The organism is Deinococcus frigens DSM 12807, assembly GCF_000701425.1.
GTDB classification, from domain to species: Bacteria; Deinococcota; Deinococci; order Deinococcales; family Deinococcaceae; genus Deinococcus; species Deinococcus frigens.
Genome location: NZ_JNIW01000023.1, coordinates 1 through 54,953 on the forward strand (window position 1 = coordinate 1; position 54,953 = coordinate 54,953).

57 protein-coding genes, 1 tRNA gene and 1 pseudogene (1 of these 59 running past the window's edge) are annotated in these 54,953 nt (G+C 67.5%); 24 read left to right on the forward strand and 35 right to left on the reverse strand.

Annotated elements, in window-relative coordinates; all coding sequences use genetic code 11:
- The 11 genes and pseudogenes from Q322_RS23285 to Q322_RS0109760 form a co-directional block, all read right to left on the reverse strand.
- Positions 1-287, reverse strand: a pseudogene (locus Q322_RS23285) (IS630 family transposase); the annotation flags it as partial.
- 23 nt (positions 288-310) lie between these two features.
- A complete protein-coding gene (locus Q322_RS23290; RefSeq protein WP_156952985.1) occupies positions 311-670 on the reverse strand; it encodes a hypothetical protein in 360 nt (119 codons plus the stop codon).
- A 753-nt stretch (positions 671-1,423) separates the two neighbouring features.
- A complete protein-coding gene (locus Q322_RS0109720) occupies positions 1,424-1,702 on the reverse strand; it encodes an AbrB/MazE/SpoVT family DNA-binding domain-containing protein (protein WP_029477717.1) in 279 nt (92 codons plus the stop codon).
- Complete coding sequence (locus tag Q322_RS0109725; protein WP_029477718.1) at positions 1,699-5,079, reverse strand: type ISP restriction/modification enzyme; 3,381 nt, start codon at positions 5,077-5,079, stop codon at positions 1,699-1,701. The genes Q322_RS0109720 and Q322_RS0109725 overlap by 4 nt, the downstream gene beginning before the upstream one ends.
- Positions 5,080-5,189: 110 nt before the next feature.
- On the reverse strand, positions 5,190-6,485 hold the full coding sequence (locus Q322_RS0109730; protein WP_029477719.1) for a dihydroorotase: 1,296 nt from the start codon (positions 6,483-6,485) through the stop codon (positions 5,190-5,192).
- Positions 6,486-6,496: 11 nt separating this feature from the next.
- Positions 6,497-6,967, reverse strand: coding sequence for a DUF3995 domain-containing protein (locus Q322_RS0109735; protein WP_029477720.1), 471 nt, complete (start codon positions 6,965-6,967; stop codon positions 6,497-6,499).
- A 24-nt stretch (positions 6,968-6,991) separates the two neighbouring features.
- On the reverse strand, positions 6,992-7,369 hold the full coding sequence (locus Q322_RS0109740) for a hypothetical protein (RefSeq protein WP_029477721.1): 378 nt from the start codon (positions 7,367-7,369) through the stop codon (positions 6,992-6,994).
- 1 nt (position 7,370) lies between these two features.
- Positions 7,371-8,306, reverse strand: a complete 936-nt coding sequence (locus Q322_RS0109745; RefSeq protein ID WP_029477722.1) for an aspartate carbamoyltransferase catalytic subunit — start codon at positions 8,304-8,306, stop codon at positions 7,371-7,373.
- A complete protein-coding gene (gene pyrR, locus Q322_RS0109750) occupies positions 8,303-8,866 on the reverse strand; it encodes a bifunctional pyr operon transcriptional regulator/uracil phosphoribosyltransferase PyrR (RefSeq protein ID WP_029477723.1) in 564 nt (187 codons plus the stop codon). Before pyrR ends, Q322_RS0109745 begins: the two co-directional genes overlap by 4 nt.
- A 329-nt stretch (positions 8,867-9,195) precedes the next feature.
- The gene (locus tag Q322_RS0109755) at positions 9,196-10,080 is read right to left on the reverse strand and encodes a hypothetical protein (RefSeq protein WP_029477724.1); all 885 of its coding nucleotides are present in this window, start codon (positions 10,078-10,080) and stop codon (positions 9,196-9,198) included.
- 187 nt (positions 10,081-10,267) lie between these two features.
- On the reverse strand, positions 10,268-10,963 hold the full coding sequence (locus tag Q322_RS0109760) for a phosphatidylserine decarboxylase (RefSeq protein ID WP_029477725.1): 696 nt from the start codon (positions 10,961-10,963) through the stop codon (positions 10,268-10,270).
- A 275-nt stretch (positions 10,964-11,238) separates the two neighbouring features.
- Here Q322_RS0109760 and Q322_RS0109765 point away from each other — a divergent pair, with 275 nt between their 5' ends.
- From Q322_RS0109765 to Q322_RS0109780, 4 genes are all read left to right on the forward strand, one after another.
- Positions 11,239-12,450, forward strand: coding sequence for an extracellular solute-binding protein (locus Q322_RS0109765; protein WP_245593206.1), 1,212 nt, complete (start codon positions 11,239-11,241; stop codon positions 12,448-12,450).
- Between the two features lie 71 nt (positions 12,451-12,521).
- Positions 12,522-12,965, forward strand: a complete 444-nt coding sequence (locus Q322_RS0109770) for a hypothetical protein (protein WP_029477727.1) — start codon at positions 12,522-12,524, stop codon at positions 12,963-12,965.
- Positions 12,966-12,995: 30 nt separating this feature from the next.
- Complete coding sequence (locus Q322_RS0109775; protein ID WP_029477728.1) at positions 12,996-13,322, forward strand: hypothetical protein; 327 nt, start codon at positions 12,996-12,998, stop codon at positions 13,320-13,322.
- A gap of 64 nt (positions 13,323-13,386) precedes the next feature.
- Entirely contained in the window at positions 13,387-14,481 is a 1,095-nt protein-coding gene (locus Q322_RS0109780) for an App1 family protein phosphatidate phosphatase (protein ID WP_029477729.1), read from the forward strand.
- A 114-nt stretch (positions 14,482-14,595) separates the two neighbouring features.
- On the opposite strand, the gene Q322_RS0109785 is transcribed toward Q322_RS0109780, so the two are convergent.
- On the reverse strand, positions 14,596-14,958 hold the full coding sequence (locus Q322_RS0109785; protein ID WP_211248887.1) for a hypothetical protein: 363 nt from the start codon (positions 14,956-14,958) through the stop codon (positions 14,596-14,598).
- A gap of 139 nt (positions 14,959-15,097) precedes the next feature.
- Here Q322_RS0109785 and Q322_RS0109790 point away from each other — a divergent pair, with 139 nt between their 5' ends.
- Positions 15,098-16,249, forward strand: a complete 1,152-nt coding sequence (locus Q322_RS0109790) for an acyl-CoA dehydrogenase family protein (protein ID WP_029477732.1) — start codon at positions 15,098-15,100, stop codon at positions 16,247-16,249.
- 139 nt (positions 16,250-16,388) lie between these two features.
- On the opposite strand, the gene Q322_RS0109795 is transcribed toward Q322_RS0109790, so the two are convergent.
- From Q322_RS0109795 to Q322_RS0109810, 4 genes are all read right to left on the reverse strand, one after another.
- Positions 16,389-17,312 (reverse strand): DNA polymerase III, encoded by a 924-nt coding sequence (locus tag Q322_RS0109795; protein WP_029477733.1) that lies wholly within the window; start codon positions 17,310-17,312, stop codon positions 16,389-16,391.
- Between the two features lie 145 nt (positions 17,313-17,457).
- On the reverse strand, positions 17,458-18,219 hold the full coding sequence (locus Q322_RS0109800; protein ID WP_029477734.1) for a metallophosphoesterase family protein: 762 nt from the start codon (positions 18,217-18,219) through the stop codon (positions 17,458-17,460).
- Positions 18,220-18,404: 185 nt separating this feature from the next.
- Entirely contained in the window at positions 18,405-19,478 is a 1,074-nt protein-coding gene (locus Q322_RS0109805; protein ID WP_029477735.1) for an SIS domain-containing protein, read from the reverse strand.
- 243 nt (positions 19,479-19,721) lie between these two features.
- Positions 19,722-19,798: transfer RNA gene (locus tag Q322_RS0109810), tRNA-Arg, on the reverse strand.
- A gap of 45 nt (positions 19,799-19,843) precedes the next feature.
- Here Q322_RS0109810 and Q322_RS0109815 point away from each other — a divergent pair.
- From Q322_RS0109815 to Q322_RS0109825, 3 genes are all read left to right on the forward strand, one after another.
- Positions 19,844-21,820 (forward strand): peptidylprolyl isomerase, encoded by a 1,977-nt coding sequence (locus Q322_RS0109815; RefSeq protein WP_051668408.1) that lies wholly within the window; start codon positions 19,844-19,846, stop codon positions 21,818-21,820.
- Between the two features lie 145 nt (positions 21,821-21,965).
- A complete protein-coding gene (trpS, locus tag Q322_RS0109820; protein WP_029477737.1) occupies positions 21,966-22,964 on the forward strand; it encodes a tryptophan--tRNA ligase in 999 nt (332 codons plus the stop codon).
- Positions 22,965-22,974: 10 nt separating this feature from the next.
- Positions 22,975-23,715, forward strand: a complete 741-nt coding sequence (locus Q322_RS0109825; RefSeq protein WP_029477738.1) for a segregation and condensation protein A — start codon at positions 22,975-22,977, stop codon at positions 23,713-23,715.
- A gap of 125 nt (positions 23,716-23,840) precedes the next feature.
- Here the strand turns inward: Q322_RS0109825 and Q322_RS0109830 are convergent, their stop codons facing one another.
- Complete coding sequence (locus Q322_RS0109830) at positions 23,841-24,521, reverse strand: metal-dependent hydrolase (protein WP_029477739.1); 681 nt, start codon at positions 24,519-24,521, stop codon at positions 23,841-23,843.
- Positions 24,522-24,648: 127 nt separating this feature from the next.
- On the opposite strand from Q322_RS0109830, the gene cdaA reads away from it, so the two are divergent.
- The 5 genes from cdaA to rsfS all read left to right on the forward strand — a co-directional run bounded on the left by cdaA (position 24,649) and on the right by rsfS (position 29,072).
- Complete coding sequence (cdaA, locus tag Q322_RS0109835; protein WP_084147914.1) at positions 24,649-25,563, forward strand: diadenylate cyclase CdaA; 915 nt, start codon at positions 24,649-24,651, stop codon at positions 25,561-25,563.
- Positions 25,560-26,552 (forward strand): CdaR family protein, encoded by a 993-nt coding sequence (locus Q322_RS0109840; RefSeq protein ID WP_051668409.1) that lies wholly within the window; start codon positions 25,560-25,562, stop codon positions 26,550-26,552. Before cdaA ends, Q322_RS0109840 begins: the two co-directional genes overlap by 4 nt.
- Positions 26,553-26,831: 279 nt before the next feature.
- On the forward strand, positions 26,832-27,389 hold the full coding sequence (yqeK, locus tag Q322_RS0109845; RefSeq protein WP_084147918.1) for a bis(5'-nucleosyl)-tetraphosphatase (symmetrical) YqeK: 558 nt from the start codon (positions 26,832-26,834) through the stop codon (positions 27,387-27,389).
- Positions 27,386-28,696, forward strand: coding sequence for an LCP family protein (locus Q322_RS20850; RefSeq protein WP_084147915.1), 1,311 nt, complete (start codon positions 27,386-27,388; stop codon positions 28,694-28,696). The genes yqeK and Q322_RS20850 overlap by 4 nt, the downstream gene beginning before the upstream one ends.
- The gene (gene rsfS, locus Q322_RS0109855; protein ID WP_051668411.1) at positions 28,680-29,072 is read left to right on the forward strand and encodes a ribosome silencing factor; all 393 of its coding nucleotides are present in this window, start codon (positions 28,680-28,682) and stop codon (positions 29,070-29,072) included. The genes Q322_RS20850 and rsfS overlap by 17 nt, the downstream gene beginning before the upstream one ends.
- A 191-nt stretch (positions 29,073-29,263) precedes the next feature.
- Here rsfS and Q322_RS0109860 read toward each other — a convergent pair whose 3' ends face one another.
- Positions 29,264-29,767: a DUF3809 domain-containing protein gene (locus tag Q322_RS0109860; RefSeq protein ID WP_029477746.1), complete on the reverse strand. Its 504-nt coding sequence runs from the start codon at positions 29,765-29,767 to the stop codon at positions 29,264-29,266.
- A 25-nt stretch (positions 29,768-29,792) separates the two neighbouring features.
- Positions 29,793-30,074: a DUF3248 domain-containing protein gene (locus Q322_RS0109865; protein WP_029477747.1), complete on the reverse strand. Its 282-nt coding sequence runs from the start codon at positions 30,072-30,074 to the stop codon at positions 29,793-29,795.
- Between the two features lie 47 nt (positions 30,075-30,121).
- On the opposite strand from Q322_RS0109865, the gene Q322_RS0109870 reads away from it, so the two are divergent.
- The 3 genes from Q322_RS0109870 to coaD are packed head-to-tail and all read left to right on the forward strand — an operon-like array spanning position 30,122 to position 31,528.
- On the forward strand, positions 30,122-30,403 hold the full coding sequence (locus Q322_RS0109870; protein WP_029477748.1) for a hypothetical protein: 282 nt from the start codon (positions 30,122-30,124) through the stop codon (positions 30,401-30,403).
- A gap of 58 nt (positions 30,404-30,461) precedes the next feature.
- Positions 30,462-31,010, forward strand: coding sequence for an RsmD family RNA methyltransferase (locus Q322_RS0109875; RefSeq protein WP_029477749.1), 549 nt, complete (start codon positions 30,462-30,464; stop codon positions 31,008-31,010).
- Positions 31,007-31,528 (forward strand): pantetheine-phosphate adenylyltransferase, encoded by a 522-nt coding sequence (coaD, locus tag Q322_RS0109880; protein WP_029477750.1) that lies wholly within the window; start codon positions 31,007-31,009, stop codon positions 31,526-31,528. Before Q322_RS0109875 ends, coaD begins: the two co-directional genes overlap by 4 nt.
- A gap of 65 nt (positions 31,529-31,593) precedes the next feature.
- Here coaD and Q322_RS0109885 read toward each other — a convergent pair whose 3' ends face one another.
- The 3 genes from Q322_RS0109885 to alr are packed head-to-tail and all read right to left on the reverse strand — an operon-like array spanning position 31,594 to position 34,360.
- Positions 31,594-32,424 (reverse strand): VC0807 family protein, encoded by an 831-nt coding sequence (locus Q322_RS0109885; protein ID WP_029477751.1) that lies wholly within the window; start codon positions 32,422-32,424, stop codon positions 31,594-31,596.
- A 15-nt stretch (positions 32,425-32,439) separates the two neighbouring features.
- The gene (prmC, locus tag Q322_RS0109890) at positions 32,440-33,285 is read right to left on the reverse strand and encodes a peptide chain release factor N(5)-glutamine methyltransferase (RefSeq protein WP_029477752.1); all 846 of its coding nucleotides are present in this window, start codon (positions 33,283-33,285) and stop codon (positions 32,440-32,442) included.
- A gap of 13 nt (positions 33,286-33,298) precedes the next feature.
- Positions 33,299-34,360, reverse strand: a complete 1,062-nt coding sequence (alr, locus tag Q322_RS0109895) for an alanine racemase (RefSeq protein ID WP_029477753.1) — start codon at positions 34,358-34,360, stop codon at positions 33,299-33,301.
- Between the two features lie 48 nt (positions 34,361-34,408).
- Here alr and Q322_RS0109900 point away from each other — a divergent pair, with 48 nt between their 5' ends.
- On the forward strand, positions 34,409-36,394 hold the full coding sequence (locus tag Q322_RS0109900) for a hypothetical protein (protein WP_029477754.1): 1,986 nt from the start codon (positions 34,409-34,411) through the stop codon (positions 36,392-36,394).
- 9 nt (positions 36,395-36,403) lie between these two features.
- Here the strand turns inward: Q322_RS0109900 and Q322_RS0109905 are convergent, their stop codons facing one another.
- On the reverse strand, positions 36,404-37,729 hold the full coding sequence (locus Q322_RS0109905) for an aminoglycoside phosphotransferase family protein (RefSeq protein WP_162176606.1): 1,326 nt from the start codon (positions 37,727-37,729) through the stop codon (positions 36,404-36,406).
- Between the two features lie 97 nt (positions 37,730-37,826).
- Between Q322_RS0109905 and Q322_RS0109910 the strand changes: the two genes are divergently transcribed.
- Complete coding sequence (locus Q322_RS0109910) at positions 37,827-38,072, forward strand: hypothetical protein (RefSeq protein WP_029477756.1); 246 nt, start codon at positions 37,827-37,829, stop codon at positions 38,070-38,072.
- Positions 38,065-38,721, forward strand: a complete 657-nt coding sequence (locus tag Q322_RS0109915) for a phosphoribosylanthranilate isomerase (protein WP_029477757.1) — start codon at positions 38,065-38,067, stop codon at positions 38,719-38,721. Before Q322_RS0109910 ends, Q322_RS0109915 begins: the two co-directional genes overlap by 8 nt.
- Before the next feature lie 139 nt (positions 38,722-38,860).
- On the opposite strand, the gene Q322_RS0109920 is transcribed toward Q322_RS0109915, so the two are convergent.
- Genes Q322_RS0109920 through Q322_RS0109935 form a run of 4 tightly spaced genes read right to left on the reverse strand, consistent with a single transcriptional unit; the run spans position 38,861 to position 42,011 of the window.
- Entirely contained in the window at positions 38,861-39,748 is an 888-nt protein-coding gene (locus Q322_RS0109920) for an alkaline phosphatase family protein (RefSeq protein WP_029477758.1), read from the reverse strand.
- A 40-nt stretch (positions 39,749-39,788) separates the two neighbouring features.
- On the reverse strand, positions 39,789-40,676 hold the full coding sequence (locus Q322_RS20855; RefSeq protein WP_051668412.1) for a DNA-3-methyladenine glycosylase family protein: 888 nt from the start codon (positions 40,674-40,676) through the stop codon (positions 39,789-39,791).
- Positions 40,673-41,032, reverse strand: a complete 360-nt coding sequence (locus Q322_RS0109930; RefSeq protein WP_029477760.1) for a VOC family protein — start codon at positions 41,030-41,032, stop codon at positions 40,673-40,675. The genes Q322_RS20855 and Q322_RS0109930 overlap by 4 nt, the downstream gene beginning before the upstream one ends.
- A gap of 46 nt (positions 41,033-41,078) precedes the next feature.
- Entirely contained in the window at positions 41,079-42,011 is a 933-nt protein-coding gene (locus Q322_RS0109935; protein ID WP_029477761.1) for a helix-turn-helix transcriptional regulator, read from the reverse strand.
- Positions 42,012-42,109: 98 nt separating this feature from the next.
- Between Q322_RS0109935 and Q322_RS0109940 the strand changes: the two genes are divergently transcribed.
- On the forward strand, positions 42,110-42,670 hold the full coding sequence (locus tag Q322_RS0109940; RefSeq protein ID WP_029477762.1) for a hypothetical protein: 561 nt from the start codon (positions 42,110-42,112) through the stop codon (positions 42,668-42,670).
- A gap of 39 nt (positions 42,671-42,709) precedes the next feature.
- On the opposite strand, the gene nikC is transcribed toward Q322_RS0109940, so the two are convergent.
- The 3 genes from nikC to Q322_RS0109955 form a co-directional block, all read right to left on the reverse strand.
- A complete protein-coding gene (nikC, locus tag Q322_RS0109945) occupies positions 42,710-43,570 on the reverse strand; it encodes a nickel transporter permease (protein ID WP_029477763.1) in 861 nt (286 codons plus the stop codon).
- Positions 43,567-44,574 carry an ABC transporter permease gene (locus tag Q322_RS0109950; protein ID WP_029477764.1) on the reverse strand — a complete coding sequence of 336 codons (1,008 nt, stop codon included), beginning with the start codon at positions 44,572-44,574 and terminating at the stop codon, positions 43,567-43,569. The genes nikC and Q322_RS0109950 overlap by 4 nt, the downstream gene beginning before the upstream one ends.
- Before the next feature lie 292 nt (positions 44,575-44,866).
- The gene (locus Q322_RS0109955; protein ID WP_245593207.1) at positions 44,867-46,465 is read right to left on the reverse strand and encodes an ABC transporter substrate-binding protein; all 1,599 of its coding nucleotides are present in this window, start codon (positions 46,463-46,465) and stop codon (positions 44,867-44,869) included.
- 247 nt (positions 46,466-46,712) lie between these two features.
- Between Q322_RS0109955 and Q322_RS0109960 the strand changes: the two genes are divergently transcribed.
- Entirely contained in the window at positions 46,713-47,942 is a 1,230-nt protein-coding gene (locus Q322_RS0109960) for a metallophosphoesterase (RefSeq protein WP_245593208.1), read from the forward strand.
- Between the two features lie 142 nt (positions 47,943-48,084).
- Here the strand turns inward: Q322_RS0109960 and Q322_RS0109965 are convergent, their stop codons facing one another.
- Genes Q322_RS0109965 through Q322_RS0109975 form a run of 3 tightly spaced genes read right to left on the reverse strand, consistent with a single transcriptional unit; the run spans position 48,085 to position 50,441 of the window.
- A complete protein-coding gene (locus Q322_RS0109965) occupies positions 48,085-48,558 on the reverse strand; it encodes a methyltransferase family protein (RefSeq protein ID WP_029477767.1) in 474 nt (157 codons plus the stop codon).
- A gap of 9 nt (positions 48,559-48,567) precedes the next feature.
- On the reverse strand, positions 48,568-49,281 hold the full coding sequence (locus tag Q322_RS0109970) for an ABC transporter ATP-binding protein (protein WP_051668414.1): 714 nt from the start codon (positions 49,279-49,281) through the stop codon (positions 48,568-48,570).
- Complete coding sequence (locus Q322_RS0109975; RefSeq protein ID WP_029477769.1) at positions 49,281-50,441, reverse strand: ABC transporter permease; 1,161 nt, start codon at positions 50,439-50,441, stop codon at positions 49,281-49,283. The genes Q322_RS0109970 and Q322_RS0109975 overlap by 1 nt, the downstream gene beginning before the upstream one ends.
- A 288-nt stretch (positions 50,442-50,729) precedes the next feature.
- Between Q322_RS0109975 and Q322_RS0109980 the strand changes: the two genes are divergently transcribed.
- Positions 50,730-52,154: a D-alanyl-D-alanine carboxypeptidase/D-alanyl-D-alanine-endopeptidase gene (locus tag Q322_RS0109980; RefSeq protein WP_029477770.1), complete on the forward strand. Its 1,425-nt coding sequence runs from the start codon at positions 50,730-50,732 to the stop codon at positions 52,152-52,154.
- A gap of 23 nt (positions 52,155-52,177) precedes the next feature.
- Positions 52,178-52,531 (forward strand): DUF2089 domain-containing protein, encoded by a 354-nt coding sequence (locus Q322_RS0109985; protein ID WP_029477771.1) that lies wholly within the window; start codon positions 52,178-52,180, stop codon positions 52,529-52,531.
- Between the two features lie 9 nt (positions 52,532-52,540).
- Here Q322_RS0109985 and Q322_RS0109990 read toward each other — a convergent pair whose 3' ends face one another.
- Positions 52,541-53,041: a GNAT family N-acetyltransferase gene (locus Q322_RS0109990; RefSeq protein ID WP_029477772.1), complete on the reverse strand. Its 501-nt coding sequence runs from the start codon at positions 53,039-53,041 to the stop codon at positions 52,541-52,543.
- Positions 53,042-53,105: 64 nt separating this feature from the next.
- Positions 53,106-54,089: an aldo/keto reductase gene (locus Q322_RS0109995; protein WP_029477773.1), complete on the reverse strand. Its 984-nt coding sequence runs from the start codon at positions 54,087-54,089 to the stop codon at positions 53,106-53,108.
- Between the two features lie 179 nt (positions 54,090-54,268).
- Between Q322_RS0109995 and dnaE the strand changes: the two genes are divergently transcribed.
- Positions 54,269-54,953, forward strand: partial view of a DNA polymerase III subunit alpha gene (gene dnaE, locus Q322_RS24515; RefSeq protein ID WP_084147917.1) — the start only. Its footprint extends 3,617 nt past the window's final position; the window shows 685 of its 4,302 coding nt (coding positions 1-685); its start codon is at positions 54,269-54,271; its stop codon lies off the right edge, out of view.

The following is a 54,953-nucleotide window of genomic DNA, read 5'->3' on the forward strand; positions in this document are numbered from 1 at the left end:
GTATCATCGGGAAAGCCATGCTGCGGCGCACCCTCCCGCAGGAGGGTGCGAAGCTGCTCGAGTTGGCTGGAGGTCAGACGTGATGGACGTCCTGGAGCGACGGTGGCCTGCAGCGTGCCGATCTTTTTGAGCCGGGCGCTCCAAGTGGTGACGGTGAGGACAGACACGCCAAAATGTTCGGCAATCTCGCGGTGCGTCTGGGTGCCGCGTTGAAGCCATTCGGCAGCGGCCAGTCGGCGTTCCTCAAGCTGGGCGCGGGAATACCGTGAAGGTTGCCATTCGGCCATGCCATTAGAGTATCAGGCTGTATTTACGCCGTGATCAATAAGTCAAACATCTCCCCCATAACTATCCGCGATTGGTAAGCAATGTGTGGCTGTTTATTTCTCTCAAATAGAAAATGAGGTATTAAAGCAGTAGCTATGAAAACCATGCTAATCAACATAATAGCTAATACGATTGAGAAATTATCTGATGTAAAATATCCTAAAATACCACCTAATCCTCCAAATCCAACCCCTATCCACATAAAAGTGTTATAAGCTTTTCGATACGGGGTATTTCTATCAAAAATATTCTCAGGCTCTTTTAGCGATTTTATTAGTTCATCTTCAGAAACTTCATTAACTACACGTAAATTTCTATATCTCTTGAGATAATCCAGTGGCATCTTTTCAAGCATAGAGAGGCTCGTGAACGGCAAATATCCTCTCTTTCCTCTAAAATACAAATTATTGCTGCCATAGTAGCCATAAGATTCCACGCCAGATGGATGAGGGCTAATTGAGAATAGGTAGCCGTCGCAATAGGCAAAAAACTTGATGGGATTATCTATTAGCATTTCTTTTGCGTTTCTACTGAAGGCTCCCTCGTATGTCCTGGGTCTTAACTCTATTGTAATTTTGCCATGATGTATGTTTCTTAAAAAAATTATTTTATCAACAGACTGTAAAATATTATGCTTCTTCAGCGAACGCTAGAGGATAAGCAATTTATACGAATCTGCTTTTGAAATACTATTTCTTGTAGTTAGGTATTCTGCTTCTTCACGTTGCCTCTGAAACTTTCGCTCTTCTTCTTGTGCAACAATTGCTTGATCAATTCCCATCGAAATCCCTCCCAGCATCGCATGCGGCGGAAAACCGATGCTGGTCCACAAAGTAATAATCGGAATATTCCAAAAAAATTACAAATCTATTGATGCTGCGACAGTCAGCGATTGCAAAGCATCGAATGTGAACCCGAACGCCCATTCTCGATAATTGATCACGGGGTCAGAAGGCAAGGTACAAAATTCGTGTTACAGCTACAGCGCAGGCCAGCGCCCCCTACCTGATGTTGAACAGACCGCCCAGCTTAACGAGTTCGCGAAGCTGGGCAGTAATGTTCTGCGCATCACGGGTTCAAATCCAGTGCCGTCGCTCTATCCGTCGCCCAGCACCTCAGCGTCCCTGGCCTGCCTCGCCGCGTCGATCATTTCATTGACGGCCTGACCGTCCACTTCCGCCAAGCCCGGTACATCCAGAACCAGCCGTCCATGACGCTCCACCAGTCGCGCGGCCCGCGCCACAGGACGCAGGTGCAGCCCGTCGCCATCCACTTCCAGCGTGACCGCCTGACCCGCTTTCAGGCCCAGTTCGTCCCGCAACTTCTTGGGAATCAGGACGCGGCCAGATTTATCGAGGCGCGGTTGCTGGGTCATGCGGGCAGTTTATCAGCGTTCTCCGGTCCAGAATCCGGCTCAGAGCCTGTTGCCGTCGCCCCCGCATACGCCGAATCCAGTTCGCCACCCAGCTCCAGCAGCGCCGTTACTCGCCGCACGATGCCTTCCAGCCATTCGGCGTCGTCCAGCGTCAGCACGCGGCCCTTGCGGTATTCCACCCAGTTTTTCAGCACCGGATAGCCGCCCAGCGTAAACGCCCAGACCCGTTCCGGCACCCCAGCCAGCTCCAGCGTGTCCGACAGCGCATAGGTTTCCCGCGCCGCGTCGTAACGGGGTTTGGGGCCAACCGTCAGTAGGTCTTGCGGGGCTTCCTCACCCGTTCCGGCGCGCACCAGACGGCCCACCGCCCCCGACACTTCAGGCCGCGCCTGCGGGTCCAGCAGTTCGGCCACGCGCCGCCCCAGTTCGGCGCTGTGTTCCAGCACCGCACGCGAGGCGGGCAGCGGCACACGCGGCCAGTCCTCGGCCAGATATTCGGCGTGTTCCTGGCGGTAGGCCGGGGCACTGAGGACCGCCAGCGTGTGGTAAAAGACCTGCCCCGCCAGTTCCCATGCCAGCGCATTGGGCTTGCCGTCCGGGCCGCGCACCACGCCGTAACGCGACAGCACCGGCACGGGCCTGGGCATCGGCTGGCACGCGGAATCCGCCTTTGGCACCGAGACTTTCAGCACGCCTGCCCGCGCCAGATCATCGTAAAAATCGGCGCTGTTGGGCAGGTATTGATATTCGGTGTCAGAGGCAAACTCTTTGAAGCGGAGGCGGAGTGGGATGGCAACCGCATCAGGATCAAACAAGTGCAAATCGGAAAGCGTGTGCCCAAAATATGGAGGGCTGTAACCGCGCCGCATAGTCTGAGTCGAATAGAGAAACGAATTCTCGTCATCGGTTTGCGCTTTGAAATTAAGATTTTTGCGCTGGATGAGCTTTGACTCTTCCTCATACCATATCCAGCGCATATCGAAAGGACGATATTGATATGGAGTCGCCCTATCCTGAAAACCCTGCTTTATTAAACTCGCGCGAATGCCCATAGGATCGCCAAATTCGTTTGCAGGCGTCATCAGCCGCTTGTGCGTCTCCATCAAGTCGCTGTCAGATATGCCTTCATCATAATAGACAGAGAAATTTGAGAGCAACTCGCATTTAGAGAAATCTGTGACCGCCTCATCCTTACCTGTGTGGACACCAATGAATTGAACAGGAAATAAATCCTCAAAACTCGGCCAGTCCCAGTAGGCGTCTTCACCTTTCAAGGGTCTCAGGACGTAGCGGTGTTCGCGTCTGGGGGTGAAGGCGGAGGCGTAGGGCGTGGCGTCCTCGGTCAGGGCGGCCCGTTTACGTGCGCCGCTGCCATAAAATTCGCGGTAATGCACCTGAGCGGGTTCGCCGGATTCCGCCTCTGCCCCCTTCACAGCGGCTTTCTTAACAAACGTGCCGATGGCGACGCCTACGCGGATGCCGCCATTGGTGGCGGTGGTAAACACGCTGCCGTCTCCGGCGCGGTGGGCACGCTGGTTGCCGTGCAGGTCATCGATGTAAATCTGGTCAAAGCTGCCCAGCAGGTGCTGGCGCATCACCGGATGGCTGATGCCCGTCAGATAACTGCGGTTGGTCACGAAACTGACGATGCCCTCCTGCCCGGTCCCGGCCACGCGCCACTCGGCCAGCCGCAGAAAGCGGATGTACAGATCGTCCAGAAGCTGCTTTTTCACGCCCCAGCTCTCGCGCAGACACTGCTTGTAGGGGGCGATCAGGGCCTGTTCCTCGGGGTTGTCGGGCATGTCGGCAAAGCGGGCGTAGGGCGGATTGCCCAGCATGACCATGATCTGCCGCCCCTGCTTGACCCCCTCGGTGCGGGTCAGCTCGTCGGCCAGCTCTGCAAACAGCGGTTCGGGCTTGTCGGTGCGCGGCGTCCAGCCGTTCAGGCTGTTGGTCAGCAGGACGTTAAAACGCTCGTCGTGGCCCGCTGCGTCCTGGCCCAGCGGCGCACCCCAGCCCGCCAGCATCAGCGCAAGCTGAAGGTGCGCGATGGCGAAGGGCGCGGGCAGCAGCTCGAAACCGTAGATGCGGGTCAGGAAGGCGTCCTTGAGGCGTGCGCCGATGCGGGCCGTGCCGCGCCGTTGCCATTCTTCGTGCATGAATTGCCCCAGCTCCAGCAGGTAGCCGCCCGTGCCGGTGGCGGGGTCCAGAATGGTCACGCGCGGGTCCAGCAGGCCGTCCGCGATGCCAAGCTGGGTTTGCAGCAGCCCGTGAACGTGGCGAATCTGGTACTGGATGATCTCGCGCGGGGTGTACCACACGCCCAGTTGTTCGCGCAGGCCGGGATCGAAGGCGTCCAGAAACGGCTCGTAAAAGTACGTGACCGCCTCGCCGTTCTCGAAACTGGCCAGAAACGGTTCGGCGGCCACCCGCCGCAGGATGTCCACCGCCCGCTCGACGGGTTCTTTCAGGTCAAGTCTGGCCAGTTTGCGGCTGGTGTTAACCTCATCGAGCAGCAGCGTGATCACCGGAATGTGCAGATAGTCGGCGATGTTCTCGCGCGTGACCGCCTCGCCCTTGCCCGCGCGGGCGGCCATCACCCAGCCGCTGAACAGCCCGTAAAACAGCGCCTGCACCAAGCTGGAGCGGAAGAAGTGACTCAGCTCGGCCTGCTTCTCGGCCCACTTTTCCTCGTCGCGCCGCCCCTGCTCGGCGCTGCGCTTGCGGGCGTCCGGTCTGGGGAGGGTGAAACTGGTGCCCAGCGCGTCCTCCATCGCTTTGCGGAGGGGAGCCAGGGCGTCCTCGTCCTGCTGTTCCAGTTTTGCCAGGGCCTGCCGGGCGTAAAAGGCCAGCAGTCCGGCGATTTTCTGCGGGCGCGTCAGGCTGCTGCGGGCGCTGGCCCACACGTTCAGCAGCCCGCTCAGGTTCTCCAGATGCGCGTCGGCCAGCGCGGCGGGTTTGGCCGTACCGGTCAGCTCCGCGTACGGAATGGTGTAGCGTCCCAGTTCCGTTTCGCCGTCCAGCACCACGAATTCATGAAAGTTGGTCAGCAGCGTGGGGGCCTGTTTGGCGTAGCCGCGCGCCTGTTCCCAGCCGTGGGCGTTCTTGCTCAGCGGCACGTCCAGCGCCTCCGCCTCGCCAATCACCAGATTCTCCGCACCGTCCGGCTCGCGCAGGGCGAAGTCGGGCAGCCCCTGCTCATCCTTGCTGGGGTGCGTGATGACCTGATACTCGGGTAGCAATCCCTCGAACAGCGGCTTCAGCAGCGGCAGATAGGTATTTTCCGGCGTCCCCTTGCCGTGCGCCTTGCGGACGCCTTTGACATATTCCGTGAACGCGGCTCGGGCCTGAACGACTCTGGACTGGGCGGGGGTCATTATTACGCAGAATAGGGTCTGGACTGCACAGGCGGCGCTGCGTTTTCGGAGATCATCTGGCCCGATGATCGACCCAGAGACAAATCACCAGAGATGAAGCAGCCCCGCCCTCACTCCTGCCGGTAAGCCACCTGCCCGGCCACCACCGTCAGCAGCGGCCAGCCCTTCAGCATTTCTCCGGCCCAGGGCGTGAACTTGGCCTTGGTCCTGAACTCGGCGGGCTTGACTTCGCGTTCCGTCTCTAAATCCAGAACCACCAGGTCGCCGGGCGCACCGGCTTCCAGCGCGGGCGTGGGCCAGCCCATCACGCGGGCGGGGCCAGCCGTCATCAGGTCCAGCAGCTTATCCAGCCCCAGGGTTTGGCCAAAGCGCGTGTACATCAGCGGAAAGGCCAGCTCGATATACGCGATGCCGCTGGGCGCGTCCAGCAGATCGCGCTCCTTCTCGGCGCGGGTGTGGGGGGCGTGATCGGTGGCGATGCAATCCACCGTGCCGTCCTTCAAACCTTCCAGCAGAGCGTCGGCATCACGCTGGGTCCGCAGCGGTGGGGCCACCTTGTACATCGCGTCGAAGCCGCGCAATGCCTCGTCGGTCAGGGTCAGGTGGTGGGGGCAGACCTCGCAGGTGACGCTCAGGCCGCGTACCTTCGCGCCGCGCACCAGTTCCAGGGCGCGGGCGGTGGACAGGTGCTGGATGTGCAGGTGGGCCTTCGAGCCTTGCGCGTGCAGTCCCGCCAAAATCTCCAGATCGCGCGCCACGCGGGCCGCCTCCGCCGCCGCCGGGTTGCCGGGAAGGCCCAGCGCCTCACTGACCGGCCCCTCGTTCATCACGCCGTCGGCGCGCAGGGAAGCGTCCTCGGCGTGCACGCTGACCACCATCCCTTTACCAGCACTGTCCAACAGGCTTCCGGCGTATTCCAGCCCCAGCCGCAGTACCCGCGCGTTCTCGTTGGTGCGCCCGTCGTCGGTGAACATCACGGCCCCGGCGTCTTTCAGGTAACCCAGCTCGGCCAGCGCCTCACCGTTCTGGCCCTTCGTCAGCGCCGCCGCCGGGTGCAGGCGCGCGAAGCCCAGCCCATTCGCCTTCTGAATCAGGGTGCGGACGATGGCCGGATCGTCGATCACGGGCACGGTGTTCGGCATGCAGACCACCGTGCCGTAGCCGCCCGCCGCCGCCGCCGCGAGGCCCGAGGCCAGGTCTTCCTTCTCGGTCTGCCCCGGCTCGCGCAGGTGGGCGTGGAGTTCGATCAGCGCGGGGGCGACGGTGCCGCCCTGCCCGTCGATGGTCTCGCCTTCTGCGGTTAACGCTGCGGGCAGATTCCAGCCCTTGATGACGCCGTTTTCGAGGGTGACGGACTCGGTGGTGTCGGAGTTGGGACGCTTGATGTTGGTGATGGTCAGTGTCATAGGAACCTCGGTCAGAGAGTACGGGGGCGGGTCAGCCACAGGTGGCCGGTCAGGGTCAGGCCCCACAGCAAGAACAGAGGGTCCCACAGCGCCGCGTGGCCCAGCATGCCCCGGCGGTCGATCTCGCCGCCGCCCAGAACGCCGGACAGGACCAGCCAGGCCACGCCCGTGTTGACGCCGCCGTAAAGGATGAGCAGGGGGCCGCCGATCCAGCTCAGGGTGCGCCACAGCCGGGGCCAGGGCAAGCGCCTACCCGCGTTCAGCAAGGGCACAACGGCTGCCGCCACCTTGAGCAGCGCGATCAGCAGCAGCCCCCAGAAGGCGGCCAGCGGACTGGTCCGGGCCAGGGTGACGGCCCACTGCCCCACGGTGTCCAGCAGCCAGGAGCCGCCCAGCGCCCAGTACAGGCTGAAGCCCGCGTGGATCAGGCCGAGGCCACAGGCGACCTGAACCAGCCTCCAAGACGAGAAGGTTTGCTGCATTGCTGCTCTCCTCAATCCATGACCCTAATTCAGCAGCCGCAGGGCTTCGGCCCCGGCCTGACGAATGCCGTCCAGATCGGCAATCCACACCAGGCCGCCCGCGAACCGGGCCTCGATGCGGTAGTCGGCGCTGGACCTGATGGACAGGCGGCACGCCTCGACGGCCAGATGCGGGGGCGGCCTGGTGTCCTCGAAGCGCGGGCTGTCGCAGTCGGCGGCGGCTGTGGTTTCGCGGTCCTTGAGATACGCGACCGTCAGGGCCGCCCGCAAGTCGGCAAGATAGGCGTGGGCCTCGGTCCATTGCGGGGGCTGGGCGGTCTGAGGCTGTAAAACTCCGCTCTGGGTCTGGACGGGTTGGCAGCCGCACAGGAAGGCGGCGGCCAGAAGGAAGGCGAATTTCATCTCAGTCCCGTCCCACCAAAAGATGATAAAGCACGCTCATCCTGATGGCCTGCCCGTTTTCCACCTGTCGCAGGATGCGGCTGCGTGGGCCGTCCGCCGCCTCGCCGCTGATTTCCAGGTCGCGGTTCATGGGGCCGGGGTGCAGGACGATTGCGCCGCTCTCAGCCCCGGCCAACAACCCTTCGTTGACCTGATAGGTATCGGCGTATTCCTGCAAACTGCCCAGAAAGCCGCCGCCCATGCGCTCTTTTTGCAAGCGCAGGGCCATGACCGCGTGTGCGCCGCGCACCGCCTGGCGCGGATCGCCCGTCAGCGTCACGCCCGGCAGCGCCGCCAGATCGGCGGGCAGCAGGGTGGCGGGGCCGCACAGCACCACTTCGGCCCCCAGTTTGGGCAGCAGCTCGGCATTGCTCCTCGCCACGCGGCTGTGGCGGATGTCGCCGATGACCGCCACCTTCTTGCCCTCCAGACTGCCGAATTCCTGACGCACGGTGTGGGCGTCCAGCAGCGCCTGGGTGGGGTGGGCGCGCCGTCCATCCCCGGCGTTGATCACCGGCTTGCCGCTGTAGCGCGCCACCAGGTGCGCGGCCCCGGCGGCGTGGTGGCGCACCACGAAGGCGTCCACCTTGTAGGCGGTCAGCACCTCCACCGTGTCACGCAGGCTCTCGCCCTTGCTGACGCTGCTGCTGCCTGCGGCAAAGGTCAGCACGTCGGCGCTCATGCGGCGGGCGGCCAGCTCAAAGCTGGTGCGGGTGCGGGTGGAATTCTCGAAAAATGCGTTGCAGACGGTCAATCCTTGCAGCGCGGGGACCTTCTTCACCGGGCGGTCCAGCACCTGCAACATGGTATCGGCGTTGTCCAGAATGGCGGTCAGGCGTTCGGCGGACCAGTCCTGAAAGTCCAGCAGATGCCGGGGCCGGGGGGAGGCGGAGGTCACCGCAGCTCCGCCCTGAGGTCTGCCAGATCCCACAACTCCACGCTGTCCACGCCGTCGGTCTCATGCAATTTGACCTTTACCACCTCACTGCTGGCGGTGGGGAGGTTCTTGCCCACGTAATCGGCGCGGATCGGCAGTTCGCGGTGGCCCCGGTCCACCAGCACGGCCAGTTGGATTCCGGCGGGGCGGCCCAGATCGATCAGCGCGTCCAGCGCGGCCCGCACGGTGCGCCCGGTGTACAGCACGTCGTCCACCAGGATCACCCGGCGCTGCGAGATGTCAAACGGCACCTGCGTCTCGCGGATGATCGGCTGGTGCGCCACCTCGCTCAGGTCGTCGCGGTACAGGGTGATGTCCAGCATGCCGGTGGGCACGTCCACACCCTCCAACTCGGAGAGTTTGGCGGCCAGACGGGCGGCCAGCGGAATACCGCGCGTGTGGATGCCGATCAGCGCCAGATGCTGCGCGCCCTTGTTGCGTTCCACGATCTCGTGGGCGATGCGGGTCAGGGCGCGGCGCGTCTCGTCATTGCTGAGGATGATCGCCTTGGGGCCGCTCATATCTGGCCTCCCCGTCCACAGAAGGCTCTGGGCACAAAAAAAACGCCGCTCAGCGCGGGCTGACGGCTCGGTTCAAATAGGATCATAACGGGACTCCTTCTCCTGCCTCACGGGGCGGGCGCAGCCTCACAGGACTGCCGAGAGAGGGGGCAAAGCCAGAGACGTTTTCTCTGCTGCCCAGGAGTGTAGCAGGTCATGACGAATGTGCTGAAAGCAGATCTGGGACGCGCCCGATCTTGAGCTGCCGGGCGAAGATCGGCGGCAGCCTCACGCCAGGACAGAGGGCTGGGAAAGCCCACGGCCCAGCCTGTCTTGATTCCCACGCCCACCTATTCCCCGTTCCGGACCGCTTCCAACAGTTCCTCGGCCAGATTCAGGGCGGCGGGGCCGAGGGGGGCGCGGGTCACGCCCAGCAGCGTGCCCAGCTTCTCGCGGCGGGCGCTGGACAGGCTGGACCAGCGGGCCAGATCGGCCCGCCACACGAGAGCGGTCTCGTCGCGCAGGTAGCGCAGCGCCCCGTCGTAATAGCCCGCCGCGTAGGCGGTGCGGGCGCGGCGCTCCTGGGCCAGCAGCCCCAGCCCGCGCGTGGCCAGCAGCGCCCGCCGGGCCTCCTCCTGGCCGCCAAAGGCGTAGAGCTGTTCCAGCCGGTAAATGGCCTTGGGAAAGCGCAGGCCCGCCGCCGCCCGCCACGCGTGGGGCAGCCGGATCTCGAATTCGGGCCAGGCATGCAGGCGCGTCAGCAGCGCCGGGTACAACAGGTTCAGGGCCAGGTTGCGGGCGTCGGCCAGGGCCAGCAGTTGCTCCTGCACGCCGTGGCCCGGCCCGGTGTGGGCGGCGCGGGCGGCGCTGAGGCCCTGGGCGGCCAGATTCAGCAGCTCGGCGCGGTAGACGGCGCGCTGAGACGCGCTCAGGTTCCACAGCGTTCGCTGGATGCGCCCGTAATGGCCGGTGGGATCGTACAGCACCCGGCTGGTGGCCAGCAGCGCCAGTGGGGCCTCGGCGCGGGCGGTGTCCCAGTCGCGCCACGCTTCCAGCTTCGCAAAGGGAAAACGCTCCACGCTCACGCCCGCGCGCGTCTCGGTCTGCGGCGAGAGCAGATCGCGCTCGAAGGTCACGAAAGTGGGGTGGCTGCCCGCCCAGGCCAGCTCGGTGCCGTGGCTGCCCGCCTGCGCCACCGCCCGCACCTTGCGGTCCGCTACCAGCCGTTCGCCCACCCGCTCGGGCGACTGGCGCTCCGGCGGGTGCCGGTCAGTGTTTCTGGCTGGTGTCTTTCCAGATGAGGCAGATGACGGCACGGCTTTTTTACTCCTCCTGGTGCCAGCCGGGCGGGCCAGCGCGGAAATCTAGTGTGTAGGGGGGGCACCGATGGCTGAACGCAGACGGCTCCTGGCGTTCAGACGTTTAGACGTTTAGACCATCACCCCTACCGGCCACCACCGTCTGCACGCCCACAACGCGTTCGCCCACGCTGACCTGCGGGGTCAGTTCGGCGGGCAGGTGCAGGAGGACCAGGCCACCCTCGGCCAGGAAGGCGGCCTTGTGCCCGGCGCTGGCCCCGTCGCCCTGCTTGAGGTAAGAGGTGGCGTTCAGGCCCGCGCCAGGGGCCACCAGGGTCACGGTGAGCAGGCCCGCCTCGCCTGTGGTCACAAAGCTCAGGCGCTCATTTTCCAGCGTGCCGCGCCCGGACAGCAGATCGGCGGGCTGCCCGGCCAGCATGGACAGCGCCTCGCCGGGGCCGAGCAGCGCCACGTCGCTGCGGCTGCCGGTATGCTGCACGTCCGTCACCTGCCCGGCCTGTGGCTGGTACACGTAATGCACGTCCAGCGGGCCGACGAAGATGCCCATCAGCCAGCCGTCCGGCGCCGCCGTCTCGCTGCCCAGCAGGTCCCCGACTTTCAGGGCGGCATTCAGCGCGTCGCTCTGGACCCTGCCGCCCTGGGTGCGCCGCACAAAGCTGACCACGCCGTCGGCGGGGCTGACAACAGTGTCCGCTCCGGCGGACGGCACCCGCACGGGATCGCGGAAACGGTACACGCTCCGCAGATACCACACGGCAGTTCCAGCGGCGATGGGAAGAAGCAGACGGCGCAGACGCATGGAGGCAGTCTAACGGCCCGGGAAGGAGCGGGGCTTCAGCGTTCGCTGGGAGTGGTGGCGCGGGCGAAATCCTGTTGTGGATTGGCCAGACCCGTTTAACGCCGCTGCTCCGCAACGTTGCAAGTCCGCTCCTCCGGGGCACCTGCCATCAATGGGAGCGGGCCGCACAGCAGACTGAGGGTTTCGCCTTCCAGCGGACCGCCCCGACCAGACCCCTGATCTGGCCCGCCACCGGCCTTCAAACTGCCGTCAGGCCCAGCCGTTAGACTGCGGGGGTGCGCCTCCCTGCTCCCCTGTCTGCCCTGCTGCTCTCCGCTCTGATGCTGCCCAGCGCCGCGAATGCTGCGCCGCTGCGCCTGGAGTTCTGGCATGCCATGACTGGCGTGCAGGACACCGTGAACGGTTACGCGGCGGCCTTTAACACCTCCCAGAGCGCCTACGAGATCGTGCCGGTGTCCCAGGGCAACTACCGCGAATTGCAGCCCAAACTGGAGGCCGCCATCAAAGCCGGAAGGCCCCCGGCGCTGGCCCAGGTGGAATTCACGCAGTTTCCGGCGCTGGCGGTGGGGGGGCAACTGCTGGACCTGAGCCGCGCGGTGGACGCTCTGCCCGGCAGCCTGACCGGCGACTTTTACCCGGCGGTCTGGAAGTCCGGGCAACTGAGCGGCAAGTTCTACGGCCTGCCGTGGAATGTCAGCGTACCGGTGCTGTTGTACAACGCCGGGTCGCTGAAGAAAGCTGGGGTCAAGGCCCCAACCACCTGGACCGAGCTGGAGGCCGCCGCCGCGAAACTGGCAGGCGGGTCCAGACGTCCGCTGGTGGCGGTGGCCGACGCCTGGACCTTCGAGGCCAACGTGCTGTCGCGCGGCGGGGCGCTGGTGGACGGCACAACACCCGCGCTGAACAGCCCGGACGCCGTGGAGGCCCTGACCCAACTGGCCCGCATGAGCGCCGCGAGGACCGCCCAGCCGCGCACCCTGAACGACGCTACCCGCGCCGCCTTCGATTTTGCGCGCGGGCAGAACGTGTTTGCTCTGGCCAGCGTCGCCAATTGGACCGACGCCCGCAGGCTGCCTTTTTTTGATCTGGGCATCGCGCCGTTTCCCTGCGAGCGGGCCGGGATCTGCACGGTGCCGCTGGGCGGGGCCACCCTGAGCGTGCCGCGCGGCAACAGTGCGGCGGCCCAGGCCGGGGCGCTGGCCTTCTGGCAATTTCTGAACGAACCGGCCCGGCTGGCCAACTGGGTGCAGACCACCGCCTACGCCCCATCCCGCCGCGCGGTGACGCCGCTGCTGGACGGCTGGTACGCCAAAAATCCACAACTGCGCGCCGCCCACGCCCAACTGAACCGCGCCGTGCCGCGCCCCCCGGTTCCCGATTACGAGGGCTGGACGCGCCTGCTGGAAACCGCTATTGATCAGGCCACGAACGGCAGGCAGGGCGCAAGGGCCGCGCTGGACGAGGCGCAGCGGCAGGCGCTGAAGTAAAGCGGTGCCCTCCCGCTACCCCTCCCGCTGCCCCCCTCCCGCTACACTGTGTCCCGCTACACTGTGCCCCGATGAGCGCCCTGTATCTCGTGCTGACCCTGGCCTTTGCCGGGGCCTTGCTGGCGCTGCTAGCCCGTCCGGTGGCCCGCGCGGGCGTGGTGTGGGGCCTGGCGGCGCTGCTGCCGCTGCTGGCGGCCATGACCGGCGCGCTAGACGTGCAGGCGCGGGCAGCGCGGACGCTGGCGGCGTACCCGCCCCGCCCGGTCACGCTGACCATCTCGGACGGGGTTTTTAAACGGGTGGTGGTGCTGGACTTCATGGACGCCGCCTGCGTGGAGCGCGCCGTGCGCCTGCGCTCAAAGGCGATCCTGACCACGCCCGGCGGCCCGCTGCGGCTGGGCACAGGGAGCCGGCTGGAGGGCACCATGCCCCCCCAGCCGGTGGTGGACGCCCTGACCCTGCGCGGCGAGCTGAATTGCCCGCACCTGAAAGCGGTGCAGGAAAAGACGAAGTAGCCCTCCGCCGTCTCCCCTATGCTGTTCGGTATGGCCCGCAAGACACCCGAACCGAGCTGGTATGCCCCGCCCAAGACTGCCGATCCCTGCGTGCTGTGCGGGCGCGAGGCCCCCAACATGACCGATCACCATCTGCTCCCCAAATCGCAGGGGCGGCGGCAGGGCGTTAAGCCCGGCGACATTCCCACCGTGCGGATGTGCGCGGCCTGCCAGGGGTATCTGCAAAAAACCTTCAGCAACTCGGAGCTGGCAGGCGAGCTGAACACCGTGGAGGCCATGCTGGAACGCGAGGAAATCCAGCGGTTTGTCGCCTGGGTCCGCAAGCAGCCGCTGACCAAGGGCGTGCGGGTCCACTGAACTCTAAAGGGCACGGTCCGCCGGACGCCCCCGAAGCGCAGGCCTCAGCCCGTAGACTGCCGGGGTGAATCCCGTCAAGACGGCCTTCAAACTGGCGCTGCCCGTGCTGGAGCGTGCGGTCCTGGCTGCGGACCGGGCCATCAGCGGCTACGCTCAGCCGCGCCGCTTGCGGGGCAAACTGCTCTTGCAACCTTACGTGGGCTGGGGCACCCCGCACAGCGTGGAGCTGACGGGCCGTGTGCTGCTGCCGCGCACGATGTCGCCGCCCGCCACCGGGGACCGCCGCTGGCGCAACTTCGTGAACATCATGCGCCGCCTGTTTTCGCGTGAGGTGGGCGGGGTCAGGGTGAGCGGTGTGCTGGACGGCATCAGCGTCAGCGCGATCAGCGACGGGGACGGCTATTTCACCCTGACCTTCGCCCCCAGCGCCCCGCTCCCCGGCGGCTGGCACGAGGCCGCGCTGAGCATCGAGGGCAAGGGGGGGCAGACCCGCGCCCGCGTGCAGGTCATCGGTGAGGCCCATTTTGGCGTGATCAGCGATCTGGACGACACCGTGATCCAGTCGGACGTGACCAGTCTGCCGCGCATGCTGGCCACTGCCCTGACCGGCAACGCCCGCACCCGCTCGCCGTTTCCCGGTGTGGGGGCGCTGTACCGCGCCCTGACCCGCGAGGGCGAGGCCCGCAACCCGATCTTTTACGTGTCCAGCAGTCCCTGGAATTTCTTCGATCTGCTGTGGCAGTTTCTGGACTACCGCCGCATTCCGCTGGGGCCGATGTTTCTGCGGAGCTGGGGCGCGGGCCTGCTGGCTGAACACGGCGGCCACAAACACGGCGTCATCGACCGCCTGTTCGAGCGCTTTCCCGATCTGAAGTTCGTGCTGATCGGCGACAGCGGCGAGCAGGACGCCCTGATCTATTCCGAGGTGGTCCGTAAATACGCGGGCCGCGTGCTGGCCGTGTACATCCGCGACCTGACCGGTGCATTCCGCGATGAGGCGGTACTGAAGCTGCGCGGCGAGCTGGCCCGCGCGGGCGTCGATCTGGTCTTGGCCGCCGACAGCCTGAACGCCGCCGGACACGCGATGGCGATGGGCCTGATCACACCGGGCGAGTACCGGGGCGTGCTGGTCAGCGTGACTGGCCCCACCGAGCGCTGAGTCACCCAGCGCCGAGTCACTGAGCGCCGAGTCACTGAGCGCCCAGTCACCGAGCGCCCAGTCAAAAAAGCCCCTCTCCGACTGTCGGAGAGGGGGAGCGCAGTGACGCCCGGTTCAGGCGCTGTCTTCGGCCTTTTGCTGGTGGTACTCGCTGATGTGGTCGTAGACGTGCTGCGGGAAATCCAGATCGCGGTAGACGTTGCCCTCGTTGGGGTCCTGGGTGTCGGGCATGATCGGAAAGTCCTGCTTTGCCTGGTACTCCATGATCTTGGCGCGGCCCGGCGGGCTGTAGTCGCGCTCCTGCACCTGTTGCACCAGTCCGCGCGCGTCTTCCTCGGCAAAATCCTTGTCCTGCGCGAGCTGGGCGGTCAGTTCGTCGTCGCTCAGAAAGTGGCGGGCCACGATGGCGTACACCAGCCGTCCGTAGTGGCCGATGTCCTTGCCGTCGTTCAGCGCCTGCGTCAGGTGGGCCATCATATGGTTGTTCTCCAGATCTTTTACACTCATAATTACCTCGCTGGATTTAGGCTAAGGCGTAAAGGATCGGGAAGCATGACAGCCGACTTAGCGGGTCTTCACGCAAGCGCCGGGGCCGCCAGCCGTTACCCTGGGCGGCGTGACCTCCTTTCCCCCGCCCTCTGAACTGACCCCCGCACAGGCCGAGGTAGTGGAGCGCACCGCCGCCGCCATCCGCCAGCACGCCGCCGAATGCGAGGCGGCGCAGGACGTGACGCCGGGAGCCGCCGCCGCACTGTCGGGCAGTGGCTGCACCCGTCTGGCCGTTCCCGAAGACCGGGGAGGGCTGGGGGCCAACCTGTCCCAGTTTGCGCGGGCGCAACTGGCGCTGGGCGCGGCGGACGCCAGCCTGGCCCTGATCCTAGCGATGCACGGGCAGGTGACGGGCGCGGCGTTTCAGGGACGGACCCTGCCGGAGCCGCTGCTGCAAGCGGTGGCCGAAGCCGGGGAGCGCGGTGAACTCCTGAATGCCCTGGCCAGCGAACCCGAACTGGGCAGCCCCTCGCGCGGCGGTCTGCCGCAGACCCGCGCCGCGCCGGAGGGAACGGGCTTCGAGGGCGGCGGCTGGCGCATCACGGGCCGCAAGACGTGGTCCACCGGGGTGCGGGCGCTGCGCTGGGCGCTGGTGACCGCCGCCACGCCGGAAGGGCAGGTGGGCCGCTACTGGGTGGACCTGCACGGCCCCGGCGTCCGTATTGAGGAAACATGGCAGGGGGCGCTGGCCCTGCGCGGCAGCGGCAGCCATGACGTGGTGTTCAGCGGCGCGCCCTCTGGCCTGCACGCGCCGCCCGCTCCGGGCCAGCCCGCCAGCAGCGCGTGGTTCTGGACCGCCATTGCCGCCAGCTATCTGGGCGTGGGGTTTGCCGCGCTGGACGCCATCAGCGCCTACGCCCGGGTGCGCGTGCCCACCGCCCTGGGCGCGCCAATTGCTACCCTGCCGCGCCTTCAGGAGAACGTGGGCCGGACGGCAGCCACCCTGCACGCCGCGCGGGCGCTGCTGCTGGAATCGGCAGCCCGCTGGGACGCCGATCCCAGCGCCGCCGCTGTGCCCGGCATCGGCGCGGCCAAGGCCCACGCGACGGGGGCGGCGGTGTTCGCCACCGATCTGGCCTCGCGCACGGCGGGCGGCGCGGCCCTGAGCGCCGCCCTGCCACTGGAAAAACTGCTGCGAGACGCCCGCGCGGGCCTGACGCATCCGCCCACCGACGATACCGCGTACACGGCGCTGGGACGGCAATTGCTGGGGGAATGATCGGTGGAGGTCTTTGACCCCTCTTCACCCGTGGCAGAGGGAAGCCGCGCAGGCGGCGAGGTGAGGAGGCCACCGGGCAGGCCGGAGCATCCATTCCCCTCCCCAGGTCTCAGCTCAGCAGCCCTCAGCTCAGCAGCCCTCAGCTCAATCCGAACGCCTCACGCACGTTCAGGGCGAAGACCTGAAAGCTGAGGCTGGGGCTGGCGTACGCCTCCAGCGCGCTTTGCAAGGCGTCCAGGGCGCTGTCGGCGCGGGCGCGTTCGTGGGCGGGGCGAGTGCGCCAGGTAAAGCGCAGCGCCTCCGGGTGCCAGGCGGGATCAAAGCGTTTTTCCAGTCGCTCGGCGGCCTCCAGCGCGCTCAGCATGCCCACCCCCAGCGAGTTGTCCAGTTCGCGGGCGTCCTCCAGCGCGCCGCGTATGCCGTCCAGATCGGCCAGCACGCCCGCGCGTCCGGCGGCGAAGGCGACCAGCTCGGCGTCGGCCTGCTGCCCGGCACGAATCAATGCCGACTCGATGGTGTGATCGGCCAGCGGGGCTACCCCCAGGCGCGAGCTGCGGCTGACGATGGTGGGCAGCACCGAGCGCCGGTCCTCGGCCAGGAATAAAAAGAGCGCGCGGTGCGGGGGTTCCTCGACCAGTTTCAGCAGGGCATTGGCGGCCTCCGGCCCCAGATACTCCGCGCCGTTCACAATCACCACGCGGCGGGCAAAGCTGGGGCGGACCTCCAGAAACTCGTAGATGTGCGTCTCGTATTCGCGCCCCCTGTCGCGCCCCTCCAGCACCGCGCCGATGGGAATCAGCTTGCGCCGCGCCGCCTTGCCGGTGGCGGTGGTGGCGCGCGGCTCGACCAGCAGCACGTCCGGGTGCGCCCCCGCCGCCAGCGCCAGGCATGAGCGGCAGATTCCGCACGCCGCACCGTCCATGCCGCGCGCCCCCTGGCAGTTCTGCGCCGCCGCGATGGCCTGCGCCACCGCCAGCTTGCCCACCCGCGCCGGGCCGGTTAGCAGCAGCGCGTTCCCCGTAAAGGCGTCGGCCTGCTCGATCAGGGGAGCGTGCAGGGTCACGCCGGGGTGCGGGGTGCGGGATGTTGGGTGCGGGACACGCTGGAGACGGAGTGGGGCGGGTCAACTCTCCAGATGCAGGTGGTTGCAAGGCTCTGGCGACGGCCAACGCTCTGATCCACAGCCCATAATCTGCGGCCCACAACCCTCATTTCCCCACCGCCAGCCGCGCCGCCAGCACCTGCGGCAACCCGGCCTCCAGCGACGCCTCCTGGGCACGGGGAACGTCGTAGGCCACGCGGAACACCTCGAAGGAGGAGCGGGCCGTGTCGTAGAGGGCGTAACTGGCCCTGGGATTGCCGTCGCGCGGCTGGCCCACGCTGCCGGGATTCAGGATCACGCGGGTGGTGGGCGGAACCATGTAGCTGCCGCCGTCATGGAACAGTTGGCCCTTGATCCACTCGCCGGTGGGGGCGTTCAGGGTGGCGTACACGGCGGGAACGTGGGTGTGGCCCACGAAGCCCAATCGGCCCTGCCACTGCCCAAAGACCTCGCGCGCCGCCGCCACCGAATCGGTGTAGTCGTCCAGGCTGACCGGGGTGCCGTGGCGGTAGCGCGCGCCCACGTCCGGGTCGTCAATGCCGTCGCGCCAGGTGCGGACCCAGGCGATATCGCGCTCCGAGAGGCGCTCGAGCTGCCAGCGCAGGGCCAGCGACACCACGCTGTCACGGGTGGCCCGCTTGCCGTCCACATATTCCAGCAGCATCTGATCGTGGTTGCCCATGACGCACACAGCGTCCAGCTCGCGCAGGGTGTCCAGCACCTCACGCGGATTGGGACCGTAGCCCAGCGCGTCGCCCAGATGGACCACTCCATCGTAACGGCGTGAGGACACGTCCTTCAGCACCGCCTCAAGTGCGGTGTTGTTGGCGTGGATGTCGGAGAGCAACAGCAACCGCACGTCCCGCATGATAGCGCCTGGGTTTGAGGCGCGTCCCCTGCGGGCCGGTGGGTGAACCCGCTCCAGGAAACTCTTTTAGCAACTCGGGGGTGGAGAGGCGCGGCTCCGCTGGCGGTCCGTCCCAGCCCTGTCCCGGAGAAAAAGAGACCGAACGTCCCTCTGGCCGTGCCTGCTCCAGGTCCAGAAACCGAAGCTCAGTCCTCCTCCCGGTCATCCGGGTCGTCGAAATCGTCCGAGTCATCGTCTTCATCATCGCCGTCGTCGCCCCAGTCCGGCACGTCCTCTTCCACACGGGTGCGGCGCAGGTCGTCGCGGGGGGCGCTCAGGCGCAGGTCACCGCCCGCCTCGCTGCCGCCCTCGCCGCCCAGACCACCATCGCTCAGGCCAGCCTGGGCGCGGGCCAGCACGGCAGGGTCAGCGGGTTCGGCGTCGTAACGCTCGGCCAGGTAGGCGGCCACCCACGCGCCGAAGTACCACAGCGCCAGCGCGGCGGGATAGCCCTGCGCGCCGTCCGGGGCAGGAACGTGGATGATCTCGTCGATGCGCGAGTCCAGAATTTCGCGGGCCAGCAGCAGCGCCGGATCGGTGTCGCCCAGGATCAGGGCCACCTTGGCGTCACCCTGCTCGTGGCGGGCGTCGAAAGCGCCGGCAGTCAGCGGCAACAGGTCGCCCAGCAGCGGCACGGCCAGCGTCTTGCCGGTGCGGGCCAGCAGGTGCTGCCAGGCGTGCGGCAAGGCGTCGGCGTCGGGGGCGGCCATGAGCAGCGGCGTGCGGCCCCATAGGCTCCAGGCCAGATCGCGGGCGGGGTTGCCGTCCTCAATGTTTGGGGCGCAGCGGGCGGCCAGCTCGGCCAGCTCGGCGTCGGCCTGCCGCGCTTCCTCGGCGTGGCCGCTGGCGTAGGCCACCGCCTGCGCGAAGTGGTAGGTGGACAGCGGGCCGCCCGGCACCAGCACGTCCAGGTCGTCGGGGCGGCCCCCGGTGCTAATGCGGCGCGCGGCGGCCCCGGCGACCTCGGCCAGATCGGCGTAATCCGTGGCGGCAGTTCCGGCGTCCGGGCTGCCCAGCACGAACTGGGTGCCGGAGCGGGTTAGGCTGGGCAGCGCCAGCGCCTGCAACAGGTGCGCGGCCAGCGTGCCCTCGCCCACGCCCACGAGGCCGTAGGGAGCCGCCTGGGGGGTCTGCGGTCCGTCGTAACTGCCGGGCAGGCGCGACAGCAAAGGCAGCAGGCCGCCGGACGGGGTACGGGATTCAGAGGTGGAGTCGGTCATGCCCCCAGCGTACAGGCCAGCGTACAGACCAGCGCTCGGGCCTGACCGCCGCACGCCATCAAGGCGGCAAAAAACAGCCTCCACAACGCGCTCTACGGCTTCACGTCCGTTTAACCTTGCATGCTAGACTTTTGCGCGTGTGTTTGCTGGACCCCTGCGCTGAACAACCCCGGGCCGCATCCGCTCAGGCCACCAAATCAGGCCACCAAAAAACCACCCCGCAGGGTGGCGCGCTTCAAAAGATGGTGCACTCGACTGGACTTGAACCAGTGGCCTTTGGCTTCGGAGGCCAACGCTCTATCCACCTGAGCTACGAGTGCATTCAGGGCCTGGGGTACGCTAGCACCAATAATTAAGGAGATCAAGTGAACCGAAAGAAAGTCACCAACGCCCTGCTGATCGTGCTGGCCCTGCTTCTGGTGGTCGGCATGGCTTACCAGTTCACCCCCAATATTGCCGGACTGTTCAACCGCAGTGGGGTGGACGGCACGCCTGCCCTGAAGGTCAACGGTCAGACCATCACTGTGGAGGAACTGGAGCAGGCCCGCCGGGGGAACCCGGTCCTGAGCAGCACCGATACCGGCGTGCTGGGCGACGACTTCAAGACCTATGTGGTTGCCAATCAGGTGCAGCAGGCCCTGGTCAAGGCAGATACCCAGGACATCAAGGTCAGCCGCGCGGACGTGAACGCCGAGGTAGACAAGGTTCGCGAACAGCGCGACCTCAAAGACAACAAGGCTTGGACCGATTTTCTTCAGGGCATTGGGTTAACCGATGCCTCTGCCCGTGAGCAGATTCGCGCCAGTATTGCCATTCAGCGCAAGGCGGACGAGCTGAAAGCGGCCGCCCCCGCCCCCACCGACGCCGAGGCGCAACTGTATTACGACCTGAACCCTGAAGCCTTCCAGAGCGACGCCCGCATTCAGGGCCGTCAGATCGTGGTGACCGACGAGGCTAAGGCCAGGGCGCTGCTGGCCCAGGCCAGGGGCGGCGCGGACTTCGCAGCCCTGGCCTCCGCGAACAGCACCGAGAACAAGGACCGGGGCGGCGCGCTCGGCCCCATCGAGGACGGCTCGTCCCGCCCGGTGGCGCAGGTGGCCCTGCCCGCCGAGGTGGGCGCGGCGGCCTTTGCGCTCACGGGCGGCGGCCTGACCGACGTCATCGCCAGCGGCGGCAAGTTCTACATCGTCAAGGTAGAAAAGTTTCTGACCCCCGCTCCCAAACCCTTTGAGGAAGCCAGAACCGACATCACGGCGGCCCTGAAGACCCAGAAGGAAAACGCGGCCATCGAACAGTGGCTGAGCGGGCTGGAAAAGGACGCCAAGATCGAATACACCGATCTCAACTGGAAGACCGAGAACCCCACCGTCGCCACCGTCGCGGGCAAGGACATTCCGTATTCAGAAGTGGTGGGAGCGGTGGTCAGCAACCAGCAGTTCGGCTCACTGCTTCAGCAGGTGCCGCCCGAGCAGGCAGGCGGTCTGGTCAACGGCATCCTCAAGCCGCAGGTGATGCAGGGCCTGATCCAGACCTACGCCGCGCCCGCGCTGGCCGAGAAGCTGGGGCTGGCCCTGACCGGCACCCGCCAGGACATCGCGCAGGGCCTGGCTGCCTACGGCGCGCGCGACGTGAAGGTCACCGACGCCGACCTGCAAGCCTTTTATGATCAGAACAAACAGCAGTTCGAGACCCCCGCCAGCGCCACCGTCAGCGAGGCCAGCTTCCGTGACCGCACCCAGGCGCTGGCCTTCCGCGCCGACTGGAAGGGCGAGGCCTTCACGGCGGCGGCGGGCAAGGCCGGGGCCACCGTCAGCGAGCGCGGCCCCGTGACGGCGGGCGACAGCAAACTGAGCGAGGAACTGAACGCCGCCGTCTTCAGCGCCAAGACCCTCAAGGACGCGGGCGAGGGCAGCCTGAGCGACGTGATCAAGGTGGGCGAGCGCTACTCGGTGCTGTACGCCGCCGATCTGAAGCAGGCCGTGACCCAGCCACTGAGCGCGGTCAAGGCCCAGATCGAGCCGCAGGTGCTGGCGACCAAGAAGGGCGAGGCCGGACAGGCCTTTGTGACCAGGGAAGTCGCCACCCTGAAGCCCACCGACAACCTGGAAAAGGTGCTGGCCGCCCAGGCCAAGCGCGTGGCCGCCGCCGAACCCAAGCCGACGACGCCCGCCGCGCCGGACAGCGCCGCGCCCGGCACGCCGGATTCTGCCGCTCCTGCCGAGGCCGCGCCTGCGGATACTGCTCCCACCGAGACGACGCCTGCCCCCACGGATACCGTCCCCACGGACAGCACCACGCCTCCAGCCACCGACACGACGCCCGCGACTCCAGCCAGTCCCTGAACTCTCGCTTTCTCCGAACAGGCAATCCCATTCAAGGGGTTGCCTGTTTTCTCGTGCCTTCTTTCCGGAGATGTCTCACGCTGTTCTGGGCCTTCCCCCCACCGCCGCAGAGCAGCCGCCCCCAGCCCGCTAGAATGCCCCGGTTATGTCGCGTGTTTTTTCAGGAATCCAGCCCACGGGTCAGCCCCATATCGGCAACTATTTCGGGGCCATGCGCAATTATGTGGCGCTGGGCGAGCAGTACGGCAAAGACAGCATCTACTGCGTGGTGGACCTGCACGCGCTGACCAATCCGGCGGCCTCCGACCCCAGACTGCTGGCCAGACGGACCTTTGAAATGGCGCTGGCGAACTTCGCGGTGGGCCTGGACCCCAGCAAGGTGGTGTTCTTCGCGCAGTCCCACGTGCCCGAGCATCAGGAATTGAGCTGGATCTTCACCAACCTGACTCCGGTGGGCGAGCTGGAACGCATGACCCAGTACAAGGACAAGGCGGGGGCGCTGGAAAGCGTTCCGGCGGGCCTGCTGATGTACCCGGTTTTAATGGCCGCCGACATCCTGCTGTACAAGGCCGATACCGTGCCAGTCGGCGAGGACCAGACCCAGCACATCGAGCTGACCCGCGAGATTGCTCGGCGCTTCAACCACAGCTTCGGCGAGACTTTTCCCGAACCCAGGGCGGTCTACAACAAGGACGCCCTGCGGATTCCCGGCGTGGACGGCCATGGCAAGATGAGCAAGAGCAGGGGTGAGAACAGCACCCTGGGTCTACTGGAACCCCTGGACGCCATGTGGCAGAAGCTGCGCGCCGCGCCCACCGACCCGGCCCGCGTGCGCCGCAGCGACCCCGGCAACCCCGACGTCTGCCTGATCTTCGATTACCACAAGCTGTTTTCTGATCTGCCCACGATTGAGATGGTGGACATGGAATGCCGCCGCGCTGGGATCGGCTGCGTGGACTGCAAGAAAAAGCTGATGGAAGGCGTGACCGCTGGCCTGTCCCCCGTTCAGGAGCGGGCGGTGGAGTTGAGCCAGCACCCGGACGATATCCGCGACGCGCTGGCGCAGGGGGCGAAGGAGGCCCGCGCCATTGCCGCGCCCGTGATGGCAGAGGTGCGCGAGAAGGTGGGTTTTCTGAAACTGTGAGGCCAGAGTCTTGACGGTCTCTATCGCCACTTCTTCTGGCGGCTTCGTGGTGGAGCTGCCCGCGTTCAGCGGCACGCTGGCCGAACTCGCTTCCGCTTTAAGGACCGGGCGGATTCAGCCGCCCGAGGTGGGCCTGCTGACGCTGACGCGCGGCGTGCTGGCCTGGGTGCAGGAGTTGACGGGCGGCAGCTTTGCCCAGGCGCACCCGGACCTGCTGCCTACCCTGGCCACCGTGATCGCCCTGAAAGCCCGGTTGCTGCTGCCCCAGCCGGAGCCGGAAGCGTGGCACGAGGACGCCCCCGACGAGGCCCTTGAGGACCTGCTGGAAGGCGTGGAGGCGCTGGCCGAACTGGACACGCTGGTGGGCTTCTTGATGGCCCGCCGCCGCGAACGCGAGGGCCTGATCCCGGCGCGGCCCGTCACGCTAGACCTGCCGCGCCGCGAGCGCCCGCGCAATCCGGCGAGCAGTCTGGCAAAACTGGTGCGCGCCGCGCGGAACGCCGTGCGGCAGGTGGACACGCCGCTGCTGTCGCGCGACCGCCTGACCCTGGCCGACGCGCTGCGCGCCCTGCGGGCCTTCGGCAGCCGCCTGCGCCACTTCACCTTCCGGGGTCTGCCCGCGCAGGACTGGAACGAGCGGGCGACCTATTTCGCCGCCCTGCTGGAGGGCGTTAAGGAGGGAGAATTCACCGTGGAACAGGCCGAGGCGTACGGGGATATTTCGGTGCAGTCACATCTGGTGGAGGGCTGAACGCTGAACAAGGTGCCTGGCCTGTGCCCTCGCCGTCCGTGGGCGACTGGTCCAGCCGTGGAGCCGAGGGCCGGGGCGAGGGGCAGTTCAGCAATGAACCCGCCCAGTAAAATCCACCCTCACCCTCAGATTGCCGTCGTCTCGCCCGGCTCCAGAATCCGCACGTCCACGCCCTGCGCCTCGCCGTCGCGCTTGAAGACCTGGGGATCGCCGGTCAGCGGGGGAAAGGTGCCGAAGTGCATGGGAATGGCAACCCTGGGGCGCAGCAGTTCCAGCGTGCGGGCGGCCTCCTGCGGCCCCATCGTGAAATGATCGCCTACCGGCAGGATCGCGGCGTCCAGACCCCGGTCCCCGATCAGACGCATATCGGAAAACAGGCAGGTGTCCCCGGCGAAATAGACCCGCTGGCCCCCCAGCTCGATCACCAGACCCGTGGGCATGCCGCCGTAGGTGCCGTCGGGAAACGAGCTGCTGTGCCAGGCGGGGGTCAGGGTCAGCGTTCCCCACTCCGGCGCATAGGTGCCGCCGATGTTCAGGGCCACCGCGTTGGCCGCGCCGTGTTTCTGGGCGTAGCCCCCGATCTCGGCGGTGGCGATGATGGGGGTGCCCGCCTTCCCAAAGGCCAGCGCGTCGCCCCAGTGATCGCCGTGCGCGTGGCTGACCAGCACGGCGCTGAGTTTCCAGGTCAGGGCCTCCTCCAGCGTGACTGGAGACCTGGGATTACCGGTGATAAAGGGATCGATCAGCAGGCGGTGCTCGCCGCTCTGGAGCAAAAAGGTGCTGTGGCCGAGGAAACGGATGTTCATGGGTGGTCCTCCAGGAAAGGCTTCAGAGACAGCGAAACGCGGACAGACCGTATAGTAAGCGCGCAACCCGTATGCCCTGCCGCCCTCCTGCCCGCCGCATTTTTTCAAGGAGTCCTCCGTTCCTCTGATGACCACCCCGTTCGGTCAGATTGGTGTCCAGGATGTGCTGGACATCGTCGTGGTCGCGTTCCTGGTGTATCAGGCGTACCTGCTGGTGGCCGGGACGCGGGCGGTCAACGTGGTGCGCGGGATTCTGGTCTTCGCGGGGGTGTGGGTGGCGGCGCAACTGCTGGGGCTGACCACCCTCAGCTACCTGCTGGGCCGCGCCGGGACGGTGGGCATCTTCGCGCTGCTGGTGCTGTTTCAGCCGGAACTGCGGGCCGCACTGGAACGGGTGGGCCGCCCGCGTGGCAGGGATGCCAGCGTCAGCGGGGCCGCCTTGCAGGACCTGGCCCGCGCGATGGAACGGCTGGCCGAACGCAAGACCGGCGCATTGATCGCCATCGAGCGCCGCACGCCGCTGGGCGAATATGCCGAGACCGGCGTGAACATCGACGCGCTGGTCAGCGTGCCGTTTCTGGAGGCGCTGTTCGCCCGCAACGCCCCGCTGCACGACGGCGGTATCATCCTCCAGGGGGCGCGCGTGATCGCGGCGGGCTGCCTGTTTCCGCTGCAACCCGCCGACGGCACCTACCGCCGCTACGGCACCCGCCACCGCGCCGCGATCGGCCTGTCGGAGCTGACCGACGCGGTGGTGCTGGTGGTCAGCGAGGAACGCGGCAGCATGCGGATCGCCCTGGCGGGACGCCTGGGGCCGGACCTGAACGGCACCGAGCTGCGCGAGCAGCTGCGCGAACTGGTCTATGACTATCCCGCTGGCCATCCCAGCACGCCGGGCAGGGCCGCCCCACCGGAGGTTCCAGACGAGGCCGAGACTGAAGAGGTCAGGCCCGAAAGCAGGCCCCGTTCCGAGTTGCGTTCTGAGCTGCGCCCCGAGGGCCGCCCCGAGATACGCCCCGAGATACGCAAGGAGCGGACGTGAGCGCGGGCGATTCCGGCTCGCCCTTGCAGGAGCCGCCCGCGTGGCGGCGCTGGCTGGAGCCGCGCTACGTCTGGGGGCGCAGCACGCACAACCTGGGACCAAAACTGCTGGCGGTGGCGGTGGCCGTGACGCTGTGGTTCGTGGCCACCGCCGAGCGCCGGGCCAATGTGGAGCAGGGCTACGACGTGCCGGTCACCGTGCGCGACACCACCGGCGGGCGCGGCGAGGGCACCCGCGCCACCAGTGACCTGAACCCGGCCACGGTGCGCGTGACCCTGTCCGGGCGGCCCGAACGCCTGCGCGAACTGCGCGCCGGAAACATTGAGGCCATCGTGGACGTGACCGGCGCGCCCGAGGGCAGCTTCACCCGGCCCGTCACTGTGGCCGCGCCGAACGGCACCACGGTCAGCCGCAAGTCGCCGGACACCGTGCAGGGCTTCGTGGACACCCAGTTGACCCGCACGCTGCCGGTGATCCTCAGCGTGGTCACGCCGCCGGAGGCCAGCCTGCCGCGCTACACGGTCACGCCCGCAGAGGCCCGCGTGGCCGGCCCCGGACGGGTGATCGTCAGGGTGTCGAAACTGGTGACCAGCCCCGAAAGTCTGGGGGCCGCCTCTGAGCGGGAGGTGCCGCTGATCGCGCTGGACGAGGACGGCAAACCCATCGACGGCGTGGTGTCCAACCCGGCCACGGTCACGGTGCGCCGCCTGGACACCGGGGAACTGCCGATCAAGACCCTGCCCGTGACCCTGAACGCTCCCCCCGCCAACCTGAGGGTCACGGCCCGCAGCATCCAGCCCAGCACGGTCCGGGTGGTGGCCGCCCCCGATCTGCTGGCCCGCCTGCGCGAGATCAGCGGCACGGTGGACTACCGCTCCGGCAGCTACAGCGCTCCGGTGCGGCTGGACCTTCCGGCAGGCGCGCAGGCGCTGGAAAATGTCACGGTCAGCCTGAGTGTGGAGACCGAGTTTCCGGTCAACACGCCCTGAGCCGACCGGGTTCCGAGCACTTTTGGGGCACGGTGCATTGCCAAAATGCTCCAACCACAGAACTTCCGGCAGCGAAAACGATTTTGTGAGCTGAGGATGAGTCTGGAACTGATTCCAACTGTTGCCCAGATCAACTCAGTGTCAGCGGGGGGGCGTATAGTGAACCAATGATGTGGAGGAATGGCCACATGGCCCGGTGATCGTCCAGTGATTGCTCACGTACCGACGCTGCACAGCCAGACCCGCGCCTGGACTGGCTGGGAGGAGCGTGTGCGGCTGATGGTCCGGCCCCGGCGTTTCGAGCATGTGGTGCGGGTGGCTGAACTGGCCGCGCAGATCGCGGCGGCCAACCGGCTGGACGTGGCGCGCGCCTACGCGGCGGGCATCCTGCACGACATCGCCCGTGACCTGCCGGACCCCGAGCTGCTGCGCCTCGCGCCGCCGGAATGCGAGATCGACGGGCTGCACCCGCTGGCGCTGCATGGCCGCGCCGGGCGCACGCTGCTGGAGCGCTGGGGCTACGCCGATTCGGTGGTACTGGAAGCTGTCGAGGACCACACCACCGGCCCGCGCGGCGGCAATTGCGTCGCCAAGTGCGTGTACATCGCCGACGTGTCCGAACCCGGACGGGGGGTCAATGCCGATATCCGTGAACTGGCCCTGCAAGACCTGAACGCGGCGCTGGAACAGGCCATTCTTTCCAAGGTCACTTACCTCCAGGGCAAGGGCATCACGGTGCACCCGCGCACGCTGCGCTCCTATCACGCGCTGCCGTGCTGCGCCCAGATCACGGCCAATCCGGTGCCGCAGCCCGTGTCCACCCCTGCCTTTCAGTGAACGTTCCCTCTGACTCCACTGCGCCTCACCGCACGCTGGCCCGGCTGCGCGCCCTGCAAGCTTTCGGCCTGAGTCTGGCCGCGCTGACGCTGGGCGGCCTGGCGCTGCTCCAGGGCGCGGGCAGCGCCTCCAGAGTGGCGCTGAGTGCCGGAGCCGCGCCGCAGTTCACGGTGCTGCTGGCCGGGCGCGACATCGTGTACTGCTATTACCATCAGCCCTGCAAGGACCAGGACAACCCGGTGGGCGCGCTGGAGCCGCCCAACACCGACACCCTGATGCTGGTCAAGGTGGACGGCTCGCGCGTGCGGGTGCTGAATATTCCGCGCGACACCAATGTGGGCCCCTTTGATCCCCAGGAGCGCCCCAGCGTCCAGAAGGTCAACAGCCGCTATGGTTCGGGCGGCCCGGAAGCCCTGACCCGCGCGGTGGAAACGGTGGTGGGCGAGCGGGTGGATTCCTACGTTGTCCTGCGTACCGACTACGCCGAGCGGGTGATTGACGCGCTGGGCGGCCTGGACGTGACCGTGCCGGAGGGCGGCGTCGAATGGGTGGACAACGCCGCCGGGGTCAACCTCAAGCTGGACGCCGGGCCACACCATCTGGACGGCAAGGCGGCGGTGCTGTACCTGCGCGTGCGCAAGGGCTTCGGGGACGATTACGGGCGCATTGACCACCAGAAGCAGGCGCTGGCGCAACTGGCGGCCAAACTGCGCAGCCCGCGTGGACTGGCGGCGCTGCCCACCATCCTGGGCGGCGTCGGCAACGGGGTGGAAACCAACGCCGATCCCGAGCTGCTCACGGCGCTCAGGCCGTATCTGTCCAATCTCAAGCTCAGTTTCGCCACGCTGCCCACCGACACCATTCGCGGCAGCTTCAACCTGGCGGTCAACCGCGAGGGGCTTGAGAAACTGTGGGGGGACCAGCCCGTGCCCGCCTCACCCACCCCCAACGTGAAGGTCAGCGTGGTGGACGCCAGCGGCGCGGCGCTGGGCGGGGCCGTGGAGCGCGCCCTGAAGACCCTGGGTTACGCCCGGGTGGGGGTCCGCGTGGCCCCCGAGAGCCGCGAGGCCAGTCAGGTCTTTACCGATCAGGACGTCGCCGACGCAAACGCGCTGGCCGATCTGCTGGGCCTGCCGCGCCTCCAGGGTGAGCGTTTCCCAGTCGAGGCGGGCGAGGTGGGTATTCTGTTGGGTGTGGACGCCCGCGCACACCTCGCGGCCCTTTTCCCCTATGCCCAGTTGACGGCACCGCCCCGCGCGACGCCAGGTGCTACCCCCCCACGGAGACCCCATGACCCTGAACACTGAACAGACCGCCAGAAAGCCCTCCCCCCGCGAAATGGACCAGCGCCAACTGCGGGCCATTGTGGACGCCGCCCGCGAACGCCGCGCCGAGGACGTGCGCGTGCTGGACCTGTCGGACGTGAGCAGCACGCTGGAATACTTCGTGATCTGCACCGCCACCGCCGGGTTGCAGCTCAACGCCGTGCAGGAAAACATCCGCATTAAGGCGATGGAGGCCGGACTGCCGCGCCCCAGCGTCGAGGGTCCCAGCGAGCGCTGGCTGCTGCTGTCGTTCAGCGGCAGCGTCATCGTGCATATCATGACCAAGGAAGCCCGCGAGTATTATGACCTTGAAGGGCTGTGGAGCGACGCCCGCGCGCTGGAATTCCCGGAGGAGTAACGTTCAGTTCGGACGCGGCAGACAGGGGCGGGCCGGGTGGCCTGCCTCTTTTGTTGGGATTGGCATGGAGGGGACGCCGGACGGCCTGCTGACGGTGGTGATCTGCCCGGCGGCCCCCCACCCCGCCACCCTTGCGCCGGGAGAGGGAGCAGGCAGGGCATCCTGCTAAAATCGAGTTGCCCCGCCGACAATCAGCCCGCTTCCAGCGCCTCCCGCAGGCCCTCGGGCAACTCCTGGGTGACCCTTTCCAGGGTGCGTCCGGCGGCAGCCCGCACCATCTTCTCGAAGGCCGCGCCGCCCCAGCCCTGGGCGTCGGGGGTGGCGAGGTGGGCGCGGAACAGGAAATTAAAGGTCACCTCCACCGCCGTTTCGCCGCCCCTGGCCGCCTGCGCGCCCTCCAGGACCTGGGCCTGGCCAGTGACCTCCACCCAGGCGCGTTCGCCCTCAATCGGCTGCGGCGTCAGCGTCGCGCCGTCGGGGGTGGGGGCCAGCACGCACAGGAAGGGCAGATCGGCCTCGCCCAGCACGGGCAGCGGCACCAGCAGCTCGCCGCGCAGCTCATCCCCATGGACATGCAGCCCGCGCAGGAAATGCAGGCGCGACAGCGCGCGGGCCGGGTCGCGCACAAAGGCCAGCGCCTCCGCCGCAGAGCCGGGAGCGGGCAGGGTGAAGTGCCGCCCGGCCTCGATGATCACGCCCCTCCCCGTCCGGGCCGCCCGCTCAGTCCACCCACTCGATCACCACGTGCCCGCCCTCCATCGCCAGGAGCAGATCGGCGTCGCTGGCGCTGCGCAGGCGGGGCAGGTGGGCAAAACGCGGCGTGGCCGAGGCGTAACCCAGGCGCACGATCACGTCGTCGCTGACCTCATCCTTGCCGATGCGCCAGACCAGTTGGCCGCCCAGGGCCTCCAGTTCCTGCGGCAGCACGCTGCGGATCAGCTCGGCCTCCGGCGCGGCACCAGCAGTTGCGGCGCTGGGGTCCGGCGGCAACGGTTCGCTCATGGGGCCATTGTACCCGGCGGGCTGCGCGGAGTAGAACGGAGGGCGAGATGACTGCCGAACCCCCCGCCCCCGCCGTGTCCTGGCGCGAACTGGAAACCCGTGTGGGCCTGGACGCCCTGCCCGCCTTTCACCGCGCCTTCTTGAGCTGGCGCGGCGTGGAGGGTGCAGCCGGGATGCCCCTGCGCCGCGTCTCCCAGCGTGTGGACGCCGAGCTGAACCGTCTGGTGCAGGTCAGTCAGGCACACAAGCAGGAGGGCGACTGGCTGCTAGAGACCGGGGCGCTGGACGGCTTCGCGGAGTACGAGGCGTTGATGGACGCGGGAACTTGATCCGGGACCAGCCTCTCCCCCGCCCTGACGCCGTGAGACATTCACGCGGGGGCTTGGCGTGAGCCTGCGGATTCTGGGGGGCAGCGCTCGGGGCCGCAGCCTGAAGGTGCCGGACAGCGCCCGGCCCAGCGGCGCACGCCTCCGCAAGAGCCTGTTTGACCTGCTGGCGGCCCGCGCGCCCACGGGAAGCTTCGTGGACCTGCACGGCGGCAGCGGCGCAATCGGGCTGGAGGCGGCCAGCCGGGGCTACGCGGTCACGCTGATCGAGCAGGACGCCCGCGCGGTCAAGGCGCTGGAAACCAACGCCCGCGCGCTGGAATTGCGCGTGCGGATCATTCGCGGCGAGTCGCAAAAACTGCTCCCCCGGCTGGGCAGTTTCGATCTGGTGTTCAGTGATCCGCCGTATCAGGCCGACATTCCCGCCCTGACCGCGCAACTGCTGGGCAGCGGGGTGGTGGCGGCGGGCGGGTGTCTGATCTGCCAGCACCCGGACCGCCTGGAACTCCCCGAGCATCCCGGCTACCTGCGCGAGGTGCGCGAGTACGGCAGCAACAGCCTGACCCTCTACCGCAGGGAAGCGGGGACAGATACAGTGAAAGGCGCATGAAAGCCGTCTTCCCCGGATCGTTTGACCCCATCACCAGCGGCCACATGGACGTGCTGACCCGCGCCAGCCGCATCTTCGACACGGTCACCGTGACGGTGATGCACAACGCCCGCAAGCAGGGGCGGCACCTGTTCACGCTGGACGAACGGCTGGAGATTCTGCGAACGGCCACCGGGCATCTGGACAATGTGGGAGTGGATTCCTTTGGCGGGCTGCTGGTGGATTACATGGCGCAGGAGCAAAAAGGCATCATCCTGCGCGGCCTACGGGCGGTCAGCGACTACGAGTACGAGCTTCAGATCGCGCACCTGAACCGCCAGATCGGCGAGGTGGAAACCGTGTTCATCATGGCCGCCACCCGCTGGAGTTTCGTGTCCAGCAGCATGATCCGCGAGATCGCCAGCTACGGCGGCGACATCCGCGAGATGGTCCCGCGCGCCAGCGCCGACGCTTTAAGGCTGAAATACGCGGACGTGTATGGCGAGCGGGAGCGGCTGCATGCGCCAGTTACGGATTGAGGCGAGATAAAGCGGCGCGCCAGCCCTGACTTCGGCTGGCGCATCGGCTTTGTGGGGAGTCAAGCTCAGGCCGGGCCAATCCCCTCCGCCCCCATTTCGCCGCGCTCGCGCATGGCGGCGGCCAGTTTGGCGGGTTCCAGCAGGCTGGCGTCCGGCCCAAAACGGACCCTGACGGCGCGCTGCACCAGCCAGATGGCGGCGAACACGCCCACCAGACTGATGACCAGCCCCGGCACGCGCATGATGGCGTTGACGGCGGCGATCTGGGCGTTAAAATCGTCGCTGCCGAATTTGGCGGTCACGCGGTCATAGTTGACGACGCTGTTGATCACGCCGCCGATCAGGTCCACCACCGCGAAGACCACCGTTCCCAGCACCAGTCCCCGGTGAACGCCAGGGTCGCGCATGGCCTGCTGCGTGGCGGCGCGGTCCTCCGGCTTCTCGCCGATGCTGGCGGCGTCCAGAAACACACGAAACAGCGGTACGGACGTCGCGGCGCTGATCAGAAACAGGATGCCGGTCAGGTAAGAACGCGCGCTGTCCTTGATGGCGTACCAGAAGCCATCCACATACCAGAAGGCCAGCGCCCCCGAGAAGATTGCCCCCGCTCCGCCGATCAGGGCCACCGGACTGACGTTGCGGTTGACACTCAGATCCCACAGGACATACACCACCGGAATCAGCGCGGCCAGCAGGTAGGCCCGCACGTTGCCGGTGGTCCCGCCCCCGAACACCTGCTCGGCGATGCTGATGCCGCTGCCCAGGATGTTGGGACTGAGGATCAGAATGGGAATGACCAGCGTGAAGACCAGATCCCAGACGGTCTTGGGAACGCGGGTGCGGGCTTTTTTGGGGGGGGTGGCGGCGGGTTTGGATTGGGAAGCCGGGTCGCTCATACGGCGCGCATTGTCTCACCTCGGGGTGAGGGCCATAAGTTCTGCACGCACGAAGCGTTCGCGGCCCGCCAGGTCAGGATGAACTTCGGCGGCCCAGCCCTGAATGCATAGCTCGGCGGCAAGGGCGGGGGCATTGCGCGGGTCCAGCTCCAGCCACAGCACGCCCGCCGGGGCCAGGGCGGCGCGGGCCTGCGGCATCAGGCGGCGGGCCAGGGCCAGACCATCCGGGCCGGAATACAGCGCCAGATCGGGATCGTGCCGCACTTCCGGCTCGGCGTGGGCGCGGTCACCCTCGGGCAGATACGGCAGATTCGCCAGAATCAGATCAAAGGGGCCGGAGATACTGGTCAGTAGATCGCTTTCGACGAACTCCACATCCAGCCCGTTCAGCGCCGCGTTTTCCCGTGCCAGCGCCAGGGCATCGGCGCTGAGATCGCCCGCCAGCACCGCCGCATCTGGCCTCGCCCCCTGGACCCCCAGCGCCAGCGCCCCCGTCCCCGTGCCCACATCGACCACACGCGGCGCAACGACCGCCCTCAGATCAGCCAGCGCCAGAGAGAGCAGCCATTCCGTCTCTGGTCTGGGAATCAGCGCCCGCCGGTCCACCCGGAGCTGCACGCCGCCCCAGTCCACCGTTCCCAGCAGATGTTGCACAGGCACACGCGCGGCCCGTTGCCGGAGCAATTGGGCCAGACGTTCAGCGTCGGCCCCACCCACTTCCTCTGTCCCGCGCAGTAGGAAGGCCGTGGCAGAGAGGTCCAGCGCGTGCAACACCAGCGCCCGCGCATCGACTTCCGGCGAGGGGACGCCCGCCGCACGCAGGGTCCGGACGGCGGCGGCGAGGTGATCCCGGAGATTCAACTTCCCCGCGCCTTCATTCCGCCGCCAGCCGCTCCACACGCGCGCCTAGGCCGGTCAGGACCTCGTATTCGTTGGTGCCACCCCAGCCCGCCACGTCGCTGACGGTGACGCCGTCCGGCCCCCAGAAACGCACGGAGTCGCCCACCTCCACCCGCAAATCGGTCACGTCCACCATGCACTGGTCCATGCAGATGCGGCCCACCACCGGGCGGCGCTCGCCCGCCACGGTCACCTGGGCCTGCCCCGTGGCGTTGCGCGGAAAGCCGTCGGCGTACCCGAAGCCCACGGTGGCCAGCAGGGTGTCGCGCGGGGCGTGCCACAGGCCACCGTAGCTGACGCTCTCGCCCGCGCGGGCGGTGTGCAGGTGCGTGATCTCGGCGTCCAGGGTCATGACCGGCGTCAGGGGCAGCACCTCTTTCAGGTGCGGTGGCGCAAAGCCGTAGGAGGCCAGACCGGGCCGCGCCAGCCCCATCCCCGGCAGCGCCCCCAGGCTGAGGATGCCGCCGCCGTTGGAGGCGTGCGCGAGGACGGATGGCAGCTCAGCCAGCACCGCCTGAAAGCGCCGGAACTGCTCCCAGGCAAACTCCAGGTCCGGCTCGTCGGAAGTGGCGAAGTGGGTGTACGCCCCCTCCAGCACGCCGCGCTCGGCCAGCCGCTGCCCGATTCGCACGGCGTCCCTGGGCCGCGCGCCCAGACGGTTCATGCCGGTGTCCACCTTCAGGTGCGCGCGGGCGTGGGCAGGCAGGGCCTCGGCCTCCTCTAACGAGGCGACAGGCAGGCGCACGCCCAGATCGGCCAGCACCGCGACCTCGGCGGGACGTGGCGGGGTCAGCAGCAGGATGGGCTTGCCAAGGCCCAGGGCCGCCAGCGCTCCGGCCTCCTGCGGCGTCGCCACCGCCAGCCCCCACACGTCGGAATGCCCGGCGGCCACGCGCGCCACGATCTCCAGGCCGTGGCCGTAGGCGTCGGCCTTGACGGGCAGCAGCAACGGCACGAGGGCGCGGCGGGACAGCGCGCGCAGATTGCCCTCAAGGGCGGCGGCGGACGTGCGGGCATGGGCGCGGGCGTAGAGCATCTCGGTGCCGATGCTAGCGCGGGGTGGGCGTGTATGATTTTTGCAGTCATGCGCAACGTCTTTCCCCGCTGCTTCACCCGCCGCCTACCCACCGGTTTTGCCGCTCTCACCGCACTGCTGTTCTCGCCAGTGTTCTCGCCAGTCGCCGTCGCCCAGACCGGGGGCAGCCCGGTAGGGGGTCTGCTGCCGCTGGTGTCGGTGGGCGAGAAATGGATTCAGGACGTGGAGACTTACACCCTCCAGATCTCGCCGCAGGACGCCGGGAAACCGCTGGGGCTGGAAATCTACTCGCCCGGCTTTAACCTGGCCGATTACGTGGACGGGCGGCGCGCGGCGGGGTACTTCGGCGACGAGCTGTACAAGAAGAACGAGGCGTTTACCACCACCTTTACCCTGGTCGGCCCCGGCGGCACGGTGGCCGAGCGGCGTTACGGCCAGAACCGCGAACACACCTGGGACAGCCTGTTCGCGGGCGGCCTCGGGGCCGGGACATACACGCTGCGGGTCAACAGCAAGGGCGACGGCAAGAACTCGTATGCGCTGCGGGTGGCCTCGCCGTTTGCGCTGGAAACCAGCGACTTCACCGTCAACGCCCGCAGCAACACGCCCGAGCCGCTGCTGGCCGCCCGCCTGAACGTGACCGCCGACTGGGTGGGCAAGACCGTGGGCATCCTGAATTACGACATCGACGGCCCGGCAGAGGCCGAGACCTTCGTGGTGCAGCCGGGGGGCAAGCGCGCGGACCTGACGCCCAGCGACAACGGCAGGACCGCCACCGACCGCTTTACCATCACCCCGGAAATGGTAGGCGAGTGGCAGGTCTTTATCCGGGTGCTGCCCACCAGCAAGCAGTACAGCAACTCGGTGCGCTACTCGTTCCGGCTGAATGACCAGCCGGTCACGGCGCGGGTCGGAGGCTTCAACCCGCCCCCGGCAGCCAGGATCGAAAACCAGTTGCTGGTGGACGTGGTGGACCCGCAGGGCCGCCCGATTGCGGGGGCGTCGTACACGCTGGTGGGCGAGAGCAGCGTGCGCCCGCAACTGCCGCCCGGCTACGTGCCGATCAGCTCCAGCATCGTGCAGGGCACCGGCAACATCGTCTCGCCCACAGAGGTGCGCTACCAGCCGGGCTTCACCAAGATCCGTTTCGTGGCCCGCGCGCCCGAGGGGCAACTGGCCGTGGACGCCGTGGCGCTCTACGGCGATCAGCGCATTCCCCTGACCGGGGTGCCCTTCGAGGTGGCCGGGCGCACCCTGAATACCCCTGCCAGCGTGCCGCTCCCGCCCGGCGATTACCCGGTCAAGCCCACCCCGGTGCCCGGCAGCACCTTCACGCCGCCGCTGCCGGGCCGCGTCACGGACGGCGCGGCGGGCAGGGTGACCATCGAGTACCGGGTGCGGACCGACGTGACCCTGATTACCGTCCCGGACATCCTGAACGCCTGCGACGTGACGCAACTGACCGCCAGCGCCCGCACCGATTTTCCGTACCGCCTGCCGGGCCGCCTGAAGCTGAACCTGCCCACCGGCTGGACCAGCGACTACCCGCTGGAGACCTCCGGCGAGTTCAGCGGGGGCCAGCCGCTCAAATTGAAACTGCCGGTGCGCGTGTGCCGCAGCGACACCGCCGAGGCCGTGCTGGACCCGGTGGGTCTGCGGACCACCGGCACGGCGCGGGTCCAGAGTCCCGCCGGGGCGAACGTGACCCGCAGCGTGCAGGGGGGCGCGCGGGCCAGCCTGACCAAGAACGTGAACGCGGGCGCGCAGAACTACCAGGTCACGCTGGTCTTCACGGTGGACAGCACGCTGGAAAATGTCCGCCTGATCGATCCGCTGCCGGGCGGCGGCAGCACCCCCGCCGTGCGCGGCCCACTGCAACTCCAGGGGCCGAGTCTGGCGAATGTCCAGCCGCGCGTGGACGGCGACGCCATTGTGCTGAACCGGGTGATTCCGGGCACCTACACCCTGACCTACACGCTGTTCAGTGACCTTCCGGCAGACCGGGTGGTGACCCCGCCGGATCTAGGCTGGTAGGCACTGAGGTTAGAGGGTAAGGCTTCCAGAAGAGACGGGAGCCTCACCCTTCTCCAGCCGGGTCAGTGCCCGCCGCAAGTGTTCCAGATGCGCGCCGTGCCACTCCGTTTTGTCCTGCACGGCGGGCTGGATGCCGTCCACGTAGCCCAGCGCGCGCAGCAGTTCGCCCGCCGTCAGAGCGTCGTTGAACAGGGCGCGAAGTTCTTCCAGCGGCGCGAAATCGGTCCAGGCGTGCAGGTAGGCGGCGGTGGCGGCGGCCAATGCCTCAAGTTGAGACTCGCCGAGGTCATCCATTTCCCCGAAGCCCAGGAAATACGCCGGACTGGCGTCCAGAAAGGGATGCGTGACACACACGTCGGACCAGTCCAGGAACGTAAAACGGCCCCCACGCTCCACCACGTTCCCGCCGTGCAGGTCGCCGTGCCCCAGCGTGCACGGCAGCGGACTGGCGCTCAGGCGGCGCAGGGCGGCCTCCAGTTCTGGAGCGTGGGAGCGCAGGCGTTCAGCTTCCCCGGGCGTGAATCCGCCCTCCTGACCCGTCAGCAGCGTTGCATCCGAGAGCAGACGGTCCAGCCACGACAGCACGTGGTCCGGCCCCCGGTCACGCAGCGCCCAGCCGTCCAGCAGCGGCAGGCTGGCCCGCTGAATGCCCGCGAGATGCCGCATGACCGCGCTCAGGTCAGGCGTGTCGTTCTCCTCACCCGCATCCCGGAGCAGCAGAAAGCCGCGCCGTGTATCGGCGGCCAGCACGCTCGGGGCCGCGCCGGGCAGCTCGCGCGCCAGCAGGGGCGTGACCTCCACCTCGCGCCGGAAGAAGTCGGGGACGGCCTTGAAGTAGACCCGCCCGCCGGACGTATCCACCCGCCACAGCACGCTGATCTGCCCGTGCTTGAGGACGCTGGGCTGACCGGCCTGGCCCTGCCGCGTCCAGCCCTGCGCGGCCAGTTCGGCGTCCAGCCAGGCCAGGGCGGCGGCGTGCCAGCCGGGGCGCATCCACGGCGCGTTGCCGGGTGGGCTGTGGGCGGTGTCAACCCACGCCCGCTCCCGCTGCGGCAGTCCGGAGATGGGCTGCCAGTCCAGTTCCAGCCCGTCCGCCGCCTCCAGATGCCACACCGACTCGGCGCGGCGCACGCCCGCCACCTCACCGAAATATTTGAAATATAGCCGTCGCAGGAGCGTCCCAGACAGGCCCGCCTCCCGCGCCGCTTCCAGCACGTTCGCGCCGTAGTACGAGGTCTGGGCGGTGGTCAGGCTATGCAGGGCCACTTCCTCGCCGCGCGTGAACAGCAGGGTCAGCGTGGTTTCACGGCGCAGGGTGGGGGAAGCGCTGGGCATGGGGTCAGCCTCCCACACGCCCCACCCGGCGCGCATCCGCCGATTGGCCCAGGTGGTTGATTGGCCCAGGTTGAGCCATCCGGGGCAGAATGGGACCATGACCGATCCCGAACGTGAATTGAACTTTGCCCGCGAGATCATCGGCCAGCGGGGCTTCCGCGACGTGCCCGCAGGTGAGGTGCTGCGCGAGGCCGAGCGGCTGCTGAACAGTTGGATGGCTGGCGAGATGCGCATGGAGCGCCCCAAACTGTATGACCACTACGCCCTGCTGTTTCTGGCCCTGCTCCAGCAGAACCGGGAGCTGGAGGCGCGTCTGGCAGCCCTGGAAGCCCGCGATGTCTGACCCCATAACCAGGGTCAAGGTCTGCGGCACCACTTCCGTCGCGGACGCCGTGCTGTCGGCTCAGGCGGGCGCGGACGCGCTGGGCTTCATCTTCGCGCCGGTCAGCAAGCGGCTGGTGACTCCGCAGGTGGCGCGCGAGGCGGGCCTGAGCGTGGGGCCAGCCGTGGCGCGGGTGGGCGTTTTTCTGGATCAGGGGCTGGACGAGGTGCTGCGCACGGCGGAGGCGGCGCGGGTGTTGGCAGTGCAGCTTCACGGTCCCCTGTCTGAAGCTTTTGTGCGCGCGGTGGCCGACTTCTATCCGGTGCTGCGCGTGCTGCGCCCCGCCGATCTGGCACCCGGGGCAGAGCTGTGGGCCGGTGTTCCCGCCGTAACCCTGATGCTCGACGCCCCCCAGCCGGGCGGCGGTGTCCCGCTGGACTGGGAGAGCCTGCGCCAGGCGTTTCCCCCCGGTACCTGGCTGGCCGGGGGGCTGGGACCGTGGAACGTGGCAGGGGCCATCCGGGTCCTGCGGCCCGCTGCGGTGGACGCGGTGAGCCACCTGGAAGCCCGTCCTGGCGTGAAGGACCCGGCGAAGGTGACGGCCTTTATCCAGGCCGTGCGGGCGGCGCTGCCCCAGGTTATCCACAGTGAAACGGGAGGCTGTGGATAACTTCGGGGGCTGTGCAGGCTGCCTCATATCAACGTTTAATGCTGTTCCAGACGGACAAAACGAGCTCTTTCAGTCGGCCTGGCCTTCAAGTTATCCACACCTTATCCACAAGCCCTGTGGACAAAATTGTGGATAACTTTCAGCCCGGAGGTGCTTCCAACCCGGTTGCTGCGCTGTTCACGGGGGCCAGCCCGAACCACGCGGCGATGAGGCCCCCGGCCTCCACCACGTCCGCCGCCGCGCCCAGCTCCACTCCCACCCCGGCAAACGGCACGCGGGCGACGGTGTGCGATTTGGTGTGCAGATCTTCCAGATTGCCGTGATCGCTGCCCAGCACCACCCGCGCCCCGGCGTCCAGCAGGCCTGCCAGTAAGGCGTCCACGCGGTCCAGATACGCGAAGGCCGCCGCACGGGCGTTGGCGGGCGGCCCAGCCGCGCGTCCCAGGTGGCCCAGCAGGTCTCCGAACCACAGATCCGCCACGATCAGGTCATGATTCTGGGCAGCCCTGGCCAGTGCCTGACCCAGCCGCGACACCTCGGCGGGGCTTTGCATGGCGGCGAAGGGTTCGCGGTAGCCCAGGCCCAGCGTCGCGCCCAGCGGCGGCACGCCCGGCGGATTCAGGGGCAGGCCCGCCGCCGTGAATGAGAAGGGAAAACAGCCCATGCGGGGCCGCCGCGCCTGCGCCTCCAGATACTGCGGGACGTAATGGTTGGCCAGCGCCGCGCGCAAACCTACCGCCTTCAGGCGCGCGGGCAGGCTGGAATGCCGCAGCAGCCGTTGCAACGTCGGCCCCGGATGCGGCCCGAAGTGTTCACCCATGTAGCGCACAGCGTCCAGCCCGGTCAGCCAGCAGCTCTGGCCGGTGCCAGACTGCGGCAGGCCGGGGACTCCCAGCGTGGCGTCCAGGGCCAGTCCGGCGTCAATCAATGGGCGCAGCGCGGGCAGCTCCTGCTCCCACACGCTGCCGGGCGGCGCGTCTGCCGGGTGGCCCACGCCGTCCAGGGCCAGCCAGACCACGCCGCTCAGGAGAACTCCATCGGATCAGCTTACGGCGAGAATGGGACGTTCAGGCTCCGGTCACCGTCGGGCGGCTGCGCAGATAGATGGCCCATTGCCCCGCCTGATCGCCGTAGCTCTGAGCGACGCGCCCCAACTCGGCAGGAGTCACGTCGCCATAGACGGGCCGGGCGGCGGGCAGCACTTCCTTGCTCAGCAGCCCGTCCGCCGTCTCCAATGCCTCGCTGCGCCCCAGCCCCCTCACCAGGATAAAGAGGGCGCTCCAGTCGCCGACGCCGTACAGGCCCAGCAGCCACCCACGCAGTTCATCAGTGGATTGACGGTGCAACTCGGCCTCGCTCATCCCGGCGAAGGCCCGCGTGACTTCCAGCAGCGCGCGGGCCTTGCGCCCGTTGCCCACCAGGGTCTGAACACCTGCCTCGTCCAGCCCGGCCAGATCGGCGGGTTCGGGAAAGGCGGGCAGACCTTGCCACTCGCCGCCTGCCTGCGCCGTCAGCGCCCGCTTGAGCCGCAACGCCTGCGCGTTCGGCAGCCGCTGGGTCAGGATCGCCCAGCACGCCACCTCGTAAGGTGTCAGGAACTGGGGCTGGTGAAAGCCGTGCATGGTCTCCAGCACAGGTTTGAAGGCGGCGTCCTGCTCTGCCAGCGCGTAGAACGGGCGCAGATCACCCCGCGTCCCCAGAAAGCGGGCCAGGCGTTCCAGCAGCTCCGCCGTTTCCGCCCCGGGTAGCGCCCGTTCTGGGTGGAGGGTGCATGCCAGGCTTTCCTGCCCGTCCTGCCGCACCACGAAACCCACCGTTTGCCCATTCAGCCGGGTGGCCTTGCGGAGTTCGCCCGCCGTACCCTGCTCGCCGCTCGGGGGCGGAAAGCCGTCCAGAAAGGCCAGCGTGTGGCGCAGGTCAAACGGCCCGATAACGGGCAGACGGTGAATGCTCACGGCTGCGCCTGGTGGAAGGTCAGTGCGTGGCCGTCCGGCGTCCGCACGCTGAACATCCGTCCAAACGGGCCGTCCTGCGGCGGCTGAGTGACCTGCGCGCCCGCCGCCGTGATCTGCGCGTGGTAAGTGTCGGCGTCGGGAACGGCGAACCAGAGGGTCGCGCCCGCGCCGGAGTGATCCCTGACCTCGTGCGGCAGGGATTCGCGCAGGGCCAGACTCGCGCCGCCCGCGTGGGTGAAGACGGCGGCGTTGGGCGGGCCTGGAGTAGTCTCGAAGCCCAGGACTTCGGTGTAATAGCGGCGGGCAGCGGGCAGTTCTTTGGTGTGCAGGGCGATAAAATCAAGGTTGGTTTTCATGATGGTGCCTCCTGATCCCCAGTCTGCTGCCCGGCCAGTGACATCCCTATGTCAGTAGCGATTGGGTCAGCAGCATCCGCCGCGCTTCCTCCAGCACCCGCTCGCGCAAACTGGGCGGCTCCAGCACGCGCACGCCCGCGCCCCAGGACAGCACCCAGGGCAGCACGGCCTGAAGGTCACGGACTTGCAGCGTCACTTCCAGGCCGTCCTCAAACCCCCTGATTTCCGTCTGAAAAAAGCTGGGACGCTCGCGCACGGCGCGGCCCAGTTCGGCGGGAAAGCGCAGGCGCACCGTCAGGCCCAGCGGCTCGCGACGGGGTTCGGGCCAGGCGTGCCGCACCGGATCGCGCTCAAAAGTTTCTTCGATCATCTGAAGATTCTCCATACGGCTCAGGCGAAAGGTGCGCCGCTCGCCCCGCGCCGGATCGAAACTGCCCAGCAGCCACGCACCGTGCAGATGCACCAGCCGCAGCGGATGGACCTGCCGGGCCTCCGGGGGCCGCGACGGTTTGTGGTACACGAAGCGGACGACCCGCTGTCCCAGCACGGCCCCGCGCAGCACGCGCAGGCGGTCGGCATCTGCCGCATCATCGGGCGCGACGATTCGCAGGTGATCCCGAAGCCGCTGCACCTCCTCCCGCCGCCCGTCCGGCAGCGCCGCCCGCAATTTCTTGAGGGCCACCTCTGCCGCGCCCGCGTACTCGGCGTCGAAGGCTCCGCGCACCGCATCTGCGCCCAGGCACAGCATCACCGCTTCCTCGGTCGTGAAGTGCAGCGGCGGCAGAAAATAACCCGGCATCAGCGAGTAGCCGCGCCCCGACACGCTTAGGACGGGCACGCCGGCCTCGTTCAGCGCCGCCACGTCACGGTAGACCGTGCGCACACTGACGCCGAAGGTTCGAGCCAGCGCCCCCGCCGGAGTCCAGCCCTCGCCGCGCAGCTCCAGCAGCAGGGCGAACAGACGGTCCGTGCGGTTCATGCGTCAGTATGTGCCGTTCTTCAGCCGACACGCTAAAATCGCTGGAGGTCCGGCAGGAAAGGCCACGGCGTTGTTCGGGGGCCGGAAGGAGAGTAGACATGGCAAATCTGGACGCCCTGAGTTTCATGGACGGCTTTCTGATGGCCCGCACCGTGCTGGGCGACTCGCGGCAGGAGGCGCTGGCCGACTGGGACGCGCGGCTGGGCGAGATGTTCACCGACTTACAAGGCGACTACGCGCGGCAGAAGCTCGGCTTCAAGACCGAAATCGCCTATACCGAGGACTTTGTGAAGACCCTGCCGGAACTGGAAAGCTGGTTCTCGGGGATGGCCTTCGTCTTTCTGTCGGACAGGGCTTACCAACGCCGTCTGGAGGCGCTGGAAGACACCGAGATCGGGCAGATGGGCTGGCAATTTCAGGCCATCTGCCGGAGCTTCATGGTGGCCGGGCCGATCGCCAGGGGCCGCCGGGCCAGTCCGGAGGACCAGAAGCTGCTGCCGGATTTCAAACGGGCGCTGGACAAGTTCCTATCGGAACTGCGGCGCTACGGCCTTCGCAAACGCCTGGATTACGTGGGCAGCATCCTGGGACTGCTGGAAGGCGTGGCGCACGCGCCGTTGCCAGTAGAACCGTCGCCAGCAGCTCAGGCTGAATCCTGACGACAGCACGGGAACGGCCCGTCATCAGGTTGCTCCGCGCTACACGCCCTTGCGCGGATCGAACACGTCGCGCAGGCCGTCGCCCAGCAGGTTAAAGGCCAGCACCGTGATTAAAATGGCGAGGGCCGGGGCACTGGACGCCCACGGAGCCTGCGCGATGTAATTGCGGGTCTCAGAGACCATCGCGCCCCATTCGGGGGTGGGGGGCTGCGCGCCAAAACCGATAAAGCCCAGCCCGGCGGCGGTCAGGATGGCGTTGCCCACGTCAAAACTGCCCTGCACCAGCAGCGGGGCCAGCGAGTTGGGCAGCAGGTGCCGGAAGGCCACGCGGCTCTGGGAGCTGCCCAGGGCGCGGGCGGCCTCCACGAACTCGCGCTCGCGCAGGGCCAGCACCTGGGCGCGGATCAATCGGGCATAGGTGGGCCACGACACCAGCGCCACGGCGATCATCACGTTGGTCAGGCTCGGCCCCAGCGCCGCCGAGATTGCCATCGCCAGGATCAGGCTGGGAAAGGCCAGAAAGACGTCGGTGACGCGCATGATCACCTCGTCCCACCAGCCGCCCAACAGCCCGGCGATCAGCCCCGCCGCCGAACCCACCAGCAGCGAGGCCAGCATGACGCTGACGCCGATGCCCAGCGAGATGCGCGAGCCGCTGACCACCCGCGTCAGCACGTCGCGGCCCAGTTGATCGGTGCCCAGCAAATGCGTGCTGGAAGGGGGAGAGAGCCGCGCGGCCAGATCCTGCGCGCTGGGACTGCCCACAAAAAACGGCCCCAGTACCGCGATCAGCAGCAGCGCCACCAGTAGCACCAGCCCGATCATGGCCCCGCTGTTGCGCCGGAAACGCCGCCAGACCGCGCTGCCCGTGCCGCTCTCGGAGGTCAGGGCAGCGGTCATGAGAAGCTGATCCGGGGGTCGAAGAAGCCGTAGGCCAGGTCCACCAGCAGGTTGACCACCGAGTACGCCAGCCCGGCGATCAGGGTGACGCCCATCACTGCCGGAAAGTCCAGGCTGATGGCCGAGGTAGTGGCGTACCCGCCGATGCCCGGCCACGAGAAGATGGTCTCGGTGAGCACCGCGCCGGTCAGCAGGCTGCCGAAGAGGCTGCCCAGCACGGTCAAAACGGGCAGCGCCGCGTTGCGAACCGCATGCTTGCCCAGCACCCGCGAAGGAGTTAAGCCCTTGGAGCGCGCCGTGCGAATGTAGTCCTGGGACAGCACCTCCAGCAGCGCGCTGCGGGTCATGCGTGTCAGCAGCGCCGCCGAGTACGCGCCCAGCACCAGCGCGGGCAGGATCAGGTGCCGCAGCCCGTCCCAGAACACCGCCGTGTCGTGGGCCAGCAGACTGTCGATCAGCACCAGCCCGGTATGCGTGGGCGGCGGCAGGCTGTACACGTCCAGGCGGCCCGGCCCCGGCAACCATCCCAGGCGTTCGTGGAACAGCGTCAGCGCCAGAATCGCCAGCCAGTACACGGGGGTTGCCCCGCCCAGCAGCGCGAAGGTGCGGGCCAGCAGATCCGGCGGACGGCCCTGCCACAGCGCCGCGATCACCCCCAGCGGCAGGCCGATCAAGAGCGCGAAGACTACCGCCACCAGCGTCAGCTCCAGCGTGGCCGGAAAGAAGGCGCGCAGATCGCTGACGATGCCGCTCTGGGTCCGCAGCGAGGTCCCCATATCGCCGCGCAGCAGTTGGCCCATGTAGATCACGTACTGCGTCGCCAGCGGCTTGTTCAGGCCGTTGCGCTCGCGGAAGTCGGCCAGTTGTTCCTCGCGGGCGTTGTTGCCCATCGCCGCCGCCGCCGGATCGGAGGGCAGCGCGTGCGAGATCAGGAACGCGCCCAGGGTCACGCCCCACAGCACCAGGACCATCAAAGCGAGGCGGCGCAGAATATAGGTCAGCAATGGAGCCTCCTGAGATTGGGTGGCGAATATCTTCTCTCTCTCCCTTGAGGCGGGAGATGTCCCGGAGGGACAGAGGGGGTGAGCGGGCCGGGCGTGCCAGAGCCGGTCTTCTTAATCGGCCCAGATTTGATTTGAGGGGGCACGGCGATGTGCCACGTCTCACCCCCTCCCAGCCTCCCCCCTCAAGGAAGCTAAAAACACCAGTTCGAGAGATTTCCCCGCATCACCCAGCCCCAATGCAGGGGAGGCGGCCCGCCCATTTCTCCGCGTGCCGCCTCCCGTGGTCATCCGCTTACTTCTTGCTGATCTTCTCGAACTGCACGTCGCCGTTGGCATTGCGGTTGAAGCCCTGAATGCCGGTCTGGGTCACGATGGGCTTGTACGGCTGATACAGGATGGCGAAGGGGCCGTCCTTGGCCAGCAGCGCCGTGAGCTGCCCGTACTGCGCCAGTCGCTTGGCGGCGTTGGATTCGATGGCCGCCGTCTGCGCCAGCTTGCCCGCCGCCGCGTTGTTCCAACTGTTGCGCCACGCCAGCGATTTAGCGGCGTAGTCGCTCAGCGGGGTGCCGTTGCCGTCGGCGTCGGGGTAATCGGGACTCCAGTCGGCCTGGATCAGCGTGGCCTTCTGGGCGCGGTAGGTGGTATACAGCTCGGAATTGACCATCTGCTTGATGTTGGCCTTGATGCCGATCTTGGCGAGGTCCGATTGCACCTTGGCGGCCAGATCCTGGCACGGCACCCCGCCCGAACACGAGCCGGTGCTGACTAGAAAATCCACGCTGAAGCCATTCGCCTTGCCCGCCGCCTTGAGCAGTTCCTTAGCCCTGGCGATGTTGTACGGGTAATAGATCTTGGGGTCCGATCCGGCCAGCCCAATCGGCACGATGGTCTGCGTCTTGCGGCCCAGGCCCTGGAGCAGGCTGTCGATCATGCCGTCCTGATCGATGGCGTACCTGACCGCCTCGCGCACGCGGGCGTCCTCGAAGGGCGAACCCTTGGCCGAATTCATGCCCAGGTACGACAGCGAGAAGGTCTCGGCCTTCAGCGCCCTGAGTTTGGGATTGCTCTGCGCGGCCTTAAAGGCGTCGGGCGTGTAGTTCCAGGCCACGTCGATCTCGCCGGAGTTCAGCGAGCTTTGCTGCGCGGCGGATTCGGCCATGTAGCGCAGGATCACGCGCTTGATGTTGGGCGATTTGCGAAAGGCGTTGGGGTTGACGTCCAGCGCCACCTGCGCGCTGCGGTCCCAGCGGTTGAGCATAAATGGCCCGCTGCCCGCCGAGTGGTCCTTGAGCCAGGCCGTACCGAAGTCGCCCGCCTTCTCGTGCGCCTTGGCCTCGGTGGAGTCGATCACGCCCGCCACGTTAAAGGTCAGCAGCGCCAGCACGATATTCGGGTTGGCGGTCTTGGGAATGTCCATGACCACCGTCTTGGCGTCGGGCGCGCTCAGCGACTTGGCAGTGATGTTCGCCACGTCGGTCAGCAGAAAGCTGGACGGCGTTTTCAGGGCGATCACGCGGGTCAGGGAGTAGATCACGTCGGCGGCGGTGACGGTGCGTCCGGTGCTGAATTTGGCGTCCCGCAGCTTGAAGGTAATCCGCGAGCCGCTGGCCGTGGGCGTGACCGTCCAGCTCGACGCCAGCCGGGGCTTCAGGGTCTTGAGATCGTTGCCCTCGTAAATCACCAGCGTGTCGTACAGGTTGCCCGCCACCAGCGAGCCGCTGAATTCATAGGACGCGCCGGGGTCCAGCGTGATCAGATCGGAAAAGTCGCCGCCGATGACCAGCGTGCTTTCCCGCTGGGCGCTTGCCAGCGACAGGCCCGCGCTCAGGGCCAGCGCCAGGCCCCACGAGAACATTTGACGCTTGCGGGCGGACACGGCTTGCTGGGACATAGGTTCCTCCATTTGGAACACAGATTTGGACCACAGTTGGGACTCGGGTGAATGGGGCAAACAACGTCTAATTCACGCTTTTAGGACTGACACCCCGCCAGAAATGGGGCGCTGACTTCAGCGATACGGAGCGTGAGGCGGTCAGGCCCAACATACTCTCAATTTGAAATCGCTCCCTCAGGCCGTGTTGCCCCCACCGGGAAGGCGGTGCCAGCCGCCTTCCGATATGCCAACATCGGCCCTGTCGATGACTCCGCCTGCCCTCTCTCTCCCCTCCCCCGCCGTGATCGCCCTGATCGGCGCGCCTGCTGCGGGCAAAAGCACCCTTGCGGCGCGGCATTTCCAGCCCCCGGAAGTCTTGTCGGGCGATTTCTCGCCGGAGCTGGGGCGCAGGCTGGCGCGCGGCGAACTGAGCGTGATCGACGCGCCGCTGACCCGCCCCGACGAGCGGCGGCGCGTGCTGGAGGCCGCCCGCGCCCATGACCTGCCCGCCGTGGCGCTGGTCCTCGATCTTCCCCGGCAGGTGCTGGAGGACCGGGCGGCGCGTCTGGGCCGTGACCCGGCCAGTGTGCTGCCCGAATTTGGAGAACTGCGCCGTACCCTGGGCGGCCTCCAGAAAGAGGGCTTCCGCCAGATTCACGTCCTGCGCTCGGTGGCCGAGGTGGACGCCGTACAGATTGTGCGCGTGCCGCTGCCGCCGGACCGGCGCGACTTGCCCGGCCCCTTCGATGTCATCGGCGACGTGCATGGCTGCCTGCCGGAGCTGCTGGAGCTGCTGGAAACGCTCGGTTATATCGTCAACGGGGCAGAGATCAGGCCGCCAGCGGGCCGCACTGCCGTTTTTCTGGGCGATCTGACCGACCGGGGACCGGACAGCGCGGGCGTGCTGCGCGTGGTCATGAATATGGTGACGTCGGGCGCGGCGCTGTGCGTGCCGGGAAACCACGACGAGAAACTGGCCCGCGCGCTAGGTGGCAAGGCGGTCAGGGCGATGCACGGGCTGGAGGGGACGCTGGCGCAGTTGGACGCGGCGGGCGAGGATTTTAAGGCCGGGGTCCGCGCTTTTATCTCTACCCTCCCCAGCCATCTGGTGCTGGACGCCGGGCGAGTCGTCGTGGCCCACGCGGGACTGCCCACGCGGTATCAGGGCCGGACCTCTGGCCGGGTCCGCAGTTTCGCGCTGTACGGCGACGTGGACGGCACGTATGACGAGCTGGGCCTGCCCATCCGCCGCGACTGGGCCGCCGACTATCGTGGCGAGGCCATCGTGGTCTACGGCCATACGCCCGTGGCCGCGCCGCGCTGGGTCAACCGCACCGTGGACATCGACACCGGCTGCGCGTTCGGCGGCGCACTCACGGCCCTGCGTTACCCGGAGTTGGAATTTGTCAGCGTGTCCGCCCACCAGCAGTACGTCGCCCCACCGCGCCCGCTGCCGCTGCTGGGACCGGAGGACGGGACGCCAGAATTGATTTAAGGCATTTGTCAAAAGAGTCGTTCACTTTTGACCGAACAAAGTGAGTGAATTTCGCCGAGCATTTGGGACTGGCACAGCTCCGCAGGAGAGGATGGAAGCATCGGGAAAGGAGACTCCCGATGCTGTCATTCGGACAGATGCTTTAAACCACCCCCGGCACAAAGCGCTTCGTCCGCCTGCGGTAGGCGGCGTAGTGCGGAAAGCGCGCCAGCAGCGCCGTTTCCTCGCGGGCGGACTTGAAGTGCAGCAGCGCGGCCAGGGCGACGGTCCAGCCCAGCGCTTCCCGGCTGCCCCAGAACAAGGCCCAGCCCAGACTGATGGCCAGCAGGCTGCTGTAAATCGGATGGCGAACCCGCGCGTACAGACCGTCCGTGACCAGTTGCGCCGTGTCGGTCGGTTCGGGCATGACGCTGAAGCCCTGGCCCAGGCTGCGCCCGCCGCCCACGACAACTGCGCCGCCCAGCACCACCAGGGTCAGGCCCGCCCCCTTTTGAAGACGGCTGACCCTGCCGCCCCGCCATGCGCCGACAAACACCAGCCCAATCAGAGCGAATTGCGCGGCCACCAGAGCGCCACCGCGCTGGCGGAAGCGTCGGAAGCGGCTCTGGGCAGTCATGCGCGAATCCTATCCCGCCGTCACCACGCCGTCCCGCACACTCAGGCGGTAGTGCGCCAGCGCCGCGACTTCTGGATCGTGGGTGATCAGCACCACGCGGCGGCCCTCGGCGGCGGCCCCGGTCAGCAGCGACAGCACCAGTTCGCCGGTCTTGCTGTCCAGGTTGCCCGTCGGCTCGTCGGCCAGCAGGATACCGGGATCGCGGGCCAGGGCGCGGGCAATCGCCACGCGCTGGGCCTCGCCGCCCGAGAGCTGGTTGGGCAGGTGTCCGGCGCGGTTTTCCAGGCCCACCAGCGCCAGCAATTCTCGCGCCCGCGCCCGGCGTTCTCTAGGCGGCAACCCCGCCAGCGTCAGCGGAAACTCCACGTTCTCCTGCGCGCTCAGGATGCTGACCAGATTGTGGTTCTGGAACACGAAGCCGTAGTGCGCCAGCCGGAAGTCGGCCCGCGCCGGTTCGGAGAGGGTGGTCAGGTTCACGTCGCCCACCCGGACATGCCCGGTGCTGGGCGTATCGAAGCCCGCCAGCAGATTCAGCAGCGTACTCTTGCCGCTGCCCGACGGCCCCACCACCGCCGTCATCCCCGGCGGAAAGGTATGTGTGAAGGAGGCCAGCGCCCGCACCTGCCCCTCGCCGCTGGGATAGACGCGCGACAGGTTCTCGACGTGCAGGGGCGGGGTGTTGGAGGTCTGAACCTCAGTCTTCTGTGTGGTGGGCGCCGTCATCACACCCTCCCCAGCGCTTCGGTGATGTTCAGGCGGCTGGCGGTGCGGGCGGGCAGCAGGCCCGACACCAGGCCCAGAAACAGGCTGATCCCCAGCGCCAGCAGCACCAGCCGGGGCGTCAGTGCGGCGGCGTCGATGCCGGCCAGCTTCTGGGTGTACAGGTTGACGCCCCAGATGCCCACCAGGCCCACGATCACGCCGCCCACGCCGCCCACCAGCGACAGCAGCAGCGACTCGCTGAGGACCAGCGCCCGCACGAAACCGGGCCGCGCCCCGATGGCCCGCAGCGTGCCGAATTCGCGGGTGCGCTCGAAGACGCCCATCATCACCGTGTTCGCCACCGCCAGCCCGCCCACGATCAATGAGATCAAGGAGATGCCGAAGCGCACCGCGTCGCTGATCTTCAGCGCCCGTTCCACGAAGCTCAGAAAGTCCGACTGGGTGGACGCTTCCAGATCCAGTTTTTCAGACAGCGAGGTGGCCACCTCGCGCGCCTGACGGGGATTGTCCAGCTTGACGGCCACCAGCGAGACGCGGCCCTCTGCGCCCTCCGACTTTTGCAGGGTCTTTAGCGGCAAAAAGATGAAATTGTCTACCAGCCCGGATTCGGGGGCCAGCACGCCCACCACCTGCGCCTTGTTGCGGCGGTTAAGGTTGAGGGTGCTGCCCACCTTGAGGTTCAGGTTCTGCGCCGCCTTTGCCCCCAGCACGGCCACGCCCTGCCCCTCGTCGGCGGGTGTGAAGCCCCGGCCCTGCGCCGCCGACAAATTGGGAAACACCGCCCCGATGCCCTGCGCGGCGGGCAGGCCATACAGCACGACGCTCTGCGACACGTCCAGGCTGCCGCGAATGGTCATGACCACCGGGGTCACGGTCTTGATGCCCAGCTCCGGGGCCAGCGCCTGGATGTCGGCCACGGCCCTGTCGGGCAGGTTGGGCTGCGGCGCGAAGCCCTGCGTGAAGCCGCTTAAGCTCACCTGAATATCCGGCCCGATGCCGCCGAGCTGCTCCACGAAGACCTTGCGGATGCCCTCGCCCAGCGACAGGAAAATCACCATGCTGGCCACCGCCACCGTGATGCCCAGCGCGGTCAGGCCGGTCCGCACCCGCCGCCGCGTCAGCCCGCGCCAGGCCAGCCCCCACAAATCCGTCCATTTCATTGCGCTCAGGCTACCGCCCAGACGCTGGGGCAGATGGTACGCGCGGCGCAGGTAGGGGGCCGGGGCCGGGTCACGCAGACACAATTACGCAGGCACGATCACGCAGGCACGATCACACAGGCACGATCACACAGGCACAGTTCTCTCCGTGCTGGACAGACAGAACGCCTAAAAAGAGCTTGAGGCGTGTGACCGCATAGCCCATCAGCCCCCCGAATAGAGGGCCGGAAAGCGCCGCCGCGTGGGCGCAGCGTATCCGTCCGCTCCCCCCTCCGCTATCCTGCCCTGATGCGCCGCCTCCTGCCCGTGCTGTGCCTGCTGCTGTGCGTGGGCGGCGCGCCATTTCCAGCAGCGCAGACCCCAGCAACATCAGATTCAGCGCCGCCCGCCGACCTGACCCCACACCGCGAACCCGGCCTGAGCGCGGGCGTGCAGCGGGTCCTGCGCGGCCTGCCCCCCGGCGTGCGCGTGGGCGTGCTGGTGCAGGATTTGCAGACGGGCCGGGTGCTGCAAACGCGGCGGCCCGACACCCCGTTGATCCCCGCCAGCGCCAATAAACTGGTGGTAGGCGCGGCGGTGCTCAACGAGCGCGGCGGCGCGGACGGCTGGTGGAGTACCGAGTTGACCGTGCCCGCCGCGCAGGTGGGGCAGGCCAGCGTCAAGGCCGTGACCCTGCGCGGCAGCGGCGATTCCAGCCTGGGCGTGTCGGACGGCGAGTACAGCCTGCGCGCCCTGGCAAAACAGGCCTATGCGCGCGGCCTGCGCGCCGTGGGGCAGGTGCGGCTGGACAACGCCCGGCTGGATTCGGCCACCTGGAAGGACGCGCCCATCGGCGTGCCCATGACCGCCCTGCGCCTCGCGGAGTGGCACGGCGCGCCGCCGCTGAGCCAGGAAACGGCGCACCAGCGGCTGGGAGCCGTGTTGATCGGCGAACTGCGCCGCGCCGGAATCAGGGTGATCTCCGAACAGGTGGGGGAGGCGGCCCCCTTCAGCCCTTACCTCCCGCCTGCCCGAACCGGCGAGCGCGGCCAGCCCTTGCCCCCTGATCCGGTCATCCCCGTGACCCGCCGCCCCGAACAGGGGATCGCCAGCGTGCGGAGTGCGTCCCCCGCGAAGCTGCTGGCCGCCACCCTGCGCCCCAGCGACAACCTCAGGGCCGAGGAACTGCTGGCGGCGCTGGCCCTGCGCCCTGCTGCAAACGGCACGCTGGCGGGCGGACTGGCCCGCGAACGGGCGTTTCTGGGCCGTATCGGCGTGGACCTTAGCGGCGTGGTGCTGGCCGACGGCAGCGGCCTGAGCCGCCAGAACCGCATGACCCCGCGCTCCCTGGTGGACCTGCTGCACGTGATGTATGACCTGCCGTATCCCCTGTCCGGTACGCCTGCCGAGAGTTCTGGCCTCCCCGCCCAGCTCTACCGCCAGCGCCAGAACGCCTTTGCCGAGGCACTGCCCCGGGGCGGCACGGGTGAAAATGTTCCGGCCCACGACGGGCGCGGCGGCACGCTGGCGCGGCGCTTCACGGGCACGGGGCTGGACGTGCGGGCCAAGACCGGCACCCTGCCCGGCGTCAGCAGTCTGGCCGGGTACGTCACGGGAAAAAGCGGTCACACCCTGGCCTTCGCGCTGATGATGAACGGCCCGCTGGACAGCCCGATCCTGACCCTGCGCGCCCTGCTGGACGAAACGGTGGCCGTGCTGGCGGCAGAGAACTGAGGGGGGCGGGTAAACTGAACCCCATGCGTCCCCTGCCCCTGCCTTTTCCCGACGAGACCGAAGCGCCGCACGTCACCGAACTGCGTTTCGCGGGCAGCGGCGTGACGGTGCGCGGGGCCTTCGAGCTGAACGAGTTCGCCACCCTGACCCCGGACAACCTGGAATTTCTGCGCCTGTACATCCGGGTACGCGGCAACCTCAAGGAAGTGGAGCGTGTGCTGGGCGTTAGCTACCCCACCGTACGCGCCCGATTCGACACCCTGCTGCGCGCCATCGGTTACGAACCCGAGCTGGCCGATCCCCAGGCCGAGATTTTAAGCAGCCTGGAACGCGGCGAGATCACCCCGGACGAGGCGGCCAGGAAGCTGCGGCGCTAGCTGGCCAAGTTAACCGGGCAGGGCGTCCCAGACGATTCGCACCTCGCGCAATTGCCCCTCGGTCTTCTCGCCCGCCTCCTGTCCGCCCTGGCGCAGATACCACCCCCGCGTGGGGTTGGCGTCCAGGACCCACAGGGCCAGATTCTGCACCCCGCCCGCCTGCAAGGTCCACAGCATCTCCCCGAACAGCGCCCGCCCCAGCCCCTGGCCCTGTGCCGATTTCAGCGCATACAGCGTCATCAGTTCGGCGTCGTAGCCAGGATGGTCACGGGCCGGGCCTGCGGAGGCGAAGGCCACCACGTTCCCATCCTGCCCGGCCACCAGCACGGTTTCCAACTCTTGCGAGATAGTCCGCTGCCAGTTCGCCTCGCGCCGCTGCCGCGCTTCCTCGTTCGTCATGCGGTCCAGAAAGTCTTCTGGCATCAGGCCCGCGTAGGTTTCGCGCCAACTGGTGGTGTGAATACGGGCGATGGCCGGAGCATCAGCGCGGGTGGCGGGGCGGATGGTCATGTCACAGGGTAAGCGATCTGGTTTCGTGCGGCCTGCACTCGTTGCGCTTTGATTGCCTCCCCGTTCACCACAAGTCCTGAACCTGTGGCCGGATCAGGCGGTCATACACGTCTGCCACGCCGCGCATGGTGTCCTCGCTCAGCGGCGGCAGATCGGCGGCGCGGGCGTTGGCCTCGGCCTGGGCGGCGTTCCTGGCCCCTGGAATGGCGCAGCTCACCTCGGGGAACATCAGAATCCAGCGCAGGGCGAATTCGGCCAGCGTCATGTTCTTAGGCACGAGCGGGCGCAGCGCGTCTACCGCTTGAAGGCCCGTTTCAAAGTCCACGCCGGAAAAGGTTTCGCCCTTATCGAACGCCTCGCCGTGCCGGTTGAAATTGCGGTGATCATCGGGCGCAAAACTGCTCTGAGCGGTCATCTTGCCGGTCAGCAGACCACTCGCCAGCGGCACACGGGCCAGGATGCCCACGCCCCCCTCGCGCGCCGCCGCAAAAAACTGCTCGGCGGGCTTGAAGCGGAAGGCGTTGAAGATGATCTGTACGGTGGATACGTTGGGGTGCCCTATGGCGGTCAACGCCTCGTCTACCGTCTCCACGCTGACGCCGTAGGCCCGCAGCAGTCCTTCCTTCACAAAGTCGTCCAGCACGCCGAAGACTTCATCGCGCTCGTACACCTCCGGCGGCGGGCAGTGGAGCTGGAGGAGGTCAAGGGTGTCGGCCTCCAGATTCTGCAAGCTGCGCTCGATGAAGCCGCGCAGATTTTCCCGGTTGTAACCGCCCGCTGTGTGTGGATCCAGGCGGCGTCCGGCCTTGGTTGCCACGTAGAAGGCTTCCGGGCGCTCGCGCCGCAGCCGGGCGATCAGGCGTTCGCTGCGCCCGTCGCCGTATACGTCGGCGGTATCGAAGAAATTGATCCCCAAATCCAGGGCACGGTGCAGAGCGCTCATGGCGTCGGCCTCGCTGACCTCGCCCCAGGTGCCGCCGATGGCCCACGCCCCGAAGCTGATGCTGGACACGTCGTAGCCGGCCTTGCCGAGTTGCCTGTATTGCATGGAGCGGTTATAGCGCGGGGCGAAGAAGGCAGGGAATGGTCAGCAATTAGAGTGACCTCATCGAAAGGCTGTTCAGAGTTGATCGTGGCAGCGAAAATTCAGCCGCGACAGACAGGTCATAGCCCGTCAACCCCTCCCCGTCACTGAAACCCACCCCCGCCCCGGCCTATCCTTGACCCATGACCGCGCCCGCCGATCCCACCCAACCGCCCAGCACAGGCCACATCCATCTTCCGGACGGCTCGTGCTGCGCGCCTACCAAGTACAGCGGGCGGTTCGCGCACCTGCACCAGCACACGCAGTACAGCCTGCTGGACGGCGCGGCCAAGCTCAAAGATCTGCTGAAATGGGTGAAAGAGGTCACACCGGAGGGGCAGGACGCTGCCTGCGCCATGACCGACCACGGCAACATGCACGGCGCGGTGCATTTCTACAACTACGCTCAGGCCGCGCAGGTCAAGCCGATCCTGGGCTACGAGGCCTACGTGGTGCCGGGCATGGGCACGCGCCGCGACAAGAAACCCGGCGTCAGCGGCGAGAAGGGCATCTTTCACCTGACGCTGCTGGCCCGCGACTTCGAGGGCTACCAGAACCTGTGCCGCCTGAGCAGCCGGGGCTACACCGAGGGCTATTATTACAAGCCGCGCATTGACCACGAGCTGCTTCAGGAACACCACAAGGGCATCATCGCCTTCTCCGGCTGCCTGGGTTCGGAGGTGCAGCAACTGCTGATGCAGGGGCGCGAGGCCGAGGCCAAACAGCGGATGCTGTGGTACAGAGATCTGTTTGGCGAGAACTACTTCATCGAGATTCAGGATCACGGGTTACCCGAACAGAAGAGGAACAACCCGATTCTGAAAGCCT

What these genes read in the sequence shown, in the direction of transcription:
- Q322_RS23290 (WP_156952985.1), bottom strand. Translation starts at nt 670, where the DNA reads ATGCCACTGGATTATCTCAAGAGATATAGAAATTTACGTGTAGTTAAT.
- Q322_RS0109720 (WP_029477717.1), bottom strand. Translation starts at nt 1,702, where the DNA reads ATGACCCAGCAACCGCGCCTCGATAAATCTGGCCGCGTCCTGATTCCC.
- Q322_RS0109725 (WP_029477718.1), bottom strand. Translation starts at nt 5,079, where the DNA reads ATGACCCCCGCCCAGTCCAGAGTCGTTCAGGCCCGAGCCGCGTTCACG.
- Q322_RS0109730 (WP_029477719.1), bottom strand. Translation starts at nt 6,485, where the DNA reads ATGACACTGACCATCACCAACATCAAGCGTCCCAACTCCGACACCACC.
- Q322_RS0109735 (WP_029477720.1), bottom strand. Translation starts at nt 6,967, where the DNA reads ATGCAGCAAACCTTCTCGTCTTGGAGGCTGGTTCAGGTCGCCTGTGGC.
- Q322_RS0109740 (WP_029477721.1), bottom strand. Translation starts at nt 7,369, where the DNA reads ATGAAATTCGCCTTCCTTCTGGCCGCCGCCTTCCTGTGCGGCTGCCAA.
- pyrR (WP_029477723.1), bottom strand. Translation starts at nt 8,866, where the DNA reads ATGAGCGGCCCCAAGGCGATCATCCTCAGCAATGACGAGACGCGCCGC.
- Q322_RS0109760 (WP_029477725.1), bottom strand. Translation starts at nt 10,963, where the DNA reads ATGCGTCTGCGCCGTCTGCTTCTTCCCATCGCCGCTGGAACTGCCGTG.
- Q322_RS0109770 (WP_029477727.1), top strand. Translation starts at nt 12,522, where the DNA reads ATGAGCGCCCTGTATCTCGTGCTGACCCTGGCCTTTGCCGGGGCCTTG.
- Q322_RS0109775 (WP_029477728.1), top strand. Translation starts at nt 12,996, where the DNA reads ATGGCCCGCAAGACACCCGAACCGAGCTGGTATGCCCCGCCCAAGACT.
- Q322_RS0109785 (WP_211248887.1), bottom strand. Translation starts at nt 14,958, where the DNA reads ATGATGGCCCACCTGACGCAGGCGCTGAACGACGGCAAGGACATCGGC.
- Q322_RS0109800 (WP_029477734.1), bottom strand. Translation starts at nt 18,219, where the DNA reads ATGCGGGACGTGCGGTTGCTGTTGCTCTCCGACATCCACGCCAACAAC.
- Q322_RS0109805 (WP_029477735.1), bottom strand. Translation starts at nt 19,478, where the DNA reads ATGACCGACTCCACCTCTGAATCCCGTACCCCGTCCGGCGGCCTGCTG.
- trpS (WP_029477737.1), top strand. Translation starts at nt 21,966, where the DNA reads ATGTCGCGTGTTTTTTCAGGAATCCAGCCCACGGGTCAGCCCCATATC.
- Q322_RS0109830 (WP_029477739.1), bottom strand. Translation starts at nt 24,521, where the DNA reads ATGAACATCCGTTTCCTCGGCCACAGCACCTTTTTGCTCCAGAGCGGC.
- cdaA (WP_084147914.1), top strand. Translation starts at nt 24,649, where the DNA reads ATGACCACCCCGTTCGGTCAGATTGGTGTCCAGGATGTGCTGGACATC.
- yqeK (WP_084147918.1), top strand. Translation starts at nt 26,832, where the DNA reads ATGGTCCGGCCCCGGCGTTTCGAGCATGTGGTGCGGGTGGCTGAACTG.
- rsfS (WP_051668411.1), top strand. Translation starts at nt 28,680, where the DNA reads ATGACCCTGAACACTGAACAGACCGCCAGAAAGCCCTCCCCCCGCGAA.
- Q322_RS0109865 (WP_029477747.1), bottom strand. Translation starts at nt 30,074, where the DNA reads ATGAGCGAACCGTTGCCGCCGGACCCCAGCGCCGCAACTGCTGGTGCC.
- Q322_RS0109870 (WP_029477748.1), top strand. Translation starts at nt 30,122, where the DNA reads ATGACTGCCGAACCCCCCGCCCCCGCCGTGTCCTGGCGCGAACTGGAA.
- coaD (WP_029477750.1), top strand. Translation starts at nt 31,007, where the DNA reads ATGAAAGCCGTCTTCCCCGGATCGTTTGACCCCATCACCAGCGGCCAC.
- Q322_RS0109885 (WP_029477751.1), bottom strand. Translation starts at nt 32,424, where the DNA reads ATGAGCGACCCGGCTTCCCAATCCAAACCCGCCGCCACCCCCCCCAAA.
- alr (WP_029477753.1), bottom strand. Translation starts at nt 34,360, where the DNA reads ATGCTCTACGCCCGCGCCCATGCCCGCACGTCCGCCGCCGCCCTTGAG.
- Q322_RS0109900 (WP_029477754.1), top strand. Translation starts at nt 34,409, where the DNA reads ATGCGCAACGTCTTTCCCCGCTGCTTCACCCGCCGCCTACCCACCGGT.
- Q322_RS0109905 (WP_162176606.1), bottom strand. Translation starts at nt 37,729, where the DNA reads ATGCCCAGCGCTTCCCCCACCCTGCGCCGTGAAACCACGCTGACCCTG.
- Q322_RS0109910 (WP_029477756.1), top strand. Translation starts at nt 37,827, where the DNA reads ATGACCGATCCCGAACGTGAATTGAACTTTGCCCGCGAGATCATCGGC.
- Q322_RS0109915 (WP_029477757.1), top strand. Translation starts at nt 38,065, where the DNA reads ATGTCTGACCCCATAACCAGGGTCAAGGTCTGCGGCACCACTTCCGTC.
- Q322_RS0109930 (WP_029477760.1), bottom strand. Translation starts at nt 41,032, where the DNA reads ATGAAAACCAACCTTGATTTTATCGCCCTGCACACCAAAGAACTGCCC.
- Q322_RS0109935 (WP_029477761.1), bottom strand. Translation starts at nt 42,011, where the DNA reads ATGAACCGCACGGACCGTCTGTTCGCCCTGCTGCTGGAGCTGCGCGGC.
- Q322_RS0109940 (WP_029477762.1), top strand. Translation starts at nt 42,110, where the DNA reads ATGGCAAATCTGGACGCCCTGAGTTTCATGGACGGCTTTCTGATGGCC.
- nikC (WP_029477763.1), bottom strand. Translation starts at nt 43,570, where the DNA reads ATGACCGCTGCCCTGACCTCCGAGAGCGGCACGGGCAGCGCGGTCTGG.
- Q322_RS0109955 (WP_245593207.1), bottom strand. Translation starts at nt 46,465, where the DNA reads ATGTCCCAGCAAGCCGTGTCCGCCCGCAAGCGTCAAATGTTCTCGTGG.
- Q322_RS0109960 (WP_245593208.1), top strand. Translation starts at nt 46,713, where the DNA reads ATGACTCCGCCTGCCCTCTCTCTCCCCTCCCCCGCCGTGATCGCCCTG.
- Q322_RS0109965 (WP_029477767.1), bottom strand. Translation starts at nt 48,558, where the DNA reads ATGACTGCCCAGAGCCGCTTCCGACGCTTCCGCCAGCGCGGTGGCGCT.
- Q322_RS0109970 (WP_051668414.1), bottom strand. Translation starts at nt 49,281, where the DNA reads ATGACGGCGCCCACCACACAGAAGACTGAGGTTCAGACCTCCAACACC.
- Q322_RS0109975 (WP_029477769.1), bottom strand. Translation starts at nt 50,441, where the DNA reads ATGAAATGGACGGATTTGTGGGGGCTGGCCTGGCGCGGGCTGACGCGG.
- Q322_RS0109980 (WP_029477770.1), top strand. Translation starts at nt 50,730, where the DNA reads ATGCGCCGCCTCCTGCCCGTGCTGTGCCTGCTGCTGTGCGTGGGCGGC.
- Q322_RS0109985 (WP_029477771.1), top strand. Translation starts at nt 52,178, where the DNA reads ATGCGTCCCCTGCCCCTGCCTTTTCCCGACGAGACCGAAGCGCCGCAC.
- Q322_RS0109990 (WP_029477772.1), bottom strand. Translation starts at nt 53,041, where the DNA reads ATGACCATCCGCCCCGCCACCCGCGCTGATGCTCCGGCCATCGCCCGT.
- Q322_RS0109995 (WP_029477773.1), bottom strand. Translation starts at nt 54,089, where the DNA reads ATGCAATACAGGCAACTCGGCAAGGCCGGCTACGACGTGTCCAGCATC.